The 56665-nt window shown below is 73.8% G+C and carries 50 protein-coding genes; 28 read left to right on the top strand and 22 right to left on the bottom strand.

The genetic code is table 11. The features are described 5' to 3' along the window. The first annotated feature begins 143 nt into the window (after window positions 1-143). Genes ACIRQY_RS31730 through ACIRQY_RS31710 form a run of 5 tightly spaced genes read left to right on the top strand, consistent with a single transcriptional unit; the run spans window position 144 to window position 4475 of the window. The gene (locus ACIRQY_RS31730) at window positions 144-1643 is read left to right on the top strand and encodes an ATP-binding protein (protein ID WP_351790497.1); all 1500 of its coding nucleotides are present in this window, start codon (window positions 144-146) and stop codon (window positions 1641-1643) included. Window position 1644: 1 nt separating this feature from the next. Further along, the gene (locus ACIRQY_RS31725) at window positions 1645-2052 is read left to right on the top strand and encodes a roadblock/LC7 domain-containing protein (protein WP_351790494.1); all 408 of its coding nucleotides are present in this window, start codon (window positions 1645-1647) and stop codon (window positions 2050-2052) included. Next, window positions 2049-2405 (top strand): DUF742 domain-containing protein, encoded by a 357-nt coding sequence (locus tag ACIRQY_RS31720; protein ID WP_351790492.1) that lies wholly within the window; start codon window positions 2049-2051, stop codon window positions 2403-2405. The genes ACIRQY_RS31725 and ACIRQY_RS31720 overlap by 4 nt, the downstream gene beginning before the upstream one ends. Beyond that, on the top strand, window positions 2386-3009 hold the full coding sequence (locus ACIRQY_RS31715) for a GTP-binding protein (protein WP_403931372.1): 624 nt from the start codon (window positions 2386-2388) through the stop codon (window positions 3007-3009). Before ACIRQY_RS31720 ends, ACIRQY_RS31715 begins: the two co-directional genes overlap by 20 nt. Beyond that, window positions 3006-4475, top strand: a complete 1470-nt coding sequence (locus tag ACIRQY_RS31710; protein WP_403931370.1) for a cytochrome P450 — start codon at window positions 3006-3008, stop codon at window positions 4473-4475. The genes ACIRQY_RS31715 and ACIRQY_RS31710 overlap by 4 nt, the downstream gene beginning before the upstream one ends. Window positions 4476-4532: 57 nt before the next feature. Here the strand turns inward: ACIRQY_RS31710 and ACIRQY_RS31705 are convergent, their stop codons facing one another. Continuing rightward, window positions 4533-5561 carry a hypothetical protein gene (locus ACIRQY_RS31705; RefSeq protein ID WP_403931369.1) on the bottom strand — a complete coding sequence of 343 codons (1029 nt, stop codon included), beginning with the start codon at window positions 5559-5561 and terminating at the stop codon, window positions 4533-4535. 329 nt (window positions 5562-5890) lie between these two features. Between ACIRQY_RS31705 and ACIRQY_RS31700 the strand changes: the two genes are divergently transcribed. The 4 genes from ACIRQY_RS31700 (at window position 5891) to ACIRQY_RS31685 (ending at window position 9668) form a co-directional block, all read left to right on the top strand. Further along, a complete protein-coding gene (locus ACIRQY_RS31700; protein ID WP_403931367.1) occupies window positions 5891-7303 on the top strand; it encodes an amidase in 1413 nt (470 codons plus the stop codon). 270 nt (window positions 7304-7573) lie between these two features. After that, window positions 7574-8083, top strand: coding sequence for an ATP-binding protein (locus ACIRQY_RS31695; RefSeq protein WP_403931365.1), 510 nt, complete (start codon window positions 7574-7576; stop codon window positions 8081-8083). Window positions 8084-8496: 413 nt separating this feature from the next. After that, window positions 8497-9084: a hypothetical protein gene (locus tag ACIRQY_RS31690; RefSeq protein WP_403931363.1), complete on the top strand. Its 588-nt coding sequence runs from the start codon at window positions 8497-8499 to the stop codon at window positions 9082-9084. Window positions 9085-9227: 143 nt separating this feature from the next. Beyond that, window positions 9228-9668, top strand: a complete 441-nt coding sequence (locus ACIRQY_RS31685; protein WP_403931361.1) for an ATP-binding protein — start codon at window positions 9228-9230, stop codon at window positions 9666-9668. A gap of 415 nt (window positions 9669-10083) precedes the next feature. Here the strand turns inward: ACIRQY_RS31685 and ACIRQY_RS31680 are convergent, their stop codons facing one another. From ACIRQY_RS31680 to ACIRQY_RS31670, 3 genes are read right to left on the bottom strand one after another with little or no spacing between them, the layout of a single operon-like run. Next, entirely contained in the window at window positions 10084-10578 is a 495-nt protein-coding gene (locus ACIRQY_RS31680) for a hypothetical protein (RefSeq protein WP_403931360.1), read from the bottom strand. Next, entirely contained in the window at window positions 10575-12134 is a 1560-nt protein-coding gene (locus ACIRQY_RS31675) for an ATP-binding protein (protein ID WP_403931358.1), read from the bottom strand. Before ACIRQY_RS31675 ends, ACIRQY_RS31680 begins: the two co-directional genes overlap by 4 nt. Continuing rightward, window positions 12131-12826 (bottom strand): response regulator transcription factor, encoded by a 696-nt coding sequence (locus ACIRQY_RS31670; RefSeq protein WP_351790464.1) that lies wholly within the window; start codon window positions 12824-12826, stop codon window positions 12131-12133. Before ACIRQY_RS31670 ends, ACIRQY_RS31675 begins: the two co-directional genes overlap by 4 nt. A 133-nt stretch (window positions 12827-12959) precedes the next feature. Between ACIRQY_RS31670 and ACIRQY_RS31665 the strand changes: the two genes are divergently transcribed. The 4 genes from ACIRQY_RS31665 to ACIRQY_RS31650 are packed head-to-tail and all read left to right on the top strand — an operon-like array spanning window position 12960 to window position 16658. Continuing rightward, complete coding sequence (locus ACIRQY_RS31665; RefSeq protein WP_403931356.1) at window positions 12960-13607, top strand: hypothetical protein; 648 nt, start codon at window positions 12960-12962, stop codon at window positions 13605-13607. Next, on the top strand, window positions 13604-14704 hold the full coding sequence (locus ACIRQY_RS31660) for a peptidoglycan-binding protein (protein ID WP_403931354.1): 1101 nt from the start codon (window positions 13604-13606) through the stop codon (window positions 14702-14704). Before ACIRQY_RS31665 ends, ACIRQY_RS31660 begins: the two co-directional genes overlap by 4 nt. Next, window positions 14701-15450, top strand: coding sequence for an ABC transporter ATP-binding protein (locus ACIRQY_RS31655; protein WP_403931352.1), 750 nt, complete (start codon window positions 14701-14703; stop codon window positions 15448-15450). The genes ACIRQY_RS31660 and ACIRQY_RS31655 overlap by 4 nt, the downstream gene beginning before the upstream one ends. Further along, entirely contained in the window at window positions 15447-16658 is a 1212-nt protein-coding gene (locus ACIRQY_RS31650; protein WP_403931351.1) for an ABC transporter permease, read from the top strand. Before ACIRQY_RS31655 ends, ACIRQY_RS31650 begins: the two co-directional genes overlap by 4 nt. A 28-nt stretch (window positions 16659-16686) precedes the next feature. On the opposite strand, the gene ACIRQY_RS31645 is transcribed toward ACIRQY_RS31650, so the two are convergent. The 4 genes from ACIRQY_RS31645 to ACIRQY_RS31630 all read right to left on the bottom strand — a co-directional run bounded on the left by ACIRQY_RS31645 (window position 16687) and on the right by ACIRQY_RS31630 (window position 21056). Then, window positions 16687-17115, bottom strand: coding sequence for a MazG-like family protein (locus tag ACIRQY_RS31645; protein ID WP_403931349.1), 429 nt, complete (start codon window positions 17113-17115; stop codon window positions 16687-16689). Between the two features lie 559 nt (window positions 17116-17674). Next, window positions 17675-19051, bottom strand: a complete 1377-nt coding sequence (locus tag ACIRQY_RS31640; RefSeq protein WP_403931347.1) for a DEAD/DEAH box helicase — start codon at window positions 19049-19051, stop codon at window positions 17675-17677. Window positions 19052-19133: 82 nt separating this feature from the next. After that, the gene (locus ACIRQY_RS31635; RefSeq protein ID WP_030218719.1) at window positions 19134-19337 is read right to left on the bottom strand and encodes a cold-shock protein; all 204 of its coding nucleotides are present in this window, start codon (window positions 19335-19337) and stop codon (window positions 19134-19136) included. 273 nt (window positions 19338-19610) lie between these two features. Further along, window positions 19611-21056 carry a glyceraldehyde-3-phosphate dehydrogenase gene (locus tag ACIRQY_RS31630; protein WP_403931345.1) on the bottom strand — a complete coding sequence of 482 codons (1446 nt, stop codon included), beginning with the start codon at window positions 21054-21056 and terminating at the stop codon, window positions 19611-19613. A gap of 141 nt (window positions 21057-21197) precedes the next feature. On the opposite strand from ACIRQY_RS31630, the gene ACIRQY_RS31625 reads away from it, so the two are divergent. Beyond that, entirely contained in the window at window positions 21198-24104 is a 2907-nt protein-coding gene (locus ACIRQY_RS31625; RefSeq protein WP_403931343.1) for an AfsR/SARP family transcriptional regulator, read from the top strand. Window positions 24105-24304: 200 nt separating this feature from the next. Here ACIRQY_RS31625 and ACIRQY_RS31620 read toward each other — a convergent pair whose 3' ends face one another. From ACIRQY_RS31620 to ACIRQY_RS31610, 3 genes are all read right to left on the bottom strand, one after another. Further along, the gene (locus tag ACIRQY_RS31620) at window positions 24305-25189 is read right to left on the bottom strand and encodes a peptidoglycan-binding protein (protein WP_403931342.1); all 885 of its coding nucleotides are present in this window, start codon (window positions 25187-25189) and stop codon (window positions 24305-24307) included. 190 nt (window positions 25190-25379) lie between these two features. Then, window positions 25380-26411: a serine hydrolase domain-containing protein gene (locus ACIRQY_RS31615; RefSeq protein ID WP_403931340.1), complete on the bottom strand. Its 1032-nt coding sequence runs from the start codon at window positions 26409-26411 to the stop codon at window positions 25380-25382. A gap of 357 nt (window positions 26412-26768) precedes the next feature. Further along, on the bottom strand, window positions 26769-28508 hold the full coding sequence (locus tag ACIRQY_RS31610) for a VanW family protein (RefSeq protein WP_403931338.1): 1740 nt from the start codon (window positions 28506-28508) through the stop codon (window positions 26769-26771). A 363-nt stretch (window positions 28509-28871) separates the two neighbouring features. Between ACIRQY_RS31610 and ACIRQY_RS31605 the strand changes: the two genes are divergently transcribed. From ACIRQY_RS31605 to ACIRQY_RS31570, 8 genes are all read left to right on the top strand, one after another. Beyond that, the gene (locus ACIRQY_RS31605; protein ID WP_403931337.1) at window positions 28872-29633 is read left to right on the top strand and encodes an IclR family transcriptional regulator; all 762 of its coding nucleotides are present in this window, start codon (window positions 28872-28874) and stop codon (window positions 29631-29633) included. Between the two features lie 45 nt (window positions 29634-29678). Next, window positions 29679-30008, top strand: coding sequence for a putative quinol monooxygenase (locus ACIRQY_RS31600; protein ID WP_351796028.1), 330 nt, complete (start codon window positions 29679-29681; stop codon window positions 30006-30008). 271 nt (window positions 30009-30279) lie between these two features. Beyond that, window positions 30280-31314 carry a LacI family DNA-binding transcriptional regulator gene (locus ACIRQY_RS31595; RefSeq protein WP_403931335.1) on the top strand — a complete coding sequence of 345 codons (1035 nt, stop codon included), beginning with the start codon at window positions 30280-30282 and terminating at the stop codon, window positions 31312-31314. Between the two features lie 170 nt (window positions 31315-31484). Further along, window positions 31485-31778: a hypothetical protein gene (locus ACIRQY_RS31590; protein WP_351796034.1), complete on the top strand. Its 294-nt coding sequence runs from the start codon at window positions 31485-31487 to the stop codon at window positions 31776-31778. A 250-nt stretch (window positions 31779-32028) separates the two neighbouring features. Continuing rightward, window positions 32029-33102 (top strand): phosphatase PAP2 family protein, encoded by a 1074-nt coding sequence (locus ACIRQY_RS31585; RefSeq protein ID WP_403931333.1) that lies wholly within the window; start codon window positions 32029-32031, stop codon window positions 33100-33102. A 43-nt stretch (window positions 33103-33145) separates the two neighbouring features. Beyond that, window positions 33146-35371, top strand: a complete 2226-nt coding sequence (locus ACIRQY_RS31580; protein WP_403931332.1) for an NADP-dependent isocitrate dehydrogenase — start codon at window positions 33146-33148, stop codon at window positions 35369-35371. 94 nt (window positions 35372-35465) lie between these two features. Further along, window positions 35466-35750, top strand: a complete 285-nt coding sequence (locus ACIRQY_RS31575; RefSeq protein ID WP_351796042.1) for a hypothetical protein — start codon at window positions 35466-35468, stop codon at window positions 35748-35750. A gap of 106 nt (window positions 35751-35856) precedes the next feature. Continuing rightward, the gene (locus tag ACIRQY_RS31570) at window positions 35857-37494 is read left to right on the top strand and encodes a sigma-70 family RNA polymerase sigma factor (protein WP_403931330.1); all 1638 of its coding nucleotides are present in this window, start codon (window positions 35857-35859) and stop codon (window positions 37492-37494) included. A gap of 64 nt (window positions 37495-37558) precedes the next feature. Here the strand turns inward: ACIRQY_RS31570 and ACIRQY_RS31565 are convergent, their stop codons facing one another. The 4 genes from ACIRQY_RS31565 to ACIRQY_RS31550 form a co-directional block, all read right to left on the bottom strand. Further along, window positions 37559-38500 carry a CAP domain-containing protein gene (locus tag ACIRQY_RS31565; RefSeq protein WP_403931329.1) on the bottom strand — a complete coding sequence of 314 codons (942 nt, stop codon included), beginning with the start codon at window positions 38498-38500 and terminating at the stop codon, window positions 37559-37561. Between the two features lie 151 nt (window positions 38501-38651). After that, a complete protein-coding gene (locus tag ACIRQY_RS31560) occupies window positions 38652-39524 on the bottom strand; it encodes a universal stress protein (protein WP_351796051.1) in 873 nt (290 codons plus the stop codon). Between the two features lie 147 nt (window positions 39525-39671). Next, on the bottom strand, window positions 39672-41006 hold the full coding sequence (locus ACIRQY_RS31555; RefSeq protein ID WP_403931328.1) for an acyl-CoA dehydrogenase: 1335 nt from the start codon (window positions 41004-41006) through the stop codon (window positions 39672-39674). Between the two features lie 179 nt (window positions 41007-41185). After that, complete coding sequence (locus tag ACIRQY_RS31550) at window positions 41186-41641, bottom strand: RrF2 family transcriptional regulator (protein ID WP_384862089.1); 456 nt, start codon at window positions 41639-41641, stop codon at window positions 41186-41188. Window positions 41642-42000: 359 nt separating this feature from the next. Between ACIRQY_RS31550 and ACIRQY_RS31545 the strand changes: the two genes are divergently transcribed. Next, window positions 42001-42123 (top strand): hypothetical protein, encoded by a 123-nt coding sequence (locus tag ACIRQY_RS31545; RefSeq protein ID WP_351796059.1) that lies wholly within the window; start codon window positions 42001-42003, stop codon window positions 42121-42123. A gap of 303 nt (window positions 42124-42426) precedes the next feature. Then, window positions 42427-43302, top strand: coding sequence for a glutathione S-transferase C-terminal domain-containing protein (locus ACIRQY_RS31540; protein ID WP_403931327.1), 876 nt, complete (start codon window positions 42427-42429; stop codon window positions 43300-43302). A 322-nt stretch (window positions 43303-43624) separates the two neighbouring features. On the opposite strand, the gene ACIRQY_RS31535 is transcribed toward ACIRQY_RS31540, so the two are convergent. After that, window positions 43625-44191, bottom strand: a complete 567-nt coding sequence (locus ACIRQY_RS31535; protein ID WP_403931325.1) for a YciI family protein — start codon at window positions 44189-44191, stop codon at window positions 43625-43627. Window positions 44192-44368: 177 nt separating this feature from the next. Beyond that, window positions 44369-44938 (bottom strand): YdeI/OmpD-associated family protein, encoded by a 570-nt coding sequence (locus tag ACIRQY_RS31530; RefSeq protein ID WP_351796069.1) that lies wholly within the window; start codon window positions 44936-44938, stop codon window positions 44369-44371. Window positions 44939-45161: 223 nt separating this feature from the next. Here ACIRQY_RS31530 and ACIRQY_RS31525 point away from each other — a divergent pair, with 223 nt between their 5' ends. Then, the gene (locus ACIRQY_RS31525) at window positions 45162-46073 is read left to right on the top strand and encodes a squalene/phytoene synthase family protein (RefSeq protein WP_403931323.1); all 912 of its coding nucleotides are present in this window, start codon (window positions 45162-45164) and stop codon (window positions 46071-46073) included. A 90-nt stretch (window positions 46074-46163) separates the two neighbouring features. Here ACIRQY_RS31525 and ACIRQY_RS31520 read toward each other — a convergent pair whose 3' ends face one another. From ACIRQY_RS31520 to ACIRQY_RS31500, 5 genes are all read right to left on the bottom strand, one after another. After that, entirely contained in the window at window positions 46164-46760 is a 597-nt protein-coding gene (locus ACIRQY_RS31520; RefSeq protein ID WP_403931322.1) for an RICIN domain-containing protein, read from the bottom strand. 217 nt (window positions 46761-46977) lie between these two features. After that, window positions 46978-49512: a class IV lanthionine synthetase LanL gene (gene lanL / locus ACIRQY_RS31515; protein ID WP_403931320.1), complete on the bottom strand. Its 2535-nt coding sequence runs from the start codon at window positions 49510-49512 to the stop codon at window positions 46978-46980. 71 nt (window positions 49513-49583) lie between these two features. Next, entirely contained in the window at window positions 49584-49766 is a 183-nt protein-coding gene (locus ACIRQY_RS31510) for an SflA family class IV lanthipeptide (RefSeq protein WP_351796081.1), read from the bottom strand. Between the two features lie 596 nt (window positions 49767-50362). After that, complete coding sequence (locus ACIRQY_RS31505) at window positions 50363-50929, bottom strand: DUF4291 domain-containing protein (protein ID WP_403931318.1); 567 nt, start codon at window positions 50927-50929, stop codon at window positions 50363-50365. 611 nt (window positions 50930-51540) lie between these two features. Further along, window positions 51541-52338 (bottom strand): SDR family NAD(P)-dependent oxidoreductase, encoded by a 798-nt coding sequence (locus ACIRQY_RS31500; protein WP_403931316.1) that lies wholly within the window; start codon window positions 52336-52338, stop codon window positions 51541-51543. Between the two features lie 399 nt (window positions 52339-52737). On the opposite strand from ACIRQY_RS31500, the gene ACIRQY_RS31495 reads away from it, so the two are divergent. The 3 genes from ACIRQY_RS31495 to ACIRQY_RS31485 all read left to right on the top strand — a co-directional run bounded on the left by ACIRQY_RS31495 (window position 52738) and on the right by ACIRQY_RS31485 (window position 56487). Further along, complete coding sequence (locus ACIRQY_RS31495) at window positions 52738-53247, top strand: MarR family winged helix-turn-helix transcriptional regulator (RefSeq protein ID WP_403931314.1); 510 nt, start codon at window positions 52738-52740, stop codon at window positions 53245-53247. 249 nt (window positions 53248-53496) lie between these two features. After that, the gene (locus ACIRQY_RS31490; RefSeq protein WP_351796093.1) at window positions 53497-53739 is read left to right on the top strand and encodes a DUF5133 domain-containing protein; all 243 of its coding nucleotides are present in this window, start codon (window positions 53497-53499) and stop codon (window positions 53737-53739) included. A 366-nt stretch (window positions 53740-54105) separates the two neighbouring features. Beyond that, window positions 54106-56487, top strand: coding sequence for an ATP-binding cassette domain-containing protein (locus ACIRQY_RS31485; protein ID WP_403931312.1), 2382 nt, complete (start codon window positions 54106-54108; stop codon window positions 56485-56487). Window positions 56488-56665 lie beyond the last annotated feature (178 nt).

The following is a 56665-nucleotide window of genomic DNA, read 5'->3' as shown; positions in this document are numbered from 1 at the left end:
GATCACAGCGAGTCATGACCGCTGTGGTGCTCGCGGACGGAAAGCGCCCGCGCAAGGACGCCCGCACGGCGTGATACCGACGGGCCCGCCCTCGCACCACGTCACCCCAGTCCGCTCATTCCAGTCTGCTGAGGGACCCCTCGATGGTTCGTGCAGGATCGACCTCCAGAGCCCGGCCGCCCGCGCCCGGCCGGGCTTGGCTCCTCCCCCCGGGAGTCCTCGCCGGTGCCCTGGCCGCGGCGCTGCTCCTCGCCCCGGCGGACATACGGGCACCACTGGCCTGGTACGGCTCCGGTGCCCTCGCCCTGGTGCTCCTCACCTCCCTGGAGACCGCCCGCAGACTCCGCGCGGCGGACGTCGTCCGCACCGCGCGGGCCGAGGCGGAGGCCCGGGAGCGCTTCGCCCAGCGCGAGGCGGCGCTGCTCGACCGGCTGGCCGACCAGCGGACCAGCACCGTCTGGCTCGCCGAGAAGCTGCTCCCGGCGGCCGTCGCCCGGCTCCGCAAGGGCGACCAGGCCTCCGACATCCTGCACTCCGTCTCCTTCGGGGCCCATATCGACCCGGAGTTCGCCGACGCTCTGAAGCGCGCGCTGGGGACCATCCTGGAAGCGGTGGAGACCGAGGAGAACACCCGGGACGCCTCCCAGCGGGCCCTCGTCGCCGTCGCCCGAAGAGTGCAGGCGATCGTCCACCAGCTCGCCAAGGACCTGCACACCATGCAGATCGTCCACGGCACCGACCTGGTGATCTCCCGGGGCCTCCAGGACATCGACCACCGCAACGCCCTGATCGGACGCCTCGCGGCCAGCATCGCCGTGCTCGGCGACGCCCGCCCAGGACGCCAGTGGTCCAAGGCGATCCCGCTCTACGACGTCCTGCGCGGCGCCATGTCCCGGATCGTCGACTACCCGCGCGTGAAGCTGACCTCGGTGACCGAGGTGGCCGTGGTCGGCCCCGGCGCCGAGCCGCTGATCCACCTCCTCGCCGAACTCCTCGACAACGCCACGACGTTCTCGCCGCCGCACACCCCCGTGGAGGTGACCGCGAGCGAGGTGCCCTCCGGCATCGCGATCGAGATCGAGGACCGGGGCGTCGGACTCACCGAGGAGGTCCGGGAGCGCGTCGAGCGCGTCATGCGCCAGTCCATGTCCGGCATCCAGCTCGCCAGCCTCGGCGAGGTCACCCAGCTCGGCCTCCCCGTGGTCAGCCGGCTGGCCCGCGAACACGGCTGCGACGTCGATCTGCGCACCTCCGCCTACGGCGGCGTACGGGCCGTGGTGCTCGTACCCCGGCGCCTGATCACGACGGTCCCGCAGTCCGTCCTCAGGTTCCCCGAACCACCCCGCAAGCGCCCCGTCGGGGGAGGTCCGGTGCTGCCCAGAGCCGTACCGCCGGTCACGGCGTCGAACGACACCGGAGAGATCAGGAAGACCCCCAACGGGCTCCCGCAGCGCCGGCGCGAGTCGCCCGTCCCCATCCCGGTCGTCGTGGCGACCACGACACCGCCCACCCCGCTCCCGACCAAGGGTTCCTCCGGCCCCGCACGCCAGCCGGGTCTCATGTGGGAGGCGTTCAACGGGGACAAGCGCAACGCCCCCCAGCCCACCACTCCCCACCACGAGCCGTCAGATGAGGTTGAGTAACATGCAGCCACTGCCCAACATGGACTGGATGCTCAAGGAGCTCGTGGGCGGCGTCCCGTACGTGCGCCACGTGGTCGTCCTGTCGTCCGACGGGCTGTGCATCGGTCAGGCCAACACCGAGCCCGACGCGGCCGACGCGATCGCCGCCGCCTGCTCCGGCATCCAGAGCCTGGCACGGGCCATCGCGCAGATGTTCCCGCACGGGGACGGCTCGACGCACATGGTCGGCATCGAGGCCGACGGCGGTTACTTCTCCCTGATGGCCGCCGGACCCGGCGCCTACCTCGCGGTGCTCGCCGACGAGGAGGTGGACGCCGGGCTCCTGGGCGCCCGGATGCGGACGCTCGTGGTGCGGATCGGTCAGCACATGACCAGTCCGCCCCGCGATGACGTCGGGCAGGCGATGTGACATCAGAGAACCCGAACCCCTGGGACGAGGGCACCCCCGTCCCCCTCTACGTCATCACCGGTGATCCGGGTTCCACGGCCGGGACCTTCAACCTGGTCACGCTCATCGTCACCCGGGCCACGCCCGACCCGGCGATGCAGCCCGAACAGGCGGCCATCCTCTCGCTGTGCACGTACCCGCTGTCGGTGGCCGAGCTCTCGGCGTACCTCAGTCTCCCGTTCAGCGTCGTCACCGTGCTCCTGTCCCAGTTCGTCGACGACGGGAAGGTCGAGGCCATCGCGCCCGTCCCCGTCGCGGCGTACCCCGAACGCGGCCTGCTCGAGGCGGTGATCCATGGACTACGCAAGCTCTGACGCCCCCGGCGTCGGCCCCCGCGGCACCGACATGCTGCTGCCCCACGGTGCCAGAGGAGTCAAGGTCGTCGTCGTCGGAGGCTTCGGCGTCGGCAAGACCACGATGGTCGGCACGGTGAGCGAGATCCCGCCGCTCACCACCGAGGAGACCATGACGCAGGCGGGCGTCGGGATCGACCACAATCCCGGCGCCCAGGGCAAGAACACCACCACCGTCGCCATGGACTTCGGGCGGATCAGCATCGACCGGGAGCTGATCCTCTATCTGTTCGGCACCCCCGGACAGGAGCGCTTCTGGTTCCTGTGGAACGGCATCTTCGAGGGCGCGCTCGGCGCCGTGGTGCTCGTGGACACCCGGCGGATCGAGGTCTGCTTCGAGGTCGTCACCCGGCTGGAGGACCGCCGGGTCCCGTTCGTCGTGGCCGTCAACACCTTCCCGGAAGCCCCGCAGTACCCCTTGGAAGAACTGCGCACTGCCCTGGCCCTCAGCGATTCCGTGCCCATCGTCACCTGTGACGCACGGGACCGGGCGTCCTGCCGGGACGCCCTGCTCTCGCTGATGGTCTACCTGTGCACCCTCGCCGCCGCCCAGGAGAACGCATGACCCTCCCGCCCGCCGACCACGCCACCGGGCTGCCCGGACAGGCCACCGCCCCGCCCGGACCGACCCCGCCGCCCGGCTGCCCCGCGCACGCCGTCGGCGCCGGACCCGGCGGAGCGACCCGGCTGTACGGCCCCGCCGCCGCGACCGACCCGATGGGCCTGTACGAGGAACTCCGCGCCACCCACGGCCCGGTGGCGCCCGTCCTGCTCGACGGCGACGTCCGCGCCTGGCTCGTCCTCGGCTATCTGGAGAACCGGGACGTGGCCAGCCGCCCCACCCAGTTCTCCCGCGACCCGCGCGTCTGGCACGGCTGGACCAGCGGGGAGATCGACCCCGCCACCTCACCGCTCATGCCGATGATCGGCTGGCGGCCCGACTGCGTCTGCGCGGACGGGGAGGAGCACCAACGGCTGCGCGGCGCGGTCACCGCCAGCCTCAACCAGTTCGACCACCGGGGGCTGCGCCGTCACATCACCCGCTTCGCCCACGAGCTGATCGACACCTTCTGCGAGGACGGCGACGCCGAACTCGTCGAGCGGTTCGCCGAGCACCTGCCCATGCTCACCCTCACCCACCTCCTCGGCATGACGGAGGAGGCCACCCCCGGACTCGTCCACGCGGCCCGTGACCTCTTCAAGGCCACCGAGACCTCGCTCGCCAGCAACGACCACGTCCTGGAGAGCCTCGCCAGGCTCGTCGCCGAGAAGCGCTCCCGGCCGGGACACGACATCGCCTCCGCGCTGATGGCCCACCCCGCCGGACTCACCGACGAGGAGGTCCAGCACCACCTGCGGCTCATCCTGCTCGCCGGGTACGAGACCACCGCCAACCTGATGTCCAACGTGCTGCGCATGGTGGTCACCGACCCCCGGTTCAGGGGCTCGCTCGCGGGCGGCCAGATGACCCTGCCGGAAGCGGTGGAGCAGGTCCTGTGGGACGAGCCGCCGCTGATGGTTTGCCCGGGGCGCTGGGCCAACGGCGACACCTCGGTCGGCGGGCAGCAGATCAAGGCGGGGGACATGCTCCTGCTCGGTCTGGCCGCGGGCAACGTCGACACCACGATCCGCCCCGACCCCTCCGCCCCGGTGCACCACAACCGCGCCCACCTGTCCTTCAGCGCGGGCACCCACGAGTGCCCGGGGCAGGACGTCGGCCGCATCATCGCCGACACCGGCATCGACATCCTGCTCACCCGGCTCCCGGACATCGCGCTGTCCGTCCCCGAGCACACGCTCAGCTGGCGCTCCTCCACCTGGGCCCGGCACCTCACGGCGCTGCCCGTGAGCTTCGTCCCCCGCCCCCCGCAGTCGTTCGACCAGCCCGCGCCGCTTCCGCCCCCGCCGCCGAGGGCCAGCACGGAGCCGTCGCCGCGACCGTGGCCGGAGACGGTGACCGAGCCGTCCCGGGCGTCCGCTCCCCGCGGCACCTGGCGGGCGCGGCTGCGGAGGCTGCTGGGGAAGCGGTAGCCGACCGGCGCCCCCGGTGACGAAGGACCGGCCCCTCCCGGGGCCGGTCCTTCGTCGTCACTCGGGGAAGGGGGTGTCGGAGGGGGCGTACCGGGGGGCGCCGGTGTACCAGGCGTGGATGCCGGAGAGGAACCCGCAGGCCCCTCGGAGCCAGGTGTCGAGTTCGGCGCGCTCGGCGTGGTCGAGTCCCGCCGCCTCCACGATGAGGGGGAGGTCGGCGAGACGGAGGTGCTCGAAGTCCCGCAGCCGGCTGTTGACCAGGTTCAGTGCGGCGATCACGGCGTCGTGCAGCGAGATGCCCAGGGAACTGCCGAGCACCACCACGAGGTTGTTGACATCGTTCTCCTCGTGGACCTCGCGCTCGTAGGAGGCGATGTCGTTGGCCAGCCCCATGAAGTCCATGAAGGCGTCGAGGAGGGCGCGCACGGTCCGGGTGCGGCGGATCTGTTCGGGTATTCGCGCGCCGGTGGCCAGCTCCACGGAGTACGGGGCGGTGTGCGCGGCGAAGCTGTCCCGCCGGAACGGCGCGTACTCGATCAGATGGGGGACCCGTCCGTCGAGGCTGTTGGACAGTTCCTCGACGCCCGCGTCGACGTACCGCACCAGGGCCCGGTTGAACTCGGCGCGCCAGTGGGCGAGCCGGGGCGGGAAGAGATGCCGCTGGAGGTCGGCGATGCCCCGCTCGACGGGGTTCGCCGGTTCCGGCAGCCGGTCGGGCTCGGGGCCCAGGAAGCGGTGCAGCCGGGCGGTGAACTCCCGTGCGCCGTGCAGGTCCCCGGTCTGCTTGAAGGCGGTGGCGAAGTAGTCGTCCCAGGCCAACGCCCATATGTTGAAACGGTGGTTGAGCCGGAGGGCGGCCGGTGGGGCGTCGGGCAGGGTCCACGCGGTCAGCTGGTCGACGGTCATGGCGTGGAACTGGGACCGGGTCCAGACCGGGCCGTCCGCTGTGGGTCCTCTCTCGCCGCCCAACATGCCCATGTCGCGCGCCCAGGTCTCGCTCTCCTGACGGAGGGCGGGCAGGAAGGGGTTCACCCGCAGGGGGTGGGGCATCCACAGTTCGGGGAGCTCGACGGCGTGTACGGTCATGGGGACCGGTCCCCTCCTCTTCGGCCCGCCCGGACACGTCCTGCCACCCGGGCGGTGCACGATCGCTAAACCACCAACGCCGAGGACGGCCGATTCCCGCCCCACGGCTCTGCAAACCTGCCCGCGTTGGCCGACCGGCAACCCCTCAAAACAAGCCGATCGATGATCAGAAACCGGTTTCCCCGGAAGCGAAGACGAAAGAAACGGTCCTTCTCTCCTCGGGGAACAGCCGTCGCTCCTGAAACAGGGCTATCGGGGTCTCGCGTGTTACCCGCTGGTACGCCATGCTGGCCGTCCACCATCCACGAGGCCGGGGGGCTGAGACAGCCGTGTCGACATCCGAGGAACCGACCAGGGTGCACGCCTTCCGGGACGACGCCCTGGGCGAGCACGACGCCGTGGGGCTCGCCCGGTCGATACGGAAGGGCGAGGTCAGCGCCGCCGAAGCGGCCAGGGACGCCGCCGCGCGCGTACGGGCCGTGGAAGGGCGCCTGCACGCCGTCCAGACGCACATCGACGTCCCCGAACCCGCCCCCGGCAGCGGTGCGCTCGCCGGGGTGCCGACCTTCGTCAAGGACAACACCGAACTGCGCGGACTGCCCACCGGCCACGGCAGCGCCGCCTTCGTCCCCCGCGCCGCCCGCCGCCACGCGCCCTTCACCCGGCAGTTCCTGAGCAGCGGCGTCACCGTGCTCGGCAAGACGCGCCTCCCCGAGTTCGGGTTCAGCCCCTCCACGGAGTACGAGGACGCCGAACCCGTCCGCAACCCCTGGGACACCGGCCGCTCGGCGGGCGGTTCGTCCGGCGGCAGCGCCGCCCTGGTCGCCGCCGGAGCCGTGCCGATCGCCCACGCCAACGACGGCGGCGGCTCCATCCGCATCCCCGCCGCCTGCTGCGGACTCGTCGGACTCAAACCGACCCGGGGCCGGGTCGTCGGCAACACCCAGAGCCGCCGACTGCCCCTGGACCTCGTCTCCGACGGCGTCGTGAGCCGCTCGGTCCGGGACACCGCCGCGTTCCTCGCCGCCGCCGAGACGCACTGGCGCAACCCGAAGCTGCCGCCCGTCGGCCTCGTCGAGGGCCCCTCCGGGCGACGGCTGCGCGTCGGCTTCCTCCTGGACTCGCCGAACGGGGTCCCCACCGACCCGGCCACCCGCGCGGCCGTCACGGAGACCGTGGCCACCCTGGAACGCCTCGGCCACACCGCCTGTCCCGTGGAACTCACCCTCGACCCCCGGTTCACCGACGACTTCCTCACCTACTGGGGCATGCTGTCCTACCTGCTCGGCGCCACCGGCCGCACCCTCGGGGCCGACTTCGACCGGCACCGCATGGACGGCCTCAGCAGAGGACTGCGCGAGCAGTACCTGCGGAACTGGCGCGGCACCCCCGGCGTCCTGCGCCGCCTCAAGCGCACCGGCAGGGCGTACGCGGCGGCCTTCCGGGGGCTCGACCTCGTCCTCTCGCCCGTCCTCGCCCACACCACGCCCCCGCTGGGACACCTCAGCCCGGCCGTTCCCTACGAGACCCTCATCGACCGCATCCTCGCGTACGTCGCCTTCACCCCCGTGAACAACGTCGTCGGCACCCCGTCGCTCTCCCTGCCCGCCGCCCGCCCGACCGCCGGGGGACTGCCCGTCGGCATCATGTTCTCCGGCCGCCCCGGCGCCGAACGGACCCTCCTGGAACTCGCCTACGAACTGGAGGCCGACCACCCGTTCCGGCGCGTGCAGGACCTCTGACCGGAACGCCCGGTCAGGACTCCCGGGCGGGCCGCTGTCACTGCCGGTCGGCGCGCTGCCCGGCGGTCTCCACCCGGCCCCCGTCCGCCGCGCCGCCGTCCCCGCGCTCGCCCATCCTCCGCACCTCCAGGCCCGCACCGTCCCCGCTGTCCTCGCAGCATCACACGGCAACGCCTCGGTCCGCCCGATTCGGACCGGTCCGTCCCGTGTATGGATCTCCGGGCGGGGAACCCGCCCGGAGAGGGTTCGTGAGAAGGAGGTCCGGAGCCGATGACCAGTGAACACACGGGGTACGGGGAACGGGCCGGGCGGTTCTTCCTCGGTGACCGCGGCGCGGTGGCCGCGCGCTGCCGGGACTTCTGCCGCGCCGTCCTCGCCGACTGGGACTGGCCGGGTCCGGCCCGGACCGGAGGGCCCACCCGGGAGGAGCGGGCCCTCGCCCTGGAAGACGTCCTGCTCGTGGTCTCCGAGGCGGTCACCAACGCCTGTCTGCACGCCGGAGGGCCGACGGACCTCGTCGTCCGCCCGGCCCCGGCGGGCGGGGTGCGGATCGAGGTGGGCGACCGGAGCGGCCGGGTCCCGCGCACCCGGCCGCGCGACGCCCCCGGCAGGCCAGGCGGCAACGGTCTCGTCGTCATCGACCGGCTCACGCGCGCGTGGGGCGCGACTCCCCGGGAGGGCGGCAAGTACGTCTGGATGGAGATCGCGGCCCCGGGAGCGCGCGAGACCCCCGCCCCTCAGGCGCCCCGGGCCGGACCCTCCCACTCCAGGCCCCTCTGACTCCGCGCCCGGAGCCCCGCGTGCCCCGCTTCAGAGACCGCGTCATTCCGGCCGATCCCACCGGTATGGACCTGGCCGGTATGGACCGGTGGAAACCGGACACCGAGGGGAAGGGTCCGGATGCCGAACGGCCCCGGACGGGGTCCGGTGGGGCTTCGGAATCCATGGCACGGGCTCAGCGGCGAGGGCACAGCGATGCCACCACGACTGTCTGCCTCCCTGAGGGTGGTGACAGTTGCGGTCGGGCCCTTCGAGGGACACGGCGCCTGAGTGCCGCCCCTACAGGAGAATGCCCGAGCGTCACGGGGCGCCGGACGGGCGACGCGGTCGTGCCCGGACGCCGACGACCCGCCCCGGAGCCGTTTCCACGCCGAGCCTCCGCCACCGCACTTGACCTTGATCGTTCACATGGCATGAACAACACCAGGCGCGCCCTCGCCGCCCTTGTCCTCTCCGCCTCCGCCCTCGGCGCCGCCTCCGGTGGCGCCGTCGCGGTGGAGCCCCGCCCGGCGCCCGCCGGAGGCTCCCTCACCGCCCCCACGTCCACCGCCGCCTACGCCGCCGATATCGCCGACGCGCTGACGGGAGTCTTCGTCGACTACGGAATCGCGCTCAGCCCCAGGGCCCTCTCGTACGCCATGGACGAACCCGTCACCGACCCCACGCCCGCTTCCACCACCACGCCTGCGCCCACCGCCGCCGCGGAGGCGGTGACCGTCAGCGTCTCCGAGAGCGCGGCGACCAGTACTGCCGCGTCCGCCGGGGCGTCGGCGTCGGCCTCCGCCTCCTCCCAGTCCCTGAGGGAGTCCCTCGTCCGCAGCCCGCGCTTCGCGGCCGTCTTCGGTCCGGGGCTCCCGCCGAACGTGCTCGACCACAACATTCGGGACTTCAGCACCCGCCTCGCCGACTACTACGGCCTGAGTTCCACCCAGGCCGACGCCATCGCCCAGGCCGTCTCCTCCGTCGCCGTCCCTGCCAACGCGCGGGCGGGCGCCCGCTGACCCGGCGCGAAGCCGGGACCCCGCCAGCGGTGTCACCGCCCATGTGTCGGGGAAGCCCGCGCGGACGGGGGTGACGGGAGGAATGCGAGCGGTGCGCCGGGGAAGGCGCACCGTGAGCGAGGAGAAGGGACTCGGTGGGGACGGTGACCACAGGGAACGGGATACGGCGGGAGCACCGGCCGGGGGTGCCGCGCGACGCGGCCGAGGCACGGGCGCGGGTGGCGGCGGCGCTGGCGGGGCGCACCACGGGCGCGGGTGGCGCGGTGGACGGGGGCACACCCTCGTCCACCGCCGTGGGGGACGCGCTGCTGGTGACGTCGGAGCTGGTGACGAACGCGTTCCGGCACGGCGGCGGGCTCACCGGCTTCGACGTGGCGCTCGGTCCGGCGGCGGTGACGATCTCGGTCGCCGACGCCAGTGACGAGCTGCCGCGCCGCGCGGAGCGCTGGAGCCCGGAGCGGGCCGTCGAACTGGCCGAGGGCGGCTTCGGCTGGCCCCTGGTCAGACTCCTCGCCCTGGAGGTCCGGCTACGGCTGCCGCCCGGGGGCGGCAAGACGATAGAGGTCCGCCTCCCTCTGCGCTGACCGGCGTCCGCCGGGGGCGGGACAGTGCCGGACCTGGGTGGTCCTTGGACCAAGGCCAAGGCCAAGGATCAGGTCCAGGTCCAGGTCCAGAGCCAGGGCCTGGACCTGGGTGGCCTCCGGGCCCGGGTGCGGTCCGGCAGGCTGCCTCCGGGCCGGGCCGACTCCTCCGGCCCCGGGCCGTGCCTTCCCGTAGAGGTGGGGGCTCATAGGCGTCTGGCCGTGCATTCCTCCCCACCCAGGGGTGGGTCCTTCCAGCCCCGGCCAGGGTCTCTCCCCGCAGGCGCCGGGCCCCCGCGCCCGACCGGGGCCTCTCCGGCAAGGTCCGGGCCCCGCCGGGGCAGTCCCCGGCAGTCCCCGGCGGGGCAGTCTCCGGCAGGGCCCGGCAGGGGACTGCCTTCCGCCCCGCGTGGACTCCTCAGCCGTTCAGGAACTCCGCGCACCGGTAGGGGCCGAACGACGGGCCCTCGTCGGGGCGGAGGGTGACCTCGACGTCCTCCGCCCTGACCCGGGGATCGAGGACGGACTGGGCGCGGGCGAGCGTGCACACCAGTTGCCCGGTGCCCTGGTCGCGCCCCGTCGCCCGGTAGGGATCGGCCAGCCACAGGGTGACCTCGGTGCCCCGGCCGCTCACCGTGTAGCCGCCGATCTCCACGAGATTGGTGAGTCCGTCGCGCTGCTCGACGGGCGGCAGACCGACCGCGAGCATCTTCAGGACCGAGCCGAGGTTCTCGATCCTCTGGTCGACCGCCGGCACGGCCCGCAGTCCGCTGCCGGACGCGTAGTACAGCCGGACGCCCCGGGTCAGTCCGGTGGCCGGTTCGCCCGCGCCTATCACTCCGGTCGGCTGGACACCGCACCCCACCAGGGCGATGCCGAGGGCCGCGACGGCTCCCCGTCTCCGTACGCTCACTCCGCTTCCCCTTCCGCGCGCCGCAGGGGCAGCCGCAGGGTGAACACCGCGCCGCCCCCGGGCCCCTCGGCGACCTCGATCGTGCCGCCGTGCAGTCGTGCGTTCTCCAGCGCGATGGCCGTGCCCAGACCGCTGCCCTGGCCGCCGCCGTCGGCCGCGCCCCTGGTGCGTGCCGCGTCGGCCTTGTAGAACCGGTCGAAGACCCGCTCCCGCACCTCGGGCGGCAGTCCGGGGCCGTGGTCGGCGACCTCCACCGTCACCCACGGTCCGTCCGGCCCGGGGCCGGTGCCGAGCGTCACGACGACCGGCGGGGCACCGTGCCGCAGCGCGTTGCCCACCAGGTTCGCCACGATCACGTCGATCCGGCGCCGGTCGACGACCGCCCGGGGCCCTTCGCCGAGCCGGGCCTCCACCCGGTCCGTCCAGCCGCGCAGCGCGAGGGAGGCCCGTACCGTCTCGGCGAGGTCGGTCTCGGCGGCGTTCAGCCGGACCGCGTGCGCGTCGAAGCGGGAGATCTCCATCAGGTCCTCGACGAGCCGGGAGAGCCGGGCGGTCTCCGCGCCCACGGTGCGGGCCGCGCGCGCCGCGTCCGGCGGCAGCTGGTCGGCGTCCTCGTCGAGTACGGTCGCGACCATCGTCATCGCCGCGAGGGGCGTGCGCAGCTCGTGCGACACGTCCGCGACGAAGCGCCGGGCCTTCGCCTCCTGCTCGCGCAGCCGCGCGTCCGAGGACTGGAGGGCGTCCGCCGTCTCGTTGAACGTCCTTGCCAGCTCCGCGAGTTCGTCATGCCCCTTCACCACGACCCGGCTGCTGAGGTCCCCGGCGGCCAGCCCCCGGGTGGCCCGCCCCAGCTTCCGTACCGGACGCAGGACCGTCCCGGCCGCCAGGAGCGCCAGCAGGGCGGCGAGGACCACCACGGGCAGCAGGCCCGTCCGCACGGACGCGAGGAGCGAGGCGGTGTCGTCGCGTTCGGCCCGCAGATCGGTGATCACGAAGACCTCCAGACCGGATTCGCGCCGGTCGCCGTCCGCGTACGTCACCGGCGTCCCCACGACCAGGTACGGCTCGCCCCGCCACTCGACGCGCTGGAACCGGGCCCCGTCCCCGGCCCGTACGGCGGCGCGCAGCTCCGTCGTGACACGGCCCTCGACATCGGCGTACGCGTCGGAGACCGCCGTCAGGTCCCGGTGCCGGGCGACCACGATCCGGGCGCCGAGCCCGTCCGAGACACGGGCCGCGAAGCGGGCGAGCGTCCGCTGGTCGGGCGGCAGGTCGAAGTCGGCGGCGACCGACGCGACCCGGTCCCGTACGTCGCTCACGGCGGCGTCCTGGGTGCGCTGGAGGACGGCGGTGCGCGCCTCCCGGTAGGCGAGCGCGGTCGCTGTGACCGCGCTGACCAGCGCGACCAGCACGAAGGTGACGACGAGCCGGGTCCTGAGGCCGACGACGAGCCGCCACGGGCGCCGCTTCGGACGCCGCCGCTCGCGCTCGGGAGCGGGACCGGGACCGGCCCCGGGACCGGTGTCCGCGCCGGAGCGTGCCGTCCGGCGGCTCACAGCGGTCCGAAGCGGTAGCCGAAGCCCCGCACGGTCTGCACGTACAGGGGTTTGGCCGGTACGTCCTCCAGTTTGGCCCGCAGCCGTCCCACGGCCGCGTCCACCAGCCGTGAGTCCCCGAGGAAGGTGTGGTCCCAGACCGAGGCCAGGAGCTGTTCGCGGCTGAAGACCCGCCCGGGGGAGGCCGAGAGCTCCAGGAGCAGCCGGAGTTCGGTGGGGGGCAGTGGGACCGGGGCGCCGTGCTTGGTCACGGTGAGCCCGGCGCGGTCGATGACCAGGCCCGCCAGGTCGGCGTCCTCGGGCCGGTTCCGGGCCGCCGGTTCCGCCCGGCGCAGGGCGGCGCGGATACGGGCCTCCAGGACCGGCGCGGTGACCGGTTTGACGACGTAGTCGTCGGCGCCCGCCTCCAGACCGGTCACGATGTCGTGGTCGTCGCCGCGCGCGGTCAGCATGATGACCGGCAGGGTGGCCGTCCGGGCGCGGACGCGGCGGCACACCTCGAAGCCGTCCATGCCGGGCAGCATCAGGTCGAGGACGGCCAGTTCGATCCTCGCTCCGTCGGGACCGGCGAGCAGCGCGAGTGCCTCCTCACCGGTGGCGGCCGTGTCGACGCCGTACCCGTGCCTGCGCAGCACGAGCTCCATCCCGTCCCGTACGGACGCGTCGTCCTCGATCAGCAGTACATGCGGCATGGGCTCGATTATGGGTGCCGCGCGCACCCGCCCGAAGCCCTGGCGAGGGGCCGAGACGCAGGTCGGGGGCATTGTTACGTTCTCATCATGTCGTCATGGACCCGCCATCACCTGCTCTGGCGAGGGTGGCGGCATGACCACGAAGACACCCTCCCGCGTTCCCGCCCGGCTCCGGCTCGTCGCCCTCGCCGTACTGCCCGTCCTCGCCCTCACCGTCGCGTGCGGCGGAGGTGACGGGGTCCGCGCCGAGGGTGCCGACGCCATCGCCACCGCCCCCGGGACGACCGCGCCGGCCAAGGCCCCGAGCACTCCGGACGGTCCCTCCGCGAAGCCCGCGGGGAAGAGCGCCTTCTACGACGCCCAGCTCGCGTACGTCCGCTGCATGCGCGTCAAGGGCGGCTACGAGGACTACCCCGACCCCAAGCTGAGCGGCCACCTCGACTGGGGGAAGGTCGAGGAGATCGCCTCCAAGCCCGGCCAGATGGAGGCGGCCAAGGGCGGGAAGAACGGCGTCTGCGTCCCCGAACTCCGCACCGTCATGGACGCCGAGCCCCAGCGGGACCAGCAGAAGTCCTACGAGTCGATGCTCGCGCACGCCAAGTGCATGAGGGACAACGGTGTCTCCCGCTTCACCAACCCGACGATGAGCGGCGGCAACGCGCAGCCGGGCGGCGAGCCCAGCCCCGCCTCCCCCGTCATCGACCAGAAGTCCCCCACGTACAAGCAGGCCCGCGAGGCGTGCCGGACGAAGCTGCTCGACGGTCTGGACGGAATGCAGTGAGGCGCCGCACAGCCCGCGCGATCGGCGCGGCCGTGGTCCTCGCGGCCGTCACCGGCGGAACCGCCCTCCTCGGCGGCTTCGGCCCGATCGGCGGCCGGGACGGCGACGGCTCCGGCGGCTCGGGGAAGGACGGACCGCCGCCCGCCACCGCCACCGTCGTCCGCACCGACCTCGTCCGGTCCAAGACCGTCGACGGCAGGCTCGACTACGCGCAGCGCCGTGTGGTGAAGTCCGCCGTCGACGGGACCGTCACCGTCGCCGCCCCCGAGGGGAAGACCCTGACCCGGGGGGAGGCCCTCTACGAGCTGGACGACAAGCCCGTCACCCTCCTCTACGGGCCGGTCCCGATGTTCCGCGAGATGAAGAAGGGCGACCGGGGCAGCGACGTCCTCCAGCTGGAACGCAATCTGCGCGACCTGGGATACGGCGCCGGGATCTACGTGGACCCCCGGTACGACGAGGACACCGAGCGTGCCGTCAAACGGTGGCAGAAGTCCCTGAACCGGGAAGCCACCGGCCGCGTCGGCAAGGGCGACGTCGTCTTCCAGCCCGGCCGGCTGAAGGTGGTCACCGCCGACGCGTCCCTCGCCGACCAGGTCGGCGCCGACACGGCCGTCCTGACCGTCGCCTCCACCCACCCCGTGGTCCGTGCCGCCCTCGACCAGTCCGACGGCGCCCTCACCTCGCGGAACACCCGGGTCGAGGTCACCCTGCCCAGCGGGAGGACCGTGCCGGGCCGGGTCGCCGGGACCGTACGCCCCGAGGACGACAGTGCTTCCGGCGGGGCCCCCGTCTCCCAGGAGGGCATCGTCGTCGAGGTCGTCCTCGACGGCGGCGCGGGGGCCGCGACCGGCGAGGACGCCAGGGCGACGGCCAGCGTGAAGTTCGTCAGCGAGGCCCGCAAGGGCGTCCTCGCCGTCCCCGTCGAAGCGGTCATCGCCCTGCGCGGCGAGAACGGGGGGTACGGCCTCCAGGTCGTCCGGGGCACGACCACCTCCGTGATCCGTGTGGAGACCGGGATGACCGCCGACGGACAGATCGAGATCAGCGGTCCCGACGTCCGCGAGGGCCTTCAGGTCGGGGTGGCCGCCTCATGACCGCCGCCACCGCGACCGGGGGTCCCGGCACCCTCACCGGGACGCCCGCCACCGTGATCGAACTGCGGGACGCCACCAGGACGTACCCCGGCGGCGTCCACGCCCTGCGCGGGGTGAACCTCACCGTCCACGCGGGCGAACTGCTGGCCGTCGTCGGCCCGTCCGGCTCCGGCAAGTCCACGATGCTCCATGTCATGGGCACCCTGGACAAGCCCACCGGCGGCACCGTCCGCATCGCGGGCCACGACGTGTCCGCGCTGTCCGACGCGCGCCTGTCCGCCCTGCGCGCCCGGCACATCGGCTTCGTCTTCCAGCACTTCCACCTCGCGGCCGGACGCGACGCCGTGGACAACGTCGCCGACGGACTCCTCTACGCGGGCGTCCCGGCCCGGCAGCGCCGGGCCCGGGCCCGCGAGGCACTGGCCAGGGTCCGGCTCGACCACCGTGCGACCCACACCCCCAACGAACTGTCCGGCGGCGAGAAACAGCGGGTCGCCATCGCCCGCGCGCTCGTCGGGGAACCGAGCCTCCTGCTCGCCGACGAGCCCACCGGGGCCCTCGACACCGCCTCGGGCGCGATCGTGATGGAACTGCTCCACGAACTGCACGCGTCCGGCACCACGATCTGTGTCATCACCCACGACCAGGCGATCGCCGACTCGCTGCCGCGCCGCGTCCGCTTCAAGGACGGCGAGATCGTCTCCGACGAGCGGGGCGTCCGGACGGCGGAAGGGGCCGCCGCGTGAAGGGCGCCCACGCGGCGGGCGCGGGACTCCGCCCGGCCCGGCTCGCCGCCCTCGACGTGCTCCGGGTCGGCGCGGTGGGACTGCGCGCGCGCCGCGCGCGGGTGGTGCTCTCCGCGCTCGGCATCGCCATCGGCATCGCGACCATGGTCGCGGTCGTCGGTCTCTCCGAGTCGAGCCGCGCGGACCTGATGGCCCGGCTCGACCGGCTCGGCACCAACCTGCTCACGGCGGAGGCGGGCAAGGACCCCCTGGGCCAGGAGATCAGACTCCCCAAGAACGTGGCCGCGATGGTCGAACGCATCGGACCCGTCCAGCACGCCACCGCCACCGGGGACGTCGACGCCCGCATCCGGCGCAGTGACCTCGTCCCGGAGGAACGCACGGCGGGGGTCACCACCCAGGCCGTCCGCATCGATCTGCTGGACGCGCTGGGCGGCGAGGTCGCCCGGGGGAAGTGGCTGGACCGGGCGGGCGAGCGCCTGCCGGTCACCGTGCTCGGCGCGGTGGCCGCCGACCGTCTCGGCATCACCGGCCCCGGCGAGACGATCATGATGAGCGACACCCGGGTGGTGGTCGTCGGCATCCTCCGGCCGATCGAACTGGTCCCCAACCTGGACCGGGTCGCCATGGTCGGATTCCCCGCCGCCGAACGCCACTTCGGCTTCGACGGACACCCCACCACCGTGTTCGAGCGATCCACGGACGCCTCGGTGGAGGACGTGCGGGCCGTCCTCGCCCGCACGATCAGCCCGGGGAACGAGGGACACGTCAAGGTCTCCCGCCCCTCGGACGCGCTGGCGGCCAAGGCGGCGACCGACGAGGGCCTGACCGCCCTCATGCTGGGCCTCGGCGCGGTGGCCCTCCTGGTCGGCGGCGTCGGCGTCGCCAACACCATGGTCATCTCCGTCCTGGAACGCCGCCAGGAGATCGGGCTCCGTCGCTCCCTGGGCGCGACCAGGGGCGCGATCCGGCTGCAGTTCCTCACCGAGTCGCTGCTCCTGTCGGCACTGGGCGGCGCGGCGGGCGCGGTCCTCGGCACGGCGGCGACGTACGGCTTCGCGCGGGTGCAGCAGTGGACGCCGGTGGTCCCGCCGTGGGCCCTGGCGGGAGGCCTGGGCGCGACCCTGGTGATCGGGGTGATCGCGGGTCTCTACCCGGCGGTCCGGGCCTCGCGCCTGCACCCGACGGTGGCCCTGAACGCGACCTGAGCCACCGGCGCCCTCCGCGGCCCTCGCCTCAGGAGCGTCCGGCGTACGGGAGGAACTCGGCGGACTTCTCGGCGAGCACGGCGGCGAAGTACTCCGGGGCGTCCTCCGGCCGCATCCGGGCCAGGGTGACCATGCCGGTGATCACCACGTCGGCGACCTCCTCGGCCACCTGCTCCCAGGTGTGGCTGCGGCCCTTGCGTGGATTGGTCCCCCGGACGCCGACGACCGCCTGAGCGGCTTCCCCGACCTCCTCGGTGAGCTTGAGCACCTGAAGCGTCCACTGCTCCTCGGCCGGGATCCCCCGCCCGCTGTCGAACCCGGAGAACAGCGCGGCGAGCGCGCCGACGGTCTCCCAGGGGGCGGACCCGCCCGCCGGCCGGTGGGCGGGGGAGTCCGGGGCCGTGGCCGCCGGGGCGGAACCGGCGGCGGTCGCGGTCGCGTCGAAAGGGTCGCTCATGGGTCCTCCGAAGGCGTCTGGATGCGTCACGCTGCTCAACGACGGACGGACGCGTGAGGACCCACGGCTTTCGGACGGGAGGGCAATTTCCTTACGGGGAAAGCGAATTCCGTACGGATTCCCCTTCCCCTTCCGTACGGAACTCCCCTTCCGTGCGGAGAGAGGGGAGCCTTCACGGGAAGGGGCCCACGAGGTGCCGCCGGAACTCGCGCGGGACATGGCCGCCCTCACGGGGCCGAAACCCCTACGGGTGAAGCGGCCGACGTGTCCCCTACGGGCCTGGAACTCCCTGGAGGGATGCCCCGGCTCCTGGGGACTTTCAGACCCTTACGGGCTCGGGAACCCGTAAGGGTCTCGGGTGCCCCGCAGAGATTCGAGAAGGATGGGGGCCCCTCCTCGGGCCCCGGGGCCCCTGAGGGGCGTCCGAGCCCCACGGCCCAGGGCCTCCCGGGACGAGACACGGACGCCCGGTGGGCCCCGGGTGCCCAGGCCGGGCATCCGGGGCCCGCGCGCGGACCCCGGATCGGTTCGCGCGCGGACCCCGTCGCCCCAGGTGGTGTCAGCCGCCCCGGCGGACCCTCGCGGCCCTGCGGGCCTCGGCCGCCTGCCGGGCTTCGGTCGCCTTGCGGGACTCGTTCTTCGCGCGGCCGGGGCGGCCCGGGACGGTGCCCATGCCACGGAAGGCCGCGCCGCCGCGCCGCGCGCCCTCCGTGCTCGGCGCGGCCCCGTCGACGGGGACACCCGACGGGGCGCGGGCGCCGGTGATCCGGCTGAGTTCGGCCTCGCCGGAACGGACCCGGGTCTCCTGGGGGCGGATGCCCGCGTCGGCCATCAGCCGGGCCACCTCGCGCCGCTCCTCGGGGGTGACCAGCGTGACGACGAGTCCGGACTCCCCGGCGCGGGCGGTGCGCCCGCCCCGGTGGAGGTAGTCCTTGTGGTCGGCGGGCGGATCGACGTTGACGACGAGGTCGAGCTCTTCGATGTGCAGGCCGCGCGCGGCCACGTTCGTCGCGACCAGGACCGGCACCTCGCCCTTCCGGAAGCGGTCCAGGGTGCGGGTCCGCAGCGGCTGGGACTTGCCGCCGTGCAGCGCGGCGGCGCGGACACCGCTGCCGAGGAGGTGCTTGGTGAAGCGGTCGACGGCCGCCTTCGTGGCCAGGAACATCAGGACGCGTCCGTCGCGGGCGGCGATCTCCGTGGCCGTGGCGAACTTGTCGGGGCCGTGCACGAGGAGCACATGGTGGTCCATCGTGGACACGGCGGCGGCCGAGGGGTCCACCGAGTGGTCCGCCGGGTCCTTCAGGTACCGCTCGACCAGCAGATCGACATCGCGGTCCAGGGTGGCGGAGAACAGCAGCCGCTGGCCGTCCGGCGGCGTCAGGTCGAGCAGCTCGGTGACCTGCGGCAGGAAGCCCAGGTCGGCCATCTGGTCGGCCTCGTCCAGGACCGTCACGGCCACCCGGTCCAGGCGGCAGTCCTTGCGCTCGACGAGGTCCATGAGACGGCCGGGGGTGGCGATCAGGACCTCGGCGCCCTCGCGGAGCGCGGCGGCCTGGCGGCCGATCGACATCCCGCCGACGACGGTGGCCGTGCGCAGCTTCAGGGCCCGAGCGATCGGATCGAGCGCCTCGGTGACCTGCTGGGCGAGTTCACGCGTGGGTACGAGGACCAGGGCGAGGGGCCGTCGGGAGTCGGCGCGGCGGCCGGCGGTGCGGACGAGCAGGGGGAGGCCGAAGGCGAGAGTCTTGCCGGAGCCGGTCCGGCCGCGCCCCAGGACGTCACGGCCCGCGAGGGCGTCGGGAAGGGTCGCGGACTGGATGGGGAACGGCTCGTCGACGCCGAGCCGGGCGAGGACCGCGAGGACCTCCGGCGGCAGGCCGAAGGCGGCGAACCCGGTCGCGCCGTCCTTGCCGTCCGTGCTGCTCGTGCTGTTCATGGGGACCTTCCTGGAAAACGCGACGAGCCGGAGCTCTCACCACATGGGTGAGGGCTCCGGCTGCGTCCGGACGTGTGAGACGTCAGGCGGGGAGGATGTTCTCCGCCTGGGGGCCCTTCTGGCCCTGCGTGACGTCGAAGGTCACCTTCTGGCCTTCCTGGAGCTCACGGAAGCCAGAGGTGGCGATGTTGGAGTAGTGGGCGAACACGTCCGGGCCGCCACCCTCCTGCTCGATGAAGCCGAAGCCCTTTTCCGCGTTGAACCACTTCACGGTGCCGTTGGCCATGTCTAAATCTCCTTCGGGGCGTAGCCCAGGGGGACGCACTGTGCGCCACCCGGAGTCGCCGTGATGATTGCCCCGTCCGGAAAACTGCACCGAAAACACAGAAAGCGCCCGACGATGTCGAATCGTCAAAGGCACTGTAAGTTTCTTTGGGAACCACGACTGCAACTTCTGATGACTATAGCAGGTTCCGTTTCGATGTGCGGGAGGGGCCGGAAACGACGGCGCGCCGCACCCCCGGGGAGGTGCGGCGCGGACCGTCGTCGGGCCGGGCGGTCAGACCGCCGGGGACGGGAAGGTCGGGTACTCCACGCCGGAGACGTGCTGGACGACCCGGATGACCTGGCACGAGTAGCCGAACTCGTTGTCGTACCAGAGGTAGAGGATCGCGTTGTCGCCGTCGACCTTGGTCGCGCCCGCGTCGACGGTGGACGCGTGGCGCGAGCCGACGAAGTCCATCGAGACGGCGTCGGGGGCGGTGGTGAAGTCGATCTGGCGCTTCAGCGGCGAGTGCAGCGAGACGTCGCGGAGGTACTCCAGGACCTCGTCGCGGGTGGTCTCGCGGCCCAGCCGCAGGCTCAGGATCGCGATCGAGACGTCCGGGACGGGGACGCGGATCGAGCTGCCGGTGATCGGCGCCTTCAGCTCCGGCAGCGCCTTGGCGACGGCCGAGGCCGCACCGGTCTCGGTGATCACCATGTTGAGCGGCGCGGAACGGCCGCGGCGGTCGGCCTTGTGGTAGTTGTCCAGGAGGTTCTGGTCGTTCGTGAACGAGTGGACCGTCTCCACGTGGCCGCGCAGCACGCCGTACTCGTCGGCCATCGCCTTCAGTGGCGGCACGATCGCGTTCGTGGTGCAGGAGGCGCAGGACAGGATCCGCTCGTCCGGCTTGATCGTGTCGTGGTTGACGCCGTGCACGATGTTCGGCACGTCGCCCTTGCCGGGCGCGGTCAGGACGACCTTGTCGATGCCGGGGCGCAGGTGCGTCGACAGGCCCGCGCGGTCACGCCACTTGCCGGTGTTGTCGATCAGGATGGCGTTCTCGATGCCGTACGCCGTGTAGTCGACCTCGGAGGGGTCGCTCGCGTAGATCACCTTGATCGTGTTGCCGTTGGCGACGATGGTGCTGTTCGCCTCGTCGACGGTGATCGTGCCCTGGAACTGGCCGTGGATGGAGTCCCGGCGCAGCAGCGAGGCGCGCTTGACCAGGTCCTGGTCGCCACCGCCCCGGACGACGATCGCGCGCAGGCGCAGGCCGTTGCCCGAACCGGCCTTCTCGATGAGGAGGCGGGCGACGAGGCGGCCGATGCGGCCGAAGCCGTACAGCACCACGTCACGCCCGTCGCGGCGCTCGGTCTTGTTCTCGCCGGTGGCCCCGGCGACGGCCTCGGCGGTGAACTCCTCGACCGTGAGGCCGCGTCCGTCGCTCTTGTACTCGGCGGCCAGCATGCCTATGTCGATCTGGGACGGGCCCAGGTCGAGCGTCGTGAGCGTGCGCAGGAACGGGAGCGTCTCGGTGACCGAGAGCTCCTCGCCGTCGATCTGCCGGGCGAAGCGGTGGGTCTTGAGGATGCTGACCACCGACTTGTTCACCAGGGAGCGGCTGTGGACCAGGACGGTGACGTCCTGCTCCCGGTGCAGCTTCCCGATGATCGGGATCATCGACTCCGCGATCTCCTCGCGGTTCTTCCAACTGGTGAACGAGTCGTCATTGACAGTCACAAGAGTATCTTTCGAGCTAGGCGGCGCTCATATGGTAACCCCCAGGTGGTTTGATCAATCAAGGGGTGCCGAACCGTACGATGGCCCCGTCGGGAACCGCCGCGGGCCGGCGGGCCCGCCTACCTTGGCGCAGGGGGCATCGTGGTGAAGTTCGGGCTGCTCGGGTCGCTCGTCGTCCACGACGGGACGGAGCTGCGTCCGGTGACCGGCCCCAAGGTCCGGGTCCTCCTCGCCGCACTCCTCCTCCAGGCCAACCGCGCCGTCTCCCGCGACGCCCTCAAGGAAGCCCTCTGGGGCGCCTCCGTGCCCGCCAGCGCCGACGCCTCCCTCGCCAACCACCTCACCCGTCTGCGCCGCACCCTCACCACCGTCGACGACGGCCCCGAGGAACGCCTGCGGACCGTCGCCCCCGGCTACCAGCTCGTCGTCCACGAGGGCGAACTCGACGCCGACGCCTTCGAGACCCGCGTCCGGGCCGTCCAGCGGGCACACCGCCTGGAGGACTGGGAGGGCGTCCGCCGGGAGGCGGCGCTCGCCGTACGCCTGTGGCGCGGCACGCCCCTCGCCGACCTCGCCCCCTTCTCCGAGACCGAGGGGCCCGCGCTCCGCGTCCACCAGCTCGCCGAGGCCCGCCTCCAGGCCCTGGAGTGGAGCTTCGACGCGGAACTCTGCCTCGGACGGCACCACGAGGCCGTCGCCCCGCTCAGCACCCTCGCCGCCGAACACCCCCTCAGGGAGGGCTTCCACCGGCGGCTGATGCTCGCCCTCCACCGGGCCGGCCGCCAGGCCGAGGCCTTCGCCGTCTACCACCGGCTGCGCCGCAGCCTCGTCGACGAACTCGGCACCGAACCGAGCGCCGCCGTCCAGCGCGCCCACCAGGACGTGCTCACCGGCGAACCGGGCCCCCGGCCACGGGACCGGGCCCGTACCGCCGTCTCACGCCCGCCCTTCCAACTGCCCTGGGAGGCCGAATCCTTCACCGGCCGCACGGCCGAGGTGGCGGCGATCCGCGCCCTGCTCGACGCCCCCGAGCCACCCGGAGGACACCCGCGCGCGGGCACACCGGACGCCTTCCCGCCCCCCGCCGCCACGGCCCCGCCCGCACACATACGCCCCGTCGTCATATCCGGCATGGGCGGCATCGGCAAGACCGCGCTCGCCGTCCACGTCGCCCACCGGGTCCGCGAGGCGTTCCCCGACGGCGCCCTCTACGCCGACCTGCGCGGCTACTGCGTCGGCGGCGCCCGGTCGGCCCACGAACTGCTCGCCCGCTTCCTCTCCGACCTCGGCGTCCAGCGGGACTCCCTGCCCGAGGACACCGACGACCGCGCCCTGCTCTTCCGCACCGCCCTCGCCGACCGCCGCGTCCTGCTGCTCCTCGACAACGCGCGCAACGCCGCCCATGTGGCACCCCTGCTGCCCGCCGGAGGCCGCAGCGCCGCCCTGATCACCAGCCGGCAGCTGCTCGCCGATCTGCCCGACGCCGTCAAGGTGCCGCTGTCCCCGCTGCCCGCGCCCGACCAGCACGCGCTGCTCGCCCGGCTCGCGGGCGCCGAACGCGTCCGCGACGAGCCGGAGGCGCTCGCCGACATCATGGACGCCTGCGGCGGCCTGCCGCTCGCCCTCCACATCGTCGGCGGCCGTCTTGCCTCCCGCCCGTCCTGGCCGCTCGCCCTGCTCGCCAAACGCCTCACCCCCCACCAGGGGCGCCTGGAGACCCTCGCCATGGGCGACTTCGACGTCCAGCGGACCTTCGCCATGAGTTACGTGGCCATGCGGGACAGCGGCCAGCCGCTGGAGCGCGAAGGCGCCCGCGCCTTCCGGCTCCTCGGCCGGATCTGGTCCGGTCACCAGGTCACCCCGCAGTCCGCCGCCGCCCTGCTCGACGTCACCGAGGCCCGCGCGGCCGCCGTCCTCGACGTCCTCGCCGACGCCCACCTCGTCCTCACCCCGGAACCCGACCGGTACGTGCTCCACGACCTCCTCGGCGAGTACGCCTGGCAGCGCGGCGAGGAGGAGGACACCGAGGCCGAACGCACCGCGGCCGTCCTCCGGCTGCTCTCCTGGTACGTCACGGCCCTGCTCCGCGCCTCCCGGGCCGCCACCCACGAGACACAGTCCCCGCCGCCCCTCGACCCGCCCACCGGCACGCCCCCGGCGCTGCCCGAGTTCGCCGACGACGACCAGGCCATCCGCTGGACCGCCAGGGAACTCCCCGCCATCCGGGAGGCGCTGACCCGCGCCGGGGAACTGGGCCGCTCCGACATGGCGTGGCGGCTCGCCGTCGGACTCTTCGGATACGCCGGCACGCACTGGTGGACCGCCGAGTGGGACGCCTGCCTCGGGCAGGCCATGGAGATCGCCCGCGCCCACGACGACACCCTCGGCCAGGCGTGGCTGCACCGGCGCATGGCCGTCGCCCACGGCATGGCCTTCCGCAACGAGGCCTGCCTCGCCCACCTCAGGATCGCCCTGGAACTCTTCACCGGCCGGGGCGACGTCCTGGCCCAGGCCTCGATCCTCGGCAACATGTCGTCCCTCTACTCCCAGATAGAGGACGCCGAACGGGCGCTCACGCACGCCGAACTCTCCCGCGACCTGTACCGCGAGGCGGGCAACACCCGGGGCGAGACGCTCGTCCTCAGCCGGATCGCGGACGCCCGGCAGCTCCTCGGCGACCTCGACCAGGCGGCGGCGGACGCCCGTCGCGTGATCGAGCTGCTGCGCACCGACGGACACCGCCTGTTCCTCGCCACTTCTCTCACCAAGTACGGCGACGTCCTCCGTGCTCTCGGGCGCCGCGACGAGGCCTTCGCCTCCCTCGCGGAGGCACTGGGCATCCGGCACCGGATGAACGACGTCGGTGGTACGGCCGACTGTCTGGTCTTCACCGCGCGTGCCCATCACCACTTCGAGGAGTGGGACGCCGCCCGCGCGACCTGGGAAACCTGTCTGGAACTGGCCCGCGAGCACAATCTGGGCAAGCGGATCGACGAATGCCTGGAAGGCCTGGACGCGCTGCCCGCGAGGACACCGCCCACCGGTTAGGAACCTAGCAACGCGAGCCGGTACGGACACCCCGCGCCGCCCCGTCCCAGACCGTGCGGGACGCCGGCGGGACGCCGTCGACGCAGCTCTCCGGGGGCGCGCGGGCCCCCTTCCCGGACCGTGTCCCGAGCCGTCCCGGACCGCCGGGCCCCACCGCGCGGGCGCGGAGCGCCGGGCAGGCGGGACCTCCGGAACACGGCCTAGCCTCGGCCGCTGGTCTCGACCCGCAGGGCGGCCCGGGTGGCGGAGCCGTACACGCCCGGCGCGTCCGGGAGGTTCCGGGCGAGCTGGAAGCGGCCCAGGGCCTGTGCCACGTCCTGGCTGAACACCCCGTCGGCCGAGCCGAGGTAGAGGTACAACTCCTGGAGCCGTACCTGGAGCTCGGTGACGTCGGAGCCGGTGCTGCCCACCATCAGGTCCCGGGGCGAGGACGGTCCGTCCTGGTCCGGGCGCTGGGAGGACGGCGGGCGGGTCGTCCCGGGGCCGAACGCCGGTGGGGTGGTGGCCGGGGCGGCCGTGGCGGGCGCCACCGGGGCCGGGTCCTTCGGCGGCGCGGTGGTGGCGGGAGGCGTCGGCGCGGTGGTGCGGGACGGGGTGGCCGGTGTGGCGGCGGTCCGGGCGGGCGGTGTCGTCGGTCCGGCCGACGTGTCCGCGTCGGGGGCGTGATCCGTGGCCGCCGGTGGCACCGCGTCGGGCAGGGCGAGCGGTGTCGTCGGTGCCGTGGTGGGGGAGTGCTCGGGGGAGAGCCAGACCGACAGGGCCATGCCGAGACCCGCCGAGAGGGCTCCCGCGAGGGCGAGGGGGAGCGCCATGGACCTGCGGGCCGGGGACGCCGTCCGGGCGTGCCGGGACCGGCGGGGCGCGCTGTGCGCCACCGGGTCGCCGACGGCCGGGTCGTGGGCCGGGACCGGCGGCAACCGGAGGGTGGCGTCGAAGAGTTCGACGTCCTGTCCGCGCGCGCCCGCGCCGTCGTGGCCCGGTCCGGCCAGCTGCCCGAAGACGTGGTCGCCCGGGGGCGGTTCGGGGGGTGCGGTCTCCCGGCCGACGGAGGTGACCGCTGTGGTCGGGGCAGCCCTGTTACGCATCGAGTGCTCCGGATGAGGGGTAGCCGAGGGGGTGTGACGAAGCTGTGGAGATGTTGACCGGCGTTCAAAGCGAGCGTCAACTCACCGTAATGCGGGCGATAACGGAAGCTTCGCGGCCTTGCCCCTTAAAGGACCTTTAAGGCGTGACGCACATCACGGCACCTTCCTCCGGGGGAGCACGGACGGGGCGTCAGGGGAAGGCGAGGGCCCGGAAGTCGTCCCGGACGCGCGCCAGCGGCCCCGGGTCACGGGTGAGGCGCAGCCGGTTGGTGAGGAGCACCGCCCAACGCCCCCTGGCCGGGGACACCCAGGCGCCCGTGCCCGTGAAGCCGAAATGCGCCCAGACGTCCCGCGCCGGGTCCGTCTCCGGCGCCGGATGCCAGAACAGGCCGCGCGGCGGCGAGAGTTCACCCGTGCGGACGCGCAGTGACGCGGCCGTCCAGGCGGGCGAGAGCGGGCCGGGCCCAGGGTCGAGCACGTGACGCAGGAACAGTCCGGTGTCGGCGGTGGTGGTGAACACCCCCGCGATCCCGCAGGCCCCGCCGAGCAGCCGGGCCGAGAAGTCGTGGACGGTGCCCCGGAGCGGACCGCCGGACTCCTCGTCGTACTCCGTCGGCGCGCACCGCTCCCGCAGCCGGTCCGGCAGCGGACCGAACCGGGTCTCCGCCATGGCCAGCGGGGCCCAGATCCGCTCCTCGGCCAGCCGGGGGAGCGGCTCGCGGGTGAGGTGCTCGGCGAGGTAGCCGAGGATCAGGGCCGCCCGGTCGGTGTAGGTGACGGAGTCACCCGGCGGGTGCCGCAGCCGCTCCGCGAGGACACCGTCCCTGACGTCCTGCGGATCGGAACCGTACAGATGCCGGAGGTTGGCGCGCGGCGGGAGGCCCGCGGTGTGCGTGAGGAGGTGGTGGGCCGTGGCTCCGGCGAGGGGCCGTCCCGCCGTCTCGGGCCAGTAGGTGCCCAGCGGCGCCGCCGGATCCAGCTTCCCCGCGTCGACGAGCGTGCCGACCACGGCCCACACCGCGAGGATCTTGGTGAGGCTCGCGACGTCGAACAGCGTGTCCGGCCGCACCGGCTCCCCCGGGAGCGACGGGTCGAGAACACCGACGGCGCCCTCCGCGAGGACGCCGTCCGCGTCCCCCACGGCCCATGCCGCACCCGGATACACACCCGCGCGCGCCGCGTCGCCGAGGAGCCGCTCGAAAGGATCGCTGCGCACGGCCAAGGCGGGCCTCCGACGGGTCGGCGTGACGGGCCCCGGAGCCTGGCGGGCCGCGCTCCGGAGTCATGCCCCTGCCGTACGGGAAGACACCCTTCCGGCCGGGGAAGACCCCCGTACGGCCCGGGGGGACGCCCTGCGGCGGGGCCGTACGGGCGGCGGTCGCCCCGGTGTCGCCCAGGGGACGCCCGGTGGACACCTCGCGGACTCCCGCCGCCGTTTCCGCGGCTGGTTCCCGTCGTCGCCGCGCGGGGAGCCGGCTTCGCCGTCCCCGCTCAGCCGCCGGTCACCCGCGGATCAGCCACCGGTCGGCCAATGGTCGTCGACCGACCGGTGACCGGTCGGTCGACGGTCACTCGCGGATCACTTGCAGATCACTTCGTCACGCGGGGTGTAGTGCGTCTTGAACGTCTCGCGCTTCACCTCGGCGCCGCCGTCCTTGAACACCCGGTCCACCGAGATGTCGAAGCCTTCGAGCGGCTCCTGCGGCATGCACTTCTCGCCGGTGCCCTCGCGCTTCGCGGGCTCCGTGAGGTTGGTGCGCGGCCCGGCGACCGCCTCCACCGAGTCGTACTTCTTCGTCCCGAGGAAGCTCACCGTGACCGACGAGTCCGTCGCGCCCGCCTTGATGTAGATCGGCTTGTCCGTGTCGTTGCGGAACTTCAGGTCCAGCGAACCCCAGGCCACGGTCGCCTCACGGCCGGCCGGGTAGCGCTCGATGTAGAAGGAGTGGGCGCCGTACTCGACGGGCTTCACCCCGGCGAAGAACATGGCGTTGAAGACGGTGGTGGCCATCGCCGACACGCCGCCGCCCGGCGCGGACCGGTACTGGCCGTCCAGGATCATCGTGCCGTCGACGAAACCGTTGTCCGCGGTCCGCTCACCGACCGTCTGGTTGAAGCTCCAGACCTCGCCCGGCCGCACCAGCGAGCCGTTGATCAGCTCGGCCGCCCGGCCGATGTTCGTCGTCCGGTACGGCGCGACCGGGAAGTCCACCGTGAAGGACGACATCTGCTCGGTGATGCCGAGCCGGGCCAGGGAGTCACCGGTCAGCTCGGGCTGGGTGACCTCGGTGGCCACCGCCGCGGTCCGCGCCTCCGCGCCGGTCTTCGTGAGCAGCGGCTCCACGGCGTCACCGAGGGCCTTCGCGGTGACCTCGCGGCCCGGCCTGCCCTCCCGCTCCACCACGACCTTGCCGTTCTGGACCCCGAGGCGCGCCTCGACCGGCGCACCCGTCATCGAGGCCAGCGGACGGGACACGTCCGGGTCGCGCAGCAGCGCCTCCGCGTCCAGCGCGGCCGTCAGCCTGCCGTCCCGCGGCTTCACGGTGAGGTGGTCGCCGAGCGTCGAGGCGGAGATCCGCAGCCGCTCCTGGCCCGCCGTGAGCGTCACGGGACCGGAGACGGCGGGCTTCGCGTACGCGTCGAGGAAACGGTCCAGTTCCGCGGCGGGCAGCTTCGGCTCGGTCATCGTGACGGGCAGCACCACGGGCGCGGCGCCGGTGGCGGCCGGGTAGGCGGCGCGCAGGGTCTCCACGGCCCGCCCGGTGTCCAGCTTCTGGCCGGTGACGGGCCGCGTCGAGACGGCCTCGCCGTCGCGGAAGGCGACGGAGCCCTCGCGGACCGCGCGGTCGTTCTTCTTCGCGAGGTCGGCCACGGTGGCCTTCGCCTTGGCGTCGTCGTACGCCAGGACGGGCTGTATCTCGCGCTCGCCGGAGGAGAAGAGCCGCCCGATGACCGTGAAGGGGTCGCGGGAGGGATCGGCCGCCAGTTCGGCGGTTCTCGCCGTGTCCACGGTGAGGCCCGCGGCGGCGGGTGGCACGGTCAGCGAGCGGTCGCCCACCTGGACGGGTATCGGGGCGCTCCACGCGGCCGGGGCCTCCGCCGACAGCTTGGTCTCGGCCGCCGCGCGGCTCATGCCGCCGATGTCCACGCCGCCGACCCGGGTGCCGGCGGATATGTCGTCACCGGCGGTGGCGAGCCCGGCCGCGTACAGCCCGCCCGCGGCGACGGCGACCACACCCGCCGCGATCGCCGCCGTCCGGAGACCTGGACGGCGCCCCCGGTGGGACGTCGGGGCATGATCGGTATTGGAGCGGGGCACACGCTCTCCCGTGGCGTCGAGGGTGGGAACCACTCGACGGTACGCCGAAAGAGTGTCTTGTGCACATAAAGACGGTTTGACCTGCGGGGATACGGAGGGCGCCGCGGGGCGCACGGAGTGTCGCGGGCTCGGGCGGCCGTTCGGGTGACATGCGCCCCGGCGTCCTGGTCCCGGGAGTTCCTACGGGTCGCCCCCGGGCCCCCTGGATTCTTCCGGGCCGCCCGAGGAGCCAGGCCCCGGCCGGACCCGCCCAGCCGACCGCCCCAAGGGATCCAAGGGACCCGAGGGACCTGGGGGACCTGGCGGACTTGGGGCGCCCCCGGGGGCCCGGAACGTCCCGCCCCCCCGCCGTAAGCTGGAGCGGTGTCCGTCGCCTCCCCGAGCCCGGGGCCCCAGTCCGTCGACCGGGCCCTCGCCGTCCTCGACGCCGTCGCCGACGCCGACCGGCCCGTCGGGGCGAAGGCGCTGGCCCGGCGGCTCGGCTGCGCGCTCTCGACCGTCTACCACCTCACCGGCCCGCTGCTCGCGCGCGGCTACCTCGTCCGTACCGCCGAGGGGTACGCGCCCGGCCCCCGCGTCCCGGCCCTGCACCGCTCCCACCAGCGGCACCACGGGCTCGGCGCCGGGACGGGCGACCTCCTCGGCCGACTGCGCCGGGCGACCGGCGCGGAGGCGTACCACACCGCCTACCGCGACGGCCTGATCACCGTCGTCGACACCACCGCCCCGGTCACCGACACCGCCCACCCCTTCACCCCGGGCCCGGAGGTCCGCGCCCACGCCACCGCCCACGGCAAGGCGCTGCTCGCCGCCCTCCCGCGCCCGCTGCGCCGCCGCTATCTGACGCGGCACGGGATGGCCCGGTTCACCGAGCGGACGATCACCAGCGCCGAGCGCTTCGAGGCCGAGACCGACCGGGTGCGCGGCCAGGGCTTCGCCGTGTCGGTGGGCGAGGCGGACCTCGCGTACACCTGTCTCGCCGTGGCACTTCCCGAGCGCGGCGACGGCATCCTGCACGCACTCTCCGTCTCCCTGCCGACGGTCGACTTCGGGCGGCGGCAGGGGGAGATCAGGGCCGCCCTCGTCCGTGCCGTACCGGACTTTCCGGCGCTGCCGGAATCCTGACCGCGCCGCCTTGCGGCCCCCGGCGGGCCCCCGCACGCTGGACGCATGATCTTCATCGCCGTCCGTTTCACCGCCCGCCCCGACCACGCCGACCGCTGGCTCGACCTGGTCGCGGACTTCACCCGTGACACCCGCGCCGAGCCCGGCAACCTCTTCTTCGACTGGTCCCGCAGCGTCGACGACCCGAACGTCTTCGTCCTCCTGGAGGCCTTCGCCGACGCCGAGGCGGGCGCCGTCCACGTCGCCTCCGACCACTTCAAGGCCGGTCTCGCGGCCATGGCCGGAGCCGTCGCCACCACGCCGGAGATCATCAACGTCGAGGTTCCCCAGCAGGGCTGGGGCGCCATGGCCGAACTCGCCCCGACCGAGGGCTGACCGGACCCCCGAAGGCTCGTACGGAGGACCGGCCGAGGGCTGACCGGACCCGGCCGAAGGCCCGCACGGAGGACCGGCCGAGGGGCTGCCGGGGAGTGGAGTGGTGGCCGGTCGGACGGTGGACGCGTGGCCCCGCGAGGTCCCGTGACGGGTCCGCCGGGGCGCGTGCCGCTCCCGCCCGGACCGTCCGCCGCACCCCGGGCGCCCGCCGCCCTGCCTGGTAGGTTCGCACGCAGGCGGGGCGCGGCGGCCCGAGGGGGAGGAGCGGCACATGGCGGCGAACGGGCGGCAGACCGGCAGGCCCACCCTGGAGGAGGTCGCGGCCAGGGCCGGGGTCGGCCGGGGCACGGTCTCCCGGGTGATCAACGGCTCCCCCCGGGTGAGCGAACAGGCCAAGGCGGCCGTCGAACGGGCCGTCGCCGAACTCGGATACGTCCCCAACCGGGCCGCCCGCGCGCTGGCCGGAAGCCGTACGGACGCCGTCGCCCTGGTCATCCCCGAGACCGAGGCCCGGCTCTTCGCGGAGCCGTACTTCCTCGACATCATCCGAGGCGTCAGCAGCGAGATCGCCGACGCCGACAAGCAGCTGCTGCTCACCCTGATCCGCAGCGAGCGGGAGCGGCAGCGGTTCGAGCAGTACCTCGCCTCACAGCGTGTCGACGGCGTCCTCCTCGTCTCCGTGCACGGGCCGGACCCGCTGCCCGACCAGGTCAGGGCCCTCGGACTGCCCGCCGTCCTGAACGGGCGCCGCACCGAGGACGAGCGCGTCGCCTTCGTCGACTCCGACAACACCGGAGCCGGTCGTGCCGCCGTCGCCCACCTCGCGGGGCGTGGCCGACGCGGGATCGCCACCGTCAGCGGCCCCCTCGACATGTACGTGGCCCGCTGCCGTCTGGACGGCTACCGGGAGGGCCTGGCAGAGGCGGGACTGGCGCCCGACGAGGGGCTGGTCGCGGTGGGCGACTTCACCGAGGAGGGCGGTCGGCGGGCGATGCGGGAGCTGCTTGAGCGCAGGCCGGGTCTGGACGCGGTGTTCGCCGCGTCGGACGTGATGGCGGCAGGTGCGCGGGGGGTGCTGCGGGAGGCGGGGCGCCGGGTGCCCCAGGACGTGGCCCTGGTCGGTGTCGACGACTCCCCGGTCGCCCGGCTGATGGACCCGCCGCTGACCAGCGTCCGGCAGCCCATCGAGGAGATGGGCCGGACGATGGCCCGGATCCTCCTCCAGGAGATCGCCGACCCCAGCGCACCGGGCGAACAGCCGCGCCGGATACTCCCCACGGAACTCGTGGTCCGCGCCTCCTCCTGAGCGCCTCGACCCGGCCGTGCAGCCCTGGCCGGGGTCGCTGTTCCCCCTCGGCCCGTGTCCCGTTCCCTCCGGGGCGTCCCGTACTTCTGCCGGGGTCTCGTTCCGGACACTTCCCTATGACATGATCGCGCCGACTTCGGCAGTGAGCCGGACGACCTCGGGGGTGGATCATGTCCTGGTACCTCGCTGTGCCGAGCGCCGTGCTCGCGGTGCTGCTCGCCGCCGCCGGAACGGCCGCGCTCCGCTCCGGCTGGGTGCCGCCGTGGCAGCGCCGGTACGTCCACCGCACCGCGCTCTTCGGCCAGGCCCTGCTGGTGCTCGCGGTCGCCTTCGCGATCCAGGCGTGCGGCCCGCTCATCGACGACCCGGGGACCGACTCCGCGATCGGAGTCGTGAAGCTCCTCGTGATGCTCGGTGGATTCGTCCTGGTCGTCGTCTCACAGCGCCCCCGCCCGAACCACTGAGCCGAGCGAGGACGGTGGGATCCGCGCGACCCGCGGGACCGCCGGGTGCGTGGCGGCACGGGGACCTGTGCGATCACTGGGCCGGATGAGCCCACCGGGCCCGAGGCCATCAGGACGGGTGCGACCACCGGGCCGGAGAACGCGCGGACTTCCTGGCGCGCCTCCGCCCCCTCCGACCAGTCTCCGCCCCGGTGTGCCGTTCGGGTGAGCCCAGCGGGCGGGTCGGCCGCTCGTGGGTTCGAATCAGGGCATGGCTTCCTACGACAGGCCCCGCGCGGGCGGCTTCCCCATGCCGCCGGAGTCCGGAAACACCTGGTGGTACGCCGCGGTGGCGGGAGAGGCCGCCGGATCGTTCAGCACCCGCGTCCGCACCCGCTCCCGGCGCGCCTGCCTCGGGGCCGTCCTCCTCCTCACCGTCGTCTACGCGGGCCTGGTGCTCACCGCGACCGGCCGCCGCTGGGGCGACGCCGCCCTGACCGGCCGCCGGGCCGACGGCACCGCCGTCGCCCTGCTCCGCGACCACCCCTCGACAGCCGGGCTCACCACCCTCTCCCTCATCACCGGCGGCGTGCTCCTGCTCGCCATGGGCCTGATACGCAGGCGGTACGCCCTCACCGGCCTCGCCGTCGGCGGGGTGGTCACCGCCCTCGCCGTCACCGGACTCCTCCAGTGGTACGCGCCCCGCCCCCGGCTCCTCGACACCGGCGGCGCCCTCGTCCCCAGCGGCTTCCCCAGCGCCCAGACCACCCTCGCCCTCGGCCTGGCCCTCGGCCTGGCCCTGGTGGCCCCGTACCGGCTGCGCGCCCTCGTGGCCGGCGGCGGAACCCTCTGGGCCGTCGCCGTCGGCGCGTACACCCTCGCGGACGGGCGGCACCGTCCCGGCGACGTCATCGCCGGGGCCCTCGTCGCCCTCGCCGTCTTCAGCGGCCTCCTCGCGGTCCGCGCCCGCAAGGGCAAGGTGCGGCCCGGCCCCCGCCGGGGCGCCGTCCTGCCGGGGCTTCCGCTGACCGTGCCGCTCGTCCTGCTCGCCGTCGCCGGACTCGGCACCGGCCTCTGGCTCCTCGGTGACACCCTCGCCCTGCCCGCCACCGCCCCCTACGACCCGGCCGAACTGAGGCTCGCCCACCGCTGCGGCCAGGCCCTCGCCGCCGGGGTGACCGCCGCCGCCGGTCTGCTCCCGCTCCTCCTGCTCCGCCGCGTCGACATCGACGGCGCCCCCACCCCGTACCGCCTCGCCGGACCCTTCGTGGAAGCCGCCGGAGCCCCGGGTGACGGAGAGCTGGTGGGCCCCTTTACCGATGACCGCGGTCACGAGATATCTTGATGTCGAGCAATCTCGCATACGCAGACGTGGAGCGGAGCACCCGGTGACTGACTCGACCATCATCTACACCCACACTGACGAGGCGCCTGCCCTGGCGACGTACTCGTTCCTCCCTGTGGTCCAGGCGTACGCCTCGCAGGCCGGCGTCACGGTCGAGACGCGGGACATCTCCCTCGCGGGCCGCATCATCGCCGTCTTCCCCGAGTACCTGGAGGAGGGCCAGCGCATCGCCGACGCCCTCTCCGAGCTCGGTGACCTGGCCAAGACGCCCGGCGCCAACATCATCAAGCTGCCGAACGTCTCGGCGTCCATCCCGCAGCTCAAGGCCGCCGTCGCCGAGCTCCAGGCGCAGGGCTACGCCCTCCCGGACTACCCGGACGACCCGAAGACGGACCAGGACAAGGACGTCCGCGCCCGTTACGACAAGATCAAGGGCTCGGCCGTCAACCCGGTCCTGCGCGAGGGCAACTCCGACCGCCGCGCGCCCGGCTCGGTGAAGAACTACGCCAAGAACCACCCGCACCGCATGGGCGCCTGGACCTCCGAGTCCCGGACCAACGTCGCCACCATGGACGACAACGACTTCGCCGCCACGGAGAAGTCCGTCGTCATCGCCCAGGACGACACCCTCCGCTTCGAGTTCACCGCCGCCGACGGCACCGTCAGCGAGCTCCGCGAGCCGCTGAAGGTCATCGCCGGTGAGGTCGTCGACGCCGCCGTCATGCGCGCCGCCGCCCTCCGCACCTTCCTCGGCGAGCAGGTCGCCCGCGCGAAGGCCGAGGACGTGCTCTTCTCCGTGCACCTCAAGGCCACCATGATGAAGGTCTCCGACCCGATCGTCTTCGGCCACGTCGTCCGCGCCTTCTTCCCGGCGACCTTCGCCAAGTACGGCGAGGTCCTCGCCGGTGCCGGTCTGTCCCCGAACGACGGCCTCGGCACCGTACTCAAGGGCCTGGAGTCCCTCCCGCACGGCCTCGGCGAGGAGATCAAGGCGTCTCTCGACGCCGAGCTCGCCGACGGTCCGGCGCTCGCCATGGTCGACTCCGACAAGGGCATCACCAACCTGCACGTGCCGTCCGACGTCATCGTCGACGCCTCGATGCCCGCCATGATCCGCACCTCCGGCCACATGTGGGGCCCGGACGGCCAGGAGGCCGACACCCTCGCCGTCCTCCCGGACCACAGCTACTCCGGCGTGTACCAGGCCGTCATCGAGGACTGCCGCGCGCACGGCGCCTTCGACCCGTCGACCATGGGCTCCGTCCCGAACGTCGGCCTCATGGCGCAGAAGGCCGAGGAGTACGGCTCCCACGACAAGACCTTCGAGATCGCCCAGGCCGGTACGGTCCGCCTGGTCGACTCCCAGGGCGCCGTCGTCCTGGAGCAGGAGGTCTCCGAGGGCGACATCTTCCGTGCCTGCCAGACCAAGGACCTGCCCATCCAGGACTGGGTCAAGCTCGCCGTCACCCGCGCCCGCGCCACCGGCGACCCGGCCGTCTTCTGGCTGGACGCCGCCCGCGCCCACGACGCCCAGCTGATCGCCAAGGTCGAGAAGTACCTGGCGGACCACGACACCGAGGGCCTGGACATCCAGATCCTGTCCCCGGTCGAGGCCACCAAGCTCTCCCTGGAGCGCATCCGCCGCGGCGAGAACACCATCTCCGTCACCGGCAACGTCCTCCGCGACTACCTGACCGACCTCTTCCCCATCCTGGAGCTGGGCACCAGCGCCAAGATGCTGTCGGTCGTCCCGCTGATGGCGGGCGGCGGACTCTTCGAGACCGGCGCCGGCGGCTCCGCCCCGAAGCACGTCCAGCAGCTCGTCAAGGAGAACTACCTCCGCTGGGACAGCCTCGGCGAGTTCTTCGCCCTGGCCGCCAGCTTCGAGCACCTGGCCACGTCCACGGGCAACACCCGCGCCCAGGTCCTCGCCGACACCCTCGACCGCGCCACCGGCACCTTCCTCAACGAGGACAAGTCGCCGACCCGTCGCCTCGGCGGCATCGACAACCGCGGCAGCCACTTCTACCTGGCCCTCTACTGGGCCCAGGAGCTGGCGGCGCAGACCGAGGACATCGAGCTGGCGAAGGCCTTCGGGCCGCTGGCCGAGACGCTCGCCGCCGACGAGCGGAAGATCGTCGACGAGCTGAACGCCGTCCAGGGCTCCCCGGCCGAGATCGGCGGTTACTACCAGCCCGACCCGGCCAAGGCCGCTGCCGTGATGCGCCCGTCCGCCACCTTCAACGAGGCCGTCGCCTCCCTCGGCTGACCGACGCGCGCCCCGTACCGCCCCGGCCGGAACTCCTCCGGCCGGGGCGGTCCCGTCGGTGGCGCATCCGCCGTTCGGGTGTGAACCTGGATGGATGAGCTGGGCATCTTGGACGACCGCCGGTGTCTACACCGGGCGAGGTGGGGTGCTGACCGACGAGGCGGGAGTGGTCACGGGCGATCTGACCGTGCACACGACCTGGGCCGAGCGGGAAGCACGCGTGGCCGTGCAGTACAGCGGCGCATCCGACTGGTTCACCATGTCGGGCAGTCCCGTCCCCTGCGATTCGGAGAGGGAGAGCCGAGACCTGCACGACGCCGTCGTGGCCGCCGTCCGGGAGGGCGACGGAGCCACCGTTCCGCGTCTGCCCGCCCCCTGACCGGGCCGGCCGCCGACTCGCGGGGCGGCCGGATAAGTGTTATCCCTCCCGCTCCCACGGGTCTCCCACCGACGGGGACCCGGACCAGGGACGAGGGAGCAGACCCATGCACAGCGACGAGCGCCGCACCACCGCACTGGTGGAGGCGGCGAGGGCCGGTGACGCGCACGCCAAGGACGCACTGGTACGCGCGTACCTGCCCCTCGTCCACAACATCGTCGGACGCGCCCTCGACGGGCACGCCGACACCGACGACATCGTCCAGGAGGCGATGGTCCGCGCCCTCGACGGACTGCCCGCCCTCCGTGACCCGGCCCGCTTCAGGTCCTGGCTCGTCGCCATCGCCATGAACGGGATACGGCGCCGCTGGCGCGAGCGACGGCACGCCCCCGTGCCCGGTCTCGACCGGGCCGCCGACCTCGCCGACCCGGCGGGTGACTTCACCGGACTGACCATCCTCCGGCTCGGTCTGTCGGGGCAGCGCCGTGACGTGGCCCGCGCCACCCGGTGGCTCGACGAGGACGACCGGGAGCTCCTCGCCCTGTGGTGGCTGGAGACCACGGGCGAACTGACCCGGGCCGAGCTCGCCGAGGGCCTCGGCGTCTCCGCGCAGCACGCGGCCGTCCGCGTCCAGCGCATGAAGGAACGCCTGGAGACCGGCCGGGCCGTCGTCCGCGCCCTGGACGCCCTGCCCCGGTGCCCCGACCTCGACGGGGCCGTCGCCGCCTGGGACGGCCACCCGTCCCCGCTGTGGCGCAAACGTGTCGCCCGCCATCTGCGCGACTGTGCCTCCTGCACGGCCCGGGTGACCGGCCGCCGGGGCCTGGCGCCCGTCGAGGGACTCCTCGTCGGCCTCGCCCTCGTCCCTCCCCTGACGGCCGGAATCAGCCAGGTCGGCTCCGCGCCGTCCGTCGCGCTCGCCCCCGTCGCCCACGCGACCGCGTCCGGCTCCGGCCCGTCCGGCACCCACCCGTCCGGTTCCAGCGCGTCCGGTTCCAGCGCGTCCGGTTCCGGTTCGGCAGGGCCGGACCCGTCCGGATCCATCCCGCCGGGGCCCGGCACGGCGGGCCCCGGACCAGCCGGTGTCCGGCGGGTGCCGACGCGGCACGCCGTCGTCGCCGGTGCCGTGGCCGCCGCCGTCCTCGGTGCCGTGGCCCTGCTCGTCCCCGGCGAGCCGCACGCGGGGGTGGAGCCCGCCGCCGCTCCGCCGCCACCGGCGACCCGCCCGCCCGTGCCGACGAGCCCGGCACCGAGCCCCACCGCCACCCCCACCGCCACCCCGACGCCCACGGTGTCGGCCACCGCCACCGGGCCCGTACGGGAGACGCCCCGCGCCCGGCGGGCCACGCCCCCCGCACCGAGCCCCGAGGAGCGGCTGACGGCCCTCGTCAACCGGCTGCGGACGGCCGCGGGCTGTGCGCCGCTGCGCGTCGACCCGCGCCTCGCCGGGGCGGCCCGCGCCTACGCGCGGGACATGGCCGGGCGCGGCTACTACGGTCACGCCAGCCCCGAGGGCGAGTACGCGGACTCACGGATCTCCGCCGCCGGGTACGACTGGAGCGCCTGGGCCGAGAACCTGGACCGAGGACCGGCCGACCCGGCGTCCGTCGTCGCCGACTGGACGGACGGGGCGGTCCACGAGGAGAACATGCTCGACTGCCGCTACCGGGACACCGGGGTGGCACGGGTCCCCGGTCCCGGCGGCCCGGTCTGGGTCCAGAAGCTGGCGGCCCCCGCCCCCTGACGCGTACGGAGAAACTGACGGGGGACGAGAAGCGGGGAGATCGGGGGCGGGGCGGCCGGGGGCCTCAGGACCTGGCGCCGAAGTTCTGCACCCACCAGGGGCCGTTGGCCGTGAGGGTGACGCCCACGCCGATGTCCTTGAAGGAGCAGTTGAGGATGTTCGCCCGGTGGCCGGGGCTGTTCATCCAGTCCTCCATCGCGAGGGCCGGGGTCTTCGGACCCCGGTGGATGTTCTCCCCCCACGTCGACCACGCGTACCCGGCGCCGGTCATCCGGTCACCGGCGTCCCGGCCCTCCGGGCTGTCGTGCTCGTAGTAGTCCCGGGCCGCCATGTCGTCGGCGTGGCCCTGGGCGGCGGACCGCAGCCGGGCCTCGGTCCGCAGCGGACCGCAACCCGCCTTCTCCCGCTCGGTGTTGGCGAGCGCGACGACCTCCTTGATGAAGCGCTTGGCCGTGCCCGCCGCCGGTGCCTCGGGCGCCGCGCCCTGCTGGGGGGCCTTCTCGCGCGGCTGCGCGGGCCGCCGCTCCGACTCGGCCTTCGGCGCCGTCGTCGTCGCCGCGGGGCGCACGGGCGCGGTCGTGGCGGCGCGGGGGGACGGGGTGGCCGCGGTCGCGGGCGTGACCGGCGGCAAGGGGGAGGGCGTGCGTACGGCCTCCCGTACGGCCACCGGAGCGGCGGACGCCGTCCCGGCACCGGCCGGGGCGTCCGGGGCGGGCGGGGGAGCGGCCGGAAGCCCGGCCGTGGGGGCGGCGGTCACCGCCTCGGAGCCGGGGGAGGCCAGGTAGACACCCGTCGCCACCGTCAGGATCGCCGCCGTCGCGCCCGCCACGGTGACGCCGGTGCGGAAGGACGGGCGGCGCGGCGGGCGACGCCGTGAGCCGCCGCCCCCGCGGTGCCGCCCGGCCGCCCGCGCCGGGGCCTCCTGCGGCGCGGTCTCCCGGACGGGTCCGTCGGGCCGGGCGCGGTCGGGTTCGTGGGAGTGGCCGGGGTGGTCGTGGTGCCGCATGGGGTTCCGCTCTCTCGCCGGGGTCGCCGGACGGTCCGGCGCTGGGAGAGCCACCGGGGCGACGGCGATAACACTTTCCTGCCCCGGCGCCCCCGACACTCCTCGTCAACCCGACGTGTCAACCGGGTACTCACGTCCTTCCGGCACCCTTTCAGCCCTGCGGCACCACCGCCACCGGACACGGCGCGAGGTGCAGCGCCGCGTGCGCCACGGAACCGATGCGCGGTCCCGCCGCCCCGCGCTTCGCCCGCCGCCCGACCACCAGGAGCTGCGCGGTCCCCGAGGCGGAGAGCAGCACCTGCCCGGCGCTGCCCAGCTCGACGTGCTCGCTGACGGGCACGTCGGGGTACCGCTCGCGCCAGGGCGCGAGGGCCTCCCGCAGTGCCTTCTCCTCGTACGGGACGAGCCCCCCGGCCTCGTCCGCGAGGCGCATCGACGCGGGACTGTACGCGTACAGCGGGGGCAGGCTCCAGGCCCGTACGGCGCGCACGGCGGCCCCGCGCGCGGCGGCGGTCCCGAACGCGAAGCCGAGGGCCGCCGCGCTGTCCTCCGGGCTGCCGAGCTGGCCGACGAGCACGTGCCCGGCGGGCGGCTCGGCGGGTTCGCCGTCGCGGGACCTGACGGCCACCACGGGCCGGGTGGCCCCGGCGATGATCTGCTGCCCGTACGAGCCGAGGAGGAAGCCGAGGACCGGGCCGTGGCCGCGCGAGCCGATGACCAGCAGCTCGGTCCGATCCTCCGCGCCGAGCAGCGCGGCGACCGGTGTGTCGGGGAGCACCTCGGAGGTGACCGTGAGCCCGGGGTGCCGCTCGGTGACGGCGGTCTCCGCGTCCCGGAGGAGGTCCCGCGCCGCCTTCTCCTGGGTCGCGCGGTCCTGGACCAGGGGGAGGTCGAGCGGTTCCCAGCGCCAGGCGTGCGCGAGCCGTAGCGGGAGTCCCCGGTGGAGGGCCTCGCGCGCTGCCCAGTCGGCCGCGGCGAGGCTCTCCGGGGAACCGTCCACTCCTGCGACGATCTCACGACTCATCAGGCTGCCTCCGTCGGTGCGGTGACGGGCCCGCCCGGTGGTCGGGCCCTGCTGTTCCCAGCTTGGGCCCAACAGCCGTGCCGCGAGAGGGCCGGACGTCCCGACATGCCGGTCCTTCCGGCCTTCGCGCCCCTCACGGCGGTGGTGTCAGGCCAACAGGGTGAGCCGGGCGTGGGTGGAGTTGAGGTAGTGGTCGCCGATGTCCCGCAGCCGGTGGGCCGCCTGGGTGGGTGCGGTGAGCGCGCGGGCGTTGCGCCAGAAGCGGTCGAAGCCGGGGCCGCCGCCCCCGGCGCCCGTGCCCGGCGCGCCGTCGACGAGTTCCAGGACGCGGGTCGTGATGTGGACGGCCGCCTGTCCGGCGACGGCCTCGGCGGCGGACACGAGGACGGCCACGTCGGCGCGCTCCTCCACGCCGAGCGTCCACCCGGCACACAGTCCGCGCGCCAGGGCGTCCGTGGCCCGCTCCACCACTGCGGCGGCCGTGTGCGCTGCGGTGGCCAACTCCCCGTAGGCCAGCAGGAGGTAGGGATCGTCCGCGGCGCCGTCCGGGGCGGGGAGCCGTGTGGGGTGCCCGGCGGGTGCGGGGCCCGCGTGTCCGGCGCGGCTGATGTCCCGTGCCTCGGCGAGCGCCCCCTCGGCGATCCCGAGTCCGACGTGGACCAGGAGCAGGCGCAGGGCGATCGGGGCGAGGGTGGTGAAGGGGGCGACGGCGTGCTCGTCGTGGGGAAGGACGCCGAGGACCTGCCCGGGTCCGACGGGCACCCGCTCGAAGGTGACGGTGCCCGCCCCCGCGAGCCGCTGTCCGACGCGGTCCGTCCCCGCCTCGGTGAACACTCCCGGCGCGCCGGGGTCCACGAGGACGACGAGCTGGTCGCCGGTGCCGCCGGGGCGGGCTCCGACGACCAGCCGGTCGGCCACCGTGACGGCGGAGGCGAAGGCGCGGGTCCCGTCGAGGAACCAGCCGCCGTCGTCGGTGTCCGACGGCGTCAGGACGAGCCCGTGGCCGGACTCGGCGGGCGGCGGCTCCATGTCCCCGGCCAGCAGCCAGTTCTCCTCGGCGGCCCGCGCGAGCGGGTCCGGCGCCGCGCGGAGCGGGTCGAGGAAGCGGCCGGTCCACGACAAGGCGTAGTGGTGGGCGAGGAGTTCGCCCACGGAACTGTCGGCGGCGGAGATCTCCCGGACGACCGCGCAGGCGGCGCGCCAGTCGACACCCCGCAGGTCCGGCCCCGGCGCGGTGAGCAGGGCGGGCAGTCCCGCCTCCTGGAGGCGGGCGACCTCGTCGAACGGGACCTTGCCCGCACGGTCCCTGGCCAGGGCGTCGACGGCGAGGTCGTCGGCGAGCTCGCGGGTGACACGGGGCCAGAAGTCGTCCTCGACGGGCCGGTCGGCCACCGGGACCGCCGGGCGGCCGCCGTTCGGGCCGGATGGTGCGGGGGCGGTGCGGGTCGCTGGTCTCTTCGGCGATTTCCTCGGCGTACTCACGTCACCTCACCTGATTCCTTATCCCCAGTGGAACAGTAGGGATAGTGACAGAGGAGGTTCCCCCGCCCCAAGAGGCGTCCGATGCGCGGACAGTGACGTCCTGAAGGGTGAGACATGGGCAAATGGACCCAGGTCATGGGCGAGGGGGAGCGATGATCACCGGGTGGTTCGTGTCCCGCTCATGGATTGGTCCACGCCTCCGGGTCCTTCGCGCGCTCGACGATCCCGTCCGGCAACCGGGCCGCCGCCACCTCCGCCAACGAGACCCCCAGCACCTCCCTGACCCCGGACCGCAGTGCGATCCACAGGGTCAGCAGCGACTCGGCGGGACCCGTGTACGCCAGGTCCGGCGGCCGCTCCCCGCGCACCGAGACCAGCGGGCCGTCCACACACCGGATGACCTCCGCGACGGAGATCGTCTCGGCGGACCGGGCCAGCCAGTAGCCGCCGTTGCCGCCGCGCTGACTCAGCACCAGACCGCCCCTGCGCATGTCGCCGAGGATGCTTTCCAGGAACTTGTGCGAGATGCCCTGGTCCTCCGCGATGGCCTCGGCCTTCAGCGGCCCCGTGTCCTGGGCGGCGGCGAGCTGGAGAGCGGCCCGTACCGCGTAGTCGGCCCTGGCTGAAATGCGCATGGGCACATTATTCCGTACGGGAGGCGGGGGCCGGTGTGCCGTGATCGACACCGGAGAGGGGGCCGCCACGGGCCGCGTACGCCACGGGGGCGGCAGGACCCCGGGCTTCGCTCCCCATGCGGAGGTCCGGGGAGTCCGGGAGGTCCGGGGGAGTCCGTGGGGTCCGTCCGCCGCGCGGCGGACGGACCGTCCGGCGGCGGCCCCGCACGGCCCTGTTCCCCGGTCTCTCCGGGCGGAGGCCGACAGTCCGTGGGACGCTCTTTGAGACAGTCCGTGAGACGGCCGTACCGCACCCTTGACGCCGCTCCGGGCCGGTCGGACACTCAGGACGGGGAAACCGAGCGAACGGGTAGGGAATCATGGGACGCAGCGACGGGCGGGACACCGCGGTCGACGCACTCCTCCCGCGCTCCCTGCCCCTCACCTCGCGCCGCCACATCGATCTCCTGCGGGTCTGCAGCGCGGCGAGTCGCTCCGCGTGAGGCGCCCTCCGGCGCGCCGCTCCGCCACGAGCCGCCGCCCGTCCGGCCGCCCCGCACCAGGGTGACCTCCGCCGGGCCGCGCCCCCGTGGCGCCGCCGCGCCCGGGTCCGCCTCCACGGAGCGCCGCTCCGCACGGCACCGTTCCCTGCCGGGTGACCGTCCCGCCCACTGAGACGACCGTCCACCGGAACGGCCCCGCGCTCCGCGCCCGCCTCCTCCTTCCCGTATCCCTGCTGCCCTCGGGCCCCGAGCCGCCACCGGCGCGCCGCCCGACCCAGCACCGAGCACCCTCAAGGGAGAAGCATGTCCGTCGTCCCGTCCTCGCTGCTGCCCGTCTCCGCCGTGCCCGCCTTCCGGGGCCGCATCGGCCGCGACGTGGGCAGCGGCCACTACGCCGCACCGCACCGCTACCGCCTCCATGTCGCACCCTCCGACCCCGACTGTCTGAGGATCGCCCTCACCCACGCGATCCTCGGCCTCGACGACACGCTCCCCCTCACGGTCCTCCCCGAGGAGGCCGACACGCCCGACGGCGGATACGCCCTCCTCCGGCCGCTGTACGAGGCCAGCGCCCATCTCTACGCGGGCCCCGCCGCCGCCCCCGTCCTCAGCGACGACTGGACCGGACGGATCGTCAGCACCCATGTCCCCGACATCCTCCGCGACCTCGCCCTCCGCTTCCGGGGCGACGGCCCCGACCTGCTGCCCGAGGAGCGCCGGAGCGACATCGAGGCACTCTCCGACCTGTGCGAACGGAGCATCAACCGGGCCGCCCAGCGCGCCGGGGAGCTCGGCATCGACGGCGAGTCCGCCCACCGCGAACCTCTCACCGTCCTCTTCGCGGCCCTCGACTCGCTCGAACGCGCGCTGGCCCGCGACCCGTACGTCCTCGGCGACGCGCCGACCGCCGCCGACATCCACGTCTGGGTCACCCTGGTCCAGCTCGACACCATCCACCGCTGGCACCTGGACGCCACCGCCATGGACCGGGTCGCCGGATACACCTCGCTCTGGGCGTACGCCCGACGGCTCGCCGCCCGACCCGAGTTCGGCCGCTGCCTCGACATCGACGCGCTCCTGCGCCGCCACCGCGCCCACTGCCGGGGCCGCGAGGCGGCGGGCGGCGGAATCCGCCTCGTCGACTGGCCGACGACGCCGAGGTCGGCCCCGATCGGCTGACGGACCTGCCCACCGCCGACGATCCGGGCGCGGGCCCTCCACCGCCGGAGACGGACCCCGGGGCGCGCGCCCCGGGGCCGGTCATGGCGGTGGGGTCCGGGCCTCCCCCACCGTTACGAGGGAGTGCCGGGCTCCGTACGGACCCAACCGGTGCCGGGTCGCCGCCCCGTAGGACCGGTGGCGCGATCCCGTAGGGTCTCACCGCCCTCCGGAGCGGGCGTCCGGACCGCCCGTACCGTCCACCCACACGCGCACCCCGGGGGCGCCGGTTGCGAGAGGGGCCCGGGTGCTCGCCCCGCCGAGCCGCTGAGTCTCGCGGACCTCAGCGGCGTCCGCCGCGCTGCCAGCGCCGGGCGGTGAGGGATGTGGGACCGCCCGCGAGCAGGTCCGCCGGAGCCTGGACCAGGCCGCAAGCCTCGCCGGGGAGGGACCGTACGACCGCGACCACGCCCGTCACACGCTCCTGGTCGTCGTCGGCCAGGACGGCCACGAAGCACAGCCGGTCGTCCGGCTCCGCGCCCAGGAGTCCCGGCCCGGCGTCGCCGGGGGTACGGACACGCGGAGGCCACCGGGCCGTGACGAGCGTGTACGGGACGCCCGGCGCCGGTTCGCGGTGCAGCAGGACCGTCGCCGGGGCGGCCGTGAACTCCTGGTAGAGCCCGGCCCGCCAGTACGGCTCCTCCGTCGCGAACCGCTCCGCGGCGGCGCGGTCGGGGAGGTCGACGAGGTGCACGCTTCCCGTGTGCTCCTCCCCGTCGTCGGACAGGGTCGGGCCCCGCAGTATCAGCCGGCCGTCGAAGCGGTCCATGTAGGACCAGTGCTCCTCGGCGAACCGGAACAGCTGCTCGGCGACCCCCGGCTTGTCCTGCGCATGAATGAAGAACAACATGCGCAGACGGTACGCCTGACGGGGGCGGGGGCGGGGCCCGTCAGGGCCCGAGACGACGGAGCCCGTACTCGGTGCCGTATCCCTCGCGCCCCTTGACGGGCCCCGCCGCCGGGCGGGCGGGCAGGGCGTCTCCCGGCCGTGTCCGACCCGGGTGCCCCTGACCCCGGCGGGCCGCGTCTACTCGTCGGCGGCCAGCGCCCGTACCGCCCGTTCCACGGCGGACCGGCGCCCCTCGGGGGTCCGCGCCTGGAGCATGGGCAGGAGGACCAGGTACTTCGCGGTCTTCTCCAGCGCCTCGAAGGCCTTCGCCGCCCGGTCGTTCGCCGCCAGCGCCGCCGTCAGCTCGTCGGGCATCCCGGCGGTGGACTGCGGAGCGTACGCGGCGTCCCAGCGCCCGTCCGCCTGCGCCTTGCGGACCTCCTCCAGACCCGGCTCACGCATCCGGCCCTCGGCCGCGAGGACGGCGACCTTGTCGACGTTGACCTGCGACCACAGGCTCTTGGGACGCCGGGGAACGTACTTCTGGAGGTAGTACGTGGCATCGAGCGACCGGCGCTGACCCGAGATCCAGCCCCAGCACAGTCCGACGTCGACCATCCCGTCGGATGTCACGGACGCGATCCCGGAGCCCTTCTTGGCGACCTTGACCCACACGCCCGCGTGCCGCCCGTGGTGAGCCGTCAACCAACCGTCGAACGCCTCGTCGTCAGCGAAGGCCACGACCTCGACACCATCGATCTCGTCCATCCGTCCATGCTATGCGGACCCGAGGAAGTCACCGTCCATCTGCCATGCGGGGAGGCGTACTTGGCCGGAAAGACCCGGCAGCGGCGCGGTACGGACGGCGACGGCGGGCAAGCGGACGAACCGCCGGATTCGCGCACGGCCACGGGCGGGCCGAACGCGGGGCCGGTCGGGGCCTCCGGCGGGGTGCCCGTAGGCTCGCGGCCGACGACGACAGGAGATCGGCATGTGGAAGCGGGCCCTCGACCGGGCCGGGGTCGGGGAGCGGCGGCTGCGGCGGGACTACACGGAGCAGCGGCGGGCGGTGCGGAGGTTCGCGGCGGCGGAGTACGCCGCCGCGCGGCTCCTGCTCCCCGCCGATCTGCTGCCGCACGTCGTGGCCGCCGTCGCGTTCATGCACGACACCGACGACCGGATCGACCGGGGGACGCCGGACGAACGGGCCGCCGCCCTCACGGAATGGGACGCGCTCGTCCGGAAGTCCCTCGCCGGAGACGGCTCCGGACCGTCCGTGCTGCGCTGCCTGGCGCACACCGCCGAACGGCACCCGGACGTCCGCGCCCACGCGGAGGAGTTCCTGCTGGGCTGCGCGCGCGAGGTCGCGTGGCGGAGCCTCGCGGACGACGAGGAACTGGACCGGTACGTACGGGAGTACTCGCTGCCCGCGCTGATGCTGACGGCCTGTCTGCTGGCGCCCCTGGAGCCGTCGGCGCGGGCGGGGTTCACGGACGGCTGCCACCGGCTCATCCGTGCCATGCAGCGCATCGACTTCCTGGAGGACCTGGCGGAGGACGTGCGCGCCGGACGGCCGGGGGTGCCCGCCGACGCGGTGGCACGCCACGGCGCGGACCTCACCCGGCCCGGCCCGGCACTGGGCGCGCTGGTCGAGGAGCAGATGGACCGGGCCGCCGTCGACCTGTCGGCCGCCGCCCTCCTCGCGGACGTGGTGGACTCCTCGTACCTGCCCTTCGTACGGGCCCTCATCGGTGTCCAGCGGCTCCGTCTCGACGCGGTGCGCCGCGCGGGCGCGTCCCTGGCGACCCGGGGTTCCGGCCCCCGGCCGTCGGCGGCCGTCCTCCTGCTGCTGCGCGAGACGGCGGCACGCCGGGGACGTGGAAGGGCACGTCGAGGGGCGTAGCCGGACGGGCGGAGGACCGGCGCGGGCGTGAATCTCCCGTCCGAGGGACGGCGGAGACCGGGGCTCGCGGCTGCGGGACGTCGTCCGTGGTCAGTCCTGCCAGACGTCCCACCACTGCTGGGACTGGAAGTTCTTCTGCCAGAGCTGGACGCGGGCGCCGTTGCCCAGGACGTTCGCGTCTCGGTCCACGACGGTGTTGCCGTTGTTGTAGAAGCGGGCGTTGTAGATCGCGCGGTCGCCCGCCGGGTGGGACCAGCTCTGCTGGGGGGTGTTGTTGCAGTCCCAGATCTGGAGCTTGGTGCCGTTGCGGCCACCGCCGTTGAGGTCGGCGTCCAGGCACTTGCCGGGGAACCGGTAGCTTTCGAGGGCGCCGTTGTTCCACAGGTACCAGCGCTGCTGGCTGGTGCCGTTGCACTGCCAGATCTGGACGACCGTGCCGTTGCCGCCGCCGTTCGCGTCGACGTCCAGACACTGGGTGGTGGGACGGGCGGCGAAGTCGTTGGTGATGCGCACGGGCAGGTCCAGCACCTTCTGCGGTGCCGGAGGGACCAGGCCGGGGGCGGGGGCCGTCCAGTACACGGGCTGGGAGGAGTGCTGGGGGAGCGCGTTGGCCGTGGAGGTGCCGGCCAGGGCGGTGGCGAAGGCGACGGCGGCGGTCGCCGCGGCCCAACGTCCGATGCGGGGCATGTCTTCTCCTTGCTGCTCGGTGGTCGGTCCGTGCCGCACGAGTCGGGTCGATTCCCGTGCGGCAGCCACCTCAGCACAGCGCGGCGAGCACGCGTCACTCCGGAACAAGCCACTCCCCGAGATGCCAGGTCCGCCCCTTCCATCCCTTCCGTCCCTTCGGTTTTCGGGCCTTCCGTCGCCGTGCCCAGGGGGCCACCCGCGCGGTACCGGGGGGCGGTCAGGCGGGGAGGCCGAGCCGTGGGCCGCTCGGGTCGCGCAGTCGTCTGAAGAAGGCCAGCACACCGGCCGAGCCCCCGGCCCAGGTGGCGCTCGGCCCGGTAAAACCCGTGTCCGGGAAGACGGGCCGGGACCAGGTGCCGCCGCTGCGGCTCAGGATGAGCAGGGCGACGGTCTCGGCCGCGTCCCGGAACTCCTCGGACCCGGACGCCTCCGCGACGTCCAGCATCAGCTCGCCGACTCCGGCCAGCCCGCAGCACTGCGAGACCAGCGGCATCCGGGGTGCCAGCTCGGCGCAGGTCCGCGCGGTCCGCCGCGCCAGGTCGAGGTACCCCGGCTCGTCGAGGCGTGCGGCGGCCCGCACCAGTACGGTCCCGATCCCGGCCAGGCCCCGGCACCAGGAACCGTAACGGCGGGTCGCGCCCGGCCCGGTGGCCGCCGCGATGATGTCCGGCGTCACGGCGGCCAGACGCGCGGCGGCCCTCCCGGAACGGCTGAGCGCGTCCGGGTCACCGGTCGCGCCGCCGTACGCGAGCAGGAAGCAGGCGACGCCCGCGCCACCGTGCGCGATGCCCTCGCGGAGCGCCGCGTCGCCCGGCCTCTCCGCACCGGTCGGGGTCAGCCGGGCGGTGCCCGACGCCAGCAGCCGCTCGCAGTCGGCGGCGACGGCGAGGTGCCGGTCCGCGGCGAGCCGGTGACCGGACCGGAGGGCGTGCCGGGCGAGCAGCAGTCTGCCCAGGCCGATTCCGGCAGCGCCCGCGATCAGGTCGGCCTCCGGAGGCCCGCCGTCCGGGGCGCGGTCCGGCAGCGCGGGGTACGCGGACCGGGCGCCCGCCGCCAGGCCCGCGCCCGTCGTCGTGCAGTCGCTCGTCGCCCCGCTCGTCGCCCCGCTCGCCGCCGTCCCCGCTGCCGCATTCGCCTCCGTGAGGAAGAGTTCGACGCCGGTGCGCCCCGTGTAGAAGGCGGGCGGCAGGTTCCTGGACTGTCGTGCCGTCCACCGGGCCAACGAGGTGACGGCCGCCCGCACCTGCGGCCGGTGCGTGTGGTGGAGGAGTTCGAGGCCGAGCCCCGCACTGCCCCCGTAGACGTCGATCGGGGTGGGGACGTTCAGCCGTGCGGCCCGTTCCGGGTCCACGATCGCCCGCGCCTCGGCGACGCAGAACGCGGTCGTGTGCTCGATGATCCCGTCCAGCAGATCGCCGTCGATCCTGGGACGCGCGGGCCGTCGCACCGGTCCGGCCGTGCCGCCGCGCAGACGGTCGGCGGCGGCGGTCCGCACGGCCGGGTCGAAGCTCAGCAGACCGGTGATCGACGACCTGGCCTCCCGGTGGGCGCGGCCGGGCAGTGCCCAGGAGAGACAGGCCAGGGTCCGGTCCCGGTTGACCCGGTGGTCGGTGTCGACGACCACCGGGTCCATGCCGGTGGCGGCGAAGAAGAGGGTCGCGCCGAGGGAGTAGTGGTCGTCGGCGGGGACGGCCGGTCCGGTCGCGGGCAGGACCGGCTCGCCGTATCCGGGGGTCGCCCCTCCCGGTCCCGTGCCGTTCCACTCGCTGATCCCGAAGTCGATCACATGGCAGTGTGCGGGGCCGGAGCCGTCGAGTACGACGTTGTCGGGCTTGAGGTCGCGGACGACCACGTTCCGGAGGTGGACCGCGTCCAGGACGCACAGGAGCCGGGAGGCGAGGACGGACAGGGCGCGCGCCGGGGCGCCGGTGTCGTTCCGGTAGGGGCCGTTCCGCAGGACGTCCTTGCGCAGGTTCCGGTCGCCGCAGACGCTCATCACCAGGTATTCGTCCGACCGGTGGGCGAAGTAGTCCAGTGCGCGGGGCACGCCCGTGACGCCGTCGAGCGCGGTGAGGACCGTGCGCTCGTGGCGCAGTCGGTGGCGGGCGTCCGTACCGGATGCGTCCTCGCCCACGTAGGCCCTCGCCTGTTTGACGACCACCGGTTGTCCGAGCGTGCGGTCGAGCGCGCGGTAGACGTTGCCCCGGGCGGCGCGCGCGATGCCCGCGGTGACCTGGTAGCGTCCGCCGCCGAAGCCGGGCGCGGACGGCTCGTCACCGGGTGCTGAGCCGCCGGTGAAGGGGTCCTCGGCCCAGGGCGGGCAGCGGTAGCGGCCGACGGCCAGACCGTCGAAGACCAGGCCGTCGGGTCCGGTCATGACGGATTCGAGCCGACCGCTCCGGCCGGTGCGGTAGTCCCCGGTGAAGGGGCCGTAGCGGTAGTAGACCGGGGCCCTCGGGTCGGCCCGCCGGTCGCTGACGACCCGTGGGCCCTCCCGGTCGCGCAGCGCGGCGGCGAGTTCCCTGGCGACCTCGACCACGGTCCCGGCCAGGGGGTAGACGGTGACGGCCTTGCCGACGGCCCCGGCGCTCACCACCCCGGAGTTGAGGCGGCGCAAGGTCTCCGGGTCACGGGCGAACTTCGCGTGGCAGACGTGCCGGGACAGCACCGGCAGGACGAGCCGGGTCACGGCGTCGAGGTCCCCGGGCCGGGTCGAGACGTGCAGCTTCCAGCCGTGTTCCATCGCCGGCATCCGCGGATCGTTCAGGTACGACCAGGTGTCGTCGGACCAACCGCTGCGGCCGGCGATGGAGACGGCCACCGCTACGAGTTCAGGTCACAGGCGAAGCGGGTGGTGGCGGTCACCCAGGGGTCGGAGAGACACGCGGTGTGCTCGCGGTCGGCGCGGTCGTCGTCCTCGAACACGATCGCCTCGTCGTCGATCTCCAGCGGACCCGCGTCGCGGATTCCTTCGGCTTCCAGAAGATCCGGCACGGCTACGGGCATGTGACGCCTCCATGGTCGGTCGTGCGCTGAGGTGCGGGAAAAGGGGCCGCCACGGGCCGGTGGACCCGCTGGGCCGTGACTCGCTGCACCAAGGTAGGGAGGAGCGAACTCGCTGACAAGAGGTCTGATAACACTGCTCTCGGAGACCCCGCCGGGGGCCGGTCCCTTCCCGCCCGGACGCCGTCCCTCCGGAGGGACGCGCGTCGGCACGGGGGCGACGGCTGCCGGACGGGGTACGGCCCGGAGGTACGGCGGTGAGCCCGCCCGCCGTGGCAGGCATGGCGGACGGGGCGGGGGAGGGGCTGGTGACGCGTGATGAGCCGTTCCGGAACCGGCGCCCGTCCCGCGTACGACAAGGCGCGCGGGACGTCCGCCCCTCGCCGTGGGTGGGTGTACGGCCACCGAGGCCGTCGGCGCGTCAGACCGTGCCGGATGCCCACGGAGGACGACGGCGGCCCGGCTCTCGTACGCTCGCCGTCGCACGGGTCGCACGGGTCGCACGGGTCGCACGGGTCGCACGGGTCGCACGGGTCGCACGGGTCGCACGGGTCGCCGACGGCGAAGGGTCGCCGCCGGAAGCCTCGGTCAGGCGGCCGTCACCGGCCGGGGGAGAGGGCGTCCTCCAGTGCTCGGGGCAGCGGATAGGCCCGCTCCGGGGGAAGCAGCCGCTGGGCTTTGGTCGCCTGCCCGCTTTGGAGGAGCGATGCGGCCTTGCGGACCTGAGGGGTGAGGTCGGTGAGGCTGACGATCCAGTCGTCGGTGAAGGCGCGGATCAGATGGCGGCCGATGCCGACCTGGATGCTGTAGTGGTTCAGCGCGGCCCCGCGCGGCGAGCGCTCGGGGTCCCACTGCACGTGCACGGCCGCCTGGGCCACGGCCGCCGGGTCGGCGGTCGTCAGCACGGCCTGGGACAGGGCCTCCTCCCAGCCCTCCCGGGTGATCCGCACCGCGAGAACGCGTTCCTGGCCGGACTTCCGGCCCCAGTTGCTGCGGTGCATCAGCCAGGCGAACGACGGCTTGATCCATGTCATCCGCTGGAAGGAGAAGGGCGCGACGAAGCGGCCCGCCGACAGTGCCGGGTCGGCGATGGCGGGTGCGTACGCCTGATAGACCACGATCGTGCGGGCGTCGTAGTCGGCACGAATCTGATGTTGGGGTGCCATGTGCCGCACCCTGCCATCCGGCGGCCGTACGCGGCGAGCCGTTTTCCTCCGCGCCGGACGGGGTCGAGGCCACCGGGCACCGGGCGACGGATCGCGCCGGAAGCGGGAGAGGAGCAGCCCCCGATCGCCGGAGCCGGAGCCGGAGCCGGAGCCGGAGCCGGAGTCGGAGTCGTACGTGTCACTGCGGCGGACCGTCGGCGGCGGAGCGCGCCGGTCCGGCGCGGCCCGTCCGACGGGGGAGCCGGGCGGGGTGATCCGGCCCTGCGGGTCCGTGCTCAAGTCGGGGCGTCCGGTGGCCTTGGTGCCGTCCAGCCGACGGCCGTCCCGGCGACCGATGATCCGCTCCTGCTCGGGCACCGGGTCCCGGTCCCACAGGGCGGTCGCAGGGCCGGATGACGCGGACCACCTGGTGACTGCCGCCGACGGCCCCGTCGGGCTCCCCGTCGCCGTCCCGGACCAACGCCCGGCCGACGGACGGTCTCCGCCTCTCCTGAGGGGTTGCCCGCTCCCTCGGTGAGACCGAACGGATCGCGGGTCGGACCGCCCTCGGCTGCGTCCGGGACTGCCTGGAGCTCCTGCCCGCCGGGTCGGCTCCCCGGCGTGTCCGGGCGCTACGCGGGGAGCATCGCGCGGCGCCAGTGCGCGGCGGGGGACTGCGTGGTCATGCCGCCGTCGACGACGAGGAGCTGGCCGGTGAGGTAGCGGGACTCGTCGGAGGCGAGGAAGACCATGGTGTGGCCGATGTCCTCGGGGGAGCCGAGGTAGGGCAGGGCGTTCCCGCTCCGCAGGCCGTCGATCACCTCCTGGGGGAGGTTGTTCTCCAGGGCGGGGGTCATCACGGCGCCGGGTGCGACGGCGTTGCAGCGGATGCCCTGGGGGCCGTACTGGGTGGCGATCGACTTGGTGAGGCTGACGACGGCGGCCTTGACGGCGCCGTACGAGGTCTGCAGGACGTCGCCGACGAGGGCGGCCACGGAGGCGGTGTTGACGATGGAGCCGCCGCCGGCGCGGATCATGTGGGGGACGGCGTGCCGGGAGCCGAGGAGGGTGCTGCGGACGTTGAGGGCGACGGCACGGTCGAACTCGTCCATGTCCATGCGCAGCAGGTCGAGGTCGGTGCGGGGGTTGGTGCCGCCGACGTGGTTGCACAGGATGTGCAGGGCGCCGTACTCCTCGACGGTGGTGGCGATCATGGCCGCGACGGAGTCCTCTTCGAGGACGTTCACCGCCACGGGCAGTGCCTGCCCGCCCGCCTCGGTGATGATGCCGGCGGTCTCCCGGGCGGCTGGGGCGTCGTGGTCGGCGACGACGACACGGGCGCCCTGGCGGGCCATGAGTACGGCGGCGGCGCGTCCGATGCCGCTTCCGGCTCCGGTGACGACGGCCACTTTGTCCTGCAGACGGTTCATGGTGGTGCTCCTTGCTGGCCGGGCGGTCGCCCGGCTGGATTCGGTGCTTTCCGGCAGTGGCCGGGACATCGGCCGGTGCCGGGTCGGGGGTGCCGGTGCGGTGGGTGGTCCCGATGCCCGCCGCGCGGGACGGCGAGGGCGTGCGGAGTCCTGCGACGGTGGCGAGGCGTCCGGTGGTGATCGCGCCCGGCCGTACCGGAGCCGGGTCGGTGGACCCTCCGGGAACGCCTTCCTGACGTGCGTCTCGGGGAGAACCCGCCCAGCATATATGCATCATGCATATGCATTGCACTGTACATACGAGTTGCACAATGCACAACTCAACGGGATGCTGATCCTCATGGACGGCGGAACCGGCCCGGCGCGGACGGGCCGGTTCCGGGCGCGGAAGGGCAGGACATGGAAGAGCAGGGCATGGAAGGGCGCGAAGGCCGGCTGAACGACCTCGAACGAGAGCTGACCCTCTTGTCGAGACACTTCTTCGGCTCCCGTGGCCCACGGACCGGCCACACCCTCGAACGCTCGGCATACGTCCTGCTCACCCGCATGGAGACCAGCGCTCCCCTGACGCTCAAGGAGCTCGCGAACACCTTCCAGGTGGACGTCTCGACCATCAGCCGACAGGTGAACGCCATGCTCAGGGGCGGACTCGTGGAGCGCATCGCGGACCCCGAGGGGGGCATCGCCCGCAAGTTCCGCCCCACGGCGCGGGGGATCGAACTGCTCCACGCCGACCGGGCCGTCAGCCTCGACGGCCTCGCCCGCCTGGTCGAGACCACCGGCTGGACACCCGGGACCACCGAGCGGTTCCTCGCCCTGCTGACCCAGCTCAACCAGGGTGTCGAGCAGCTCGAAGCGCGCGCCAGGTCCGGCCCGGGGGGCGGGGAAGAACCTCCAGCACCCTCCTGACCCTGACCCTGACCCTGACCCGCCGAGCCCGCCGAGCCCGCCGAGCCCGTCGGCACCGACGGCGTCGGTGACGGCCCGAGCGCCCCGCGACACTGCGCCCGCACTCACGCCTCCGGCCCTCCGCCGGACGTGCCGGAGCCGCGAGCCCGGAGGGCGCCGGATCCGCGACGTCACGCAGCGTGTCCGTGCCGGTCGCGTACGTAGCGGACGGCCGGGAGTATGGAACGAGCCACGAGACAGGAGGGCCCCATGCTGCTGCCCGACACGAAGACGGTCGACCGGCTGCTCCGGCACTACCGCGCCCAGGAGCGGACCGTCCTGGCCAGGCCGCTCGACCCGTCGGCGCGCAGCCGCTTCGAGGACACGGCCTACACGCTGTGCGTCCTCATGGGAGAACGGACCGCCCCCGCGGCCGTCCGAGCCGCCGAACGCCACCTGGCCGGAAACCGCCCCGCTTCCCGGCAGCCCCTCGAAGGCCTCCCCGGAGCCTGAGCCGACGCCCCGGGCCGTACGGGGAAAGGCGCCGGGCCTCACCAGCACGGGCCCTCGGGCGCACGGGCCGGACATCCGGGCCGTACAGGGAGGGGCGCCGCTGCGTACGAGCACGGCCCCGGCCGTGGCGGGAGGCCCACCGAGCCGGACAGGAACGACGTTCCGGCCCGTCCGGCGGCGGGCATCGGACTCAGTCCGACTCAGTCCGACTTCGGTCGGCTTCAGTCGGCTTCGGTCAGGATTTGAGAAGCGTCACGGTCCGGCCGCGACTAGCGTGGCAGCCATGGACCTCGCGATACGTCCGCCGTCGGACACGGCAGGACGCGCCGGTCCGTGTCACGGACCCGTGCGACAGCTGGAGAGACGATGAGCAAGGCCCCGAGGGCGGACGAGCGGACGCCGCACCCGGCCGACCGGCACGACCTGATCCGCGTGCACGGAGCACGCGAGAACAACCTCAAGGACGTCAGCATCGAGATCCCGAAGCGCCGCCTCACGGTGTTCACCGGGGTCTCCGGTTCGGGCAAGAGCTCCCTCGTCTTCGACACGATCGCCGCCGAGTCGCAGCGGCTCATCAACGAGACGTACAGCTCCTTCCTCCAGGGATTCATGCCCTCCCTGGCCCGCCCCGAGGTGGACCTCCTCGACGGGCTCACCACCGCGATCATCGTCGACCAGCAGCGGATGGGCGCCGACCCGCGCTCCACGGTCGGCACCGCCACCGACGTCAACGCGATGCTCCGCATCCTCTTCAGCCGCCTCGGCAAGCCGCACATCGGCCCGCCCAGCGCGTACGCGTTCAACGTCCCCTCGGTGAAGGCCAGCGGCGCGATCACCGTCGAGCGCGGCGACAAGAAGGCGGTCAGGACCACCTTCCAGCGCACCGGCGGCATGTGTCCCCGCTGCGAGGGGCGCGGCACCGTCTCCGACATCGACCTCACACAGCTCTACGACGACTCCAAGTCGCTCAATGAGGGCGCGCTCACCATCCCCGGCTTCACCCCCGGCGGCTGGAACTACCGCCTCTACGCCGAATCCGGTCTCGTCGACGCCGACAAGCCGATCCGCCGCTACACCAAGAAGGAACTCCAGGACTTCCTCCACCACGAGCCCGCCCGCATGAAGATCGCGGGCATCAACATGACGTACGAGGGGCTCGTCCCCCGCATCCAGAAGTCCTTCCTGGCCAAGGACAAGGAGGGGATGCAGCCGCACATCCGGGCCTTCGTGGAGCGGGCCGTCACCTTCACCACCTGCCCCGACTGCGACGGCACCCGCCTCTCCGAGGGAGCCAGGTCGTCGAAGATCCGGAAGGTCAGCATCGCCGACGCCTGCGCGATGCAGATCAGCGACCTCGCCGCCTGGGTCCGCGGCCTCTCCGAACCGTCCGTCGCGCCCCTGCTCACCGCGCTCCAGCTGACCCTGGACTCCTTCGTCGAGATCGGCCTCGGCTACCTCTCCCTCGACCGGCCCGCGGGCACCCTGTCCGGCGGCGAGGCGCAGCGCGTCAAGATGATCCGGCACCTCGGCTCCTCGCTCACCGACGTCACGTACGTCTTCGACGAGCCCACCGTCGGCCTGCACCCGCACGACATCCAGCGGATGAACGGCCTCCTGCTCCAGCTGCGCGACAAGGGCAACACGGTCCTCGTCGTGGAGCACAAGCCGGAGACCATCGCCATCGCCGACCACGTCGTCGACCTGGGCCCCGGCGCCGGTACGGAGGGCGGCACGGTCTGCTTCGAGGGAACCGTCGACGGGCTGCGCGGCGCGGACACCGTCACCGGACGCCACCTCGACGACCGGGCGTCCGTCAAGAGCGAGGTCCGGCGGCCGAGCGGGGTCCTGGAGATCCGGGGCGCCCGCGCCCACAACCTGCGGGACGTGGACGTCGACATCCCGCTCGGGGTCCTCGCCGTCGTCACGGGCGTCGCGGGCTCCGGAAAGAGCTCCCTCGTCCACGGCTCGATCCCGGCGGGCGAGGACGTCGTCTCGATCGACCAGAGCCCGATCCGGGGCTCGCGCCGCAGCAACCCGGCGACGTACACGGGTCTCCTCGACCCGATCCGCAAGGCGTTCGCCAAGGCCAACGGGGTGAAGCCCGCGCTGTTCAGCGCCAACTCCGAGGGTGCCTGCCCCACCTGCAACGGCGCGGGCGTCATCTACACGGACCTCGGCATGATGGCCGGGGTCTCCTCCACCTGCGAGGACTGCGAGGGCAAGCGGTTCCAGCCCGCGGTCCTCGAATACCTGCTCGGCGGCCGGGACATCAGCGAGGTCCTCGCCATGTCCGTGACCGACGCCGAGGAGTTCTTCGGCTCCGGCGAGGCGAAGACCCCGGCGGCGCAGCGCGTCCTGGCCAGGCTCGCCGACGTCGGCCTGGGATACGTCAGCCTCGGCCAGCCCCTCACCACGCTCTCCGGCGGCGAGCGCCAGCGCCTCAAGCTGGCCACGCACATGGGCGACAAGGGCGGCGTCTACGTCCTGGACGAGCCGACCACCGGACTCCACCTCGCCGACGTCGAGCAGCTCCTCGGGCTGCTGGACCGGCTCGTGGACTCCGGGAAGTCGGTCATCGTGGTCGAGCACCACCAGGCGGTCATGGCCCACGCCGACTGGATCGTGGACCTCGGCCCCGGCGCGGGCCACGACGGCGGCACGATCGTCTTCGAGGGCACCCCTGCGGAACTGGTAGCGGCCCGCTCGACCCTGACCGGCGAACACCTGGCGGCCTACGTGGGGGCCTGACGCCCGTCGGCTCCCACCCGACATCCGGCAGAGTTGCTCCCACCCGGCATCCGGCAGAGCAGAGGGGCGGACCGGGGTCCCACGCGCGCGCGTACGACCCGATCCCCCGGCCGATCCGGGGTCCCACGCGCGCGCGTGGGACCCCGGATCGGCCGGGGGATCGGGTCGTACGCGCGCG

The organism is Streptomyces sp. NPDC101490 (assembly GCF_044767145.1).
Lineage (GTDB): Bacteria > Actinomycetota > Actinomycetes > Streptomycetales > Streptomycetaceae > Streptomyces.
Note: the sequence above shows the minus strand (reverse complement) of the source record. Positions and strands in the feature narration are given on the sequence as shown.

What these genes read in the sequence shown, in the direction of transcription:
- ACIRQY_RS31545 (WP_351796059.1), top strand. Translation starts at nt 42,001, where the DNA reads ATGGGACGCAGCGACGGGCGGGACACCGCGGTCGACGCACTCCTCCCG.
- ACIRQY_RS31565 (WP_403931329.1), bottom strand. Translation starts at nt 38,500, where the DNA reads ATGCGGCACCACGACCACCCCGGCCACTCCCACGAACCCGACCGCGCC.
- ACIRQY_RS31725 (WP_351790494.1), top strand. Translation starts at nt 1,645, where the DNA reads ATGCAGCCACTGCCCAACATGGACTGGATGCTCAAGGAGCTCGTGGGC.
- ACIRQY_RS31715 (WP_403931372.1), top strand. Translation starts at nt 2,386, where the DNA reads ATGGACTACGCAAGCTCTGACGCCCCCGGCGTCGGCCCCCGCGGCACC.
- ACIRQY_RS31530 (WP_351796069.1), bottom strand. Translation starts at nt 44,938, where the DNA reads ATGGACGAGATCGATGGTGTCGAGGTCGTGGCCTTCGCTGACGACGAG.
- ACIRQY_RS31535 (WP_403931325.1), bottom strand. Translation starts at nt 44,191, where the DNA reads ATGTTGTTCTTCATTCATGCGCAGGACAAGCCGGGGGTCGCCGAGCAG.
- ACIRQY_RS31705 (WP_403931369.1), bottom strand. Translation starts at nt 5,561, where the DNA reads ATGACCGTACACGCCGTCGAGCTCCCCGAACTGTGGATGCCCCACCCC.
- ACIRQY_RS31640 (WP_403931347.1), bottom strand. Translation starts at nt 19,051, where the DNA reads ATGAACAGCACGAGCAGCACGGACGGCAAGGACGGCGCGACCGGGTTC.
- ACIRQY_RS31505 (WP_403931318.1), bottom strand. Translation starts at nt 50,929, where the DNA reads ATGGCACCCCAACATCAGATTCGTGCCGACTACGACGCCCGCACGATC.
- ACIRQY_RS31540 (WP_403931327.1), top strand. Translation starts at nt 42,427, where the DNA reads ATGTCCGTCGTCCCGTCCTCGCTGCTGCCCGTCTCCGCCGTGCCCGCC.
- ACIRQY_RS31585 (WP_403931333.1), top strand. Translation starts at nt 32,029, where the DNA reads ATGGCTTCCTACGACAGGCCCCGCGCGGGCGGCTTCCCCATGCCGCCG.
- ACIRQY_RS31570 (WP_403931330.1), top strand. Translation starts at nt 35,857, where the DNA reads ATGCACAGCGACGAGCGCCGCACCACCGCACTGGTGGAGGCGGCGAGG.
- ACIRQY_RS31520 (WP_403931322.1), bottom strand. Translation starts at nt 46,760, where the DNA reads ATGCCCCGCATCGGACGTTGGGCCGCGGCGACCGCCGCCGTCGCCTTC.
- ACIRQY_RS31510 (WP_351796081.1), bottom strand. Translation starts at nt 49,766, where the DNA reads ATGCCCGTAGCCGTGCCGGATCTTCTGGAAGCCGAAGGAATCCGCGAC.
- ACIRQY_RS31710 (WP_403931370.1), top strand. Translation starts at nt 3,006, where the DNA reads ATGACCCTCCCGCCCGCCGACCACGCCACCGGGCTGCCCGGACAGGCC.
- ACIRQY_RS31635 (WP_030218719.1), bottom strand. Translation starts at nt 19,337, where the DNA reads ATGGCCAACGGCACCGTGAAGTGGTTCAACGCGGAAAAGGGCTTCGGC.
- ACIRQY_RS31695 (WP_403931365.1), top strand. Translation starts at nt 7,574, where the DNA reads ATGACCAGTGAACACACGGGGTACGGGGAACGGGCCGGGCGGTTCTTC.
- ACIRQY_RS31645 (WP_403931349.1), bottom strand. Translation starts at nt 17,115, where the DNA reads ATGAGCGACCCTTTCGACGCGACCGCGACCGCCGCCGGTTCCGCCCCG.
- ACIRQY_RS31550 (WP_384862089.1), bottom strand. Translation starts at nt 41,641, where the DNA reads ATGCGCATTTCAGCCAGGGCCGACTACGCGGTACGGGCCGCTCTCCAG.
- ACIRQY_RS31485 (WP_403931312.1), top strand. Translation starts at nt 54,106, where the DNA reads ATGAGCAAGGCCCCGAGGGCGGACGAGCGGACGCCGCACCCGGCCGAC.
- ACIRQY_RS31655 (WP_403931352.1), top strand. Translation starts at nt 14,701, where the DNA reads ATGACCGCCGCCACCGCGACCGGGGGTCCCGGCACCCTCACCGGGACG.
- ACIRQY_RS31620 (WP_403931342.1), bottom strand. Translation starts at nt 25,189, where the DNA reads ATGCGTAACAGGGCTGCCCCGACCACAGCGGTCACCTCCGTCGGCCGG.
- ACIRQY_RS31525 (WP_403931323.1), top strand. Translation starts at nt 45,162, where the DNA reads ATGTGGAAGCGGGCCCTCGACCGGGCCGGGGTCGGGGAGCGGCGGCTG.
- ACIRQY_RS31560 (WP_351796051.1), bottom strand. Translation starts at nt 39,524, where the DNA reads ATGAGTCGTGAGATCGTCGCAGGAGTGGACGGTTCCCCGGAGAGCCTC.
- ACIRQY_RS31495 (WP_403931314.1), top strand. Translation starts at nt 52,738, where the DNA reads ATGGAAGAGCAGGGCATGGAAGGGCGCGAAGGCCGGCTGAACGACCTC.
- lanL (WP_403931320.1), bottom strand. Translation starts at nt 49,512, where the DNA reads ATGCCGGCGATGGAACACGGCTGGAAGCTGCACGTCTCGACCCGGCCC.
- ACIRQY_RS31595 (WP_403931335.1), top strand. Translation starts at nt 30,280, where the DNA reads ATGGCGGCGAACGGGCGGCAGACCGGCAGGCCCACCCTGGAGGAGGTC.
- ACIRQY_RS31730 (WP_351790497.1), top strand. Translation starts at nt 144, where the DNA reads ATGGTTCGTGCAGGATCGACCTCCAGAGCCCGGCCGCCCGCGCCCGGC.
- ACIRQY_RS31490 (WP_351796093.1), top strand. Translation starts at nt 53,497, where the DNA reads ATGCTGCTGCCCGACACGAAGACGGTCGACCGGCTGCTCCGGCACTAC.
- ACIRQY_RS31690 (WP_403931363.1), top strand. Translation starts at nt 8,497, where the DNA reads ATGAACAACACCAGGCGCGCCCTCGCCGCCCTTGTCCTCTCCGCCTCC.
- ACIRQY_RS31600 (WP_351796028.1), top strand. Translation starts at nt 29,679, where the DNA reads ATGATCTTCATCGCCGTCCGTTTCACCGCCCGCCCCGACCACGCCGAC.
- ACIRQY_RS31590 (WP_351796034.1), top strand. Translation starts at nt 31,485, where the DNA reads ATGTCCTGGTACCTCGCTGTGCCGAGCGCCGTGCTCGCGGTGCTGCTC.
- ACIRQY_RS31670 (WP_351790464.1), bottom strand. Translation starts at nt 12,826, where the DNA reads ATGCCGCATGTACTGCTGATCGAGGACGACGCGTCCGTACGGGACGGG.
- ACIRQY_RS31575 (WP_351796042.1), top strand. Translation starts at nt 35,466, where the DNA reads ATGAGCTGGGCATCTTGGACGACCGCCGGTGTCTACACCGGGCGAGGT.
- ACIRQY_RS31500 (WP_403931316.1), bottom strand. Translation starts at nt 52,338, where the DNA reads ATGAACCGTCTGCAGGACAAAGTGGCCGTCGTCACCGGAGCCGGAAGC.
- ACIRQY_RS31665 (WP_403931356.1), top strand. Translation starts at nt 12,960, where the DNA reads ATGACCACGAAGACACCCTCCCGCGTTCCCGCCCGGCTCCGGCTCGTC.